Below are 57,671 nucleotides of genomic sequence, written 5' to 3' on the forward strand. Positions count from 1 at the left end.
GAGTGGCCAAAGGGAGCAGACTGTAAATCTGCCGGCACTGCCTTCGATGGTTCGAATCCGTCCCCCTCCACCATATTGAAGAAGCCAGCTCATTGAGTTGGCTTTTTTCGTTTCAGGATCTTGATAGCATAGTCCTACTACCACGAACCTTTCACTCCTCACCGAAACTCTGCTCGATTTAATACCTATCACAGTAAATAAGTGATCAGAAATAGCGTAGGGAAAATGCTTGAGAACAAGGCGCAATTTTTCGATAAGTAGTTATTCTGCAATCAAAAATTGCAACGCAGTTATCGAGTATTTTAACAAGCTAGAATGACCAGTTATTTACTACGATTGGTATAACCTATACTCAATCTCACTAAAGCAACCAACCCCATGTGAAGCTCCACAAACAAAAGGCTGAGGAGCAGATCTTTACCCTACAAACAATGTACTAGCTATTTTGATTTTGTTAGTTCGTATGGCCTTAATATGAATGTTCAATATAACTAGGAAAACACTTGAGGACTTACTAGAAAAAGTGGGTTCGCAAAATTACCAAACGGACTCAATTAGTGATGTTTGTATAAAAACACGTACAAGAAATATAAATGATAGATACAAAAAATCCCGCAGGGGATGCGGGATTTTTACTAGTGACTAAATTGGTTTAAAGGTGACTAGCCTTGAATACCAACGATTAACCATGGCGCATTAGGCGCAGTCAAGTCACGCTCTAGGTGCCAGATATCTTCGATTTCTTCTTCAACACCTTCTACTGTGTCACGGTAACGACCGCTAAACTGCAGACTAAGCTGTGCTTTATTTGCATCGTAATCAGCACGGACGATCTCCGCATCAACGTACATTACGTCAGTATGCTGCTCACCGTCGAGCTTCGCGCGCTCTGCTTTTAGGTCTTCAAACAAGCTTGGAGAAACATATTCTTCAATAGTTTCTAGCTGGTTGTGATTCCACGCACCTTGCAGGATTCGATAGTGTTCACGAGAACCATTAATGAACGCTGCTTGGTCAAAACCCGGTGGGTAGTTATGTGGTACGTCTGTTTGAGCGCCAAAACCACCAAAGCCACCATTATTTGTGTTTGGTTGTTGCTCAAAGTTTTGCATGTTTGGTTGCTCAAACTTAGATGCGTTGCCACCAAATGCAGGCTGTTGACGATGCTGGTTCATACTGCCCTGCTTCGCACCTAGCATACCGCGCATTAGTTTAAAGATGACAAAGGCAATCAAACCAATAATTAGGATATCCATAAACTGGATACCTTCAAAAGCACCGCCAAAGAATGCAGCAAGTAGACCACCAGCCAGAAGTCCGCCTAGCAGACCACCCATAAGGCCTTTCTTACTTGAAGACTTTGTCGTCTGATCTTTGCCGACCGTATTGGTGTTTTGTTGCTGTTGTTTCGGTGCTGGTGCGGTTTTGTAGCTCTTACCGAAAGACTTACTGCCACCAAACTTCTTCGCTTCCGCGATAGGCGTTACAGCAACAGTAAACATCAATAAAGCAACAATAGAAAATAAACGTTTCATCGTTATCCTTAAAGTTAGCTATCTAAGATAGTGCCCCATTTTCAAGACGAAACAATCGTTGTTTCAAACAGTAGCACGCCAAAGATGATTTTTAAGTCATCATACTCTGTATACCGATTGATGAAAATAGCTTATAGAAGCTGACATGTATCAGAATATTGCCAAAAATGCAGACTGCTCACACTGCTTACAATTCAGCTGAAGGCGCTTGATCAATGTAAAAAAAGTATGGAATAAGTTCACTAATACTCCAGATTGTTTTACTTGAATTAGAATCAGTGACACAGCTCAGAATCCTACACCTTGAGGGCACTTGGACACATTGCCTTGTTGACGGTTAATAGGTAGCTGACTATCATATTGAACGATGTTCAATAAAGTAGTTTGAGAGTATGGCGCGCAGAAACGATCACACCCGAGAAGAGTTAGTGAATTTGACTTTAACAACGGTCAAAAACTTTTTAGATGAGAATTCTTACCACGAACTCAGTCTTCGTAAAATCGCTAACATGATTGGTTACGTGCCAAGCACATTGGTAAATGTTTTTGGTAATTATAATTTGTTGTTGCTTCATGTTGTCGCTCAAACTTTAGATGAGTTATCTCAAGAAGCACGCAAAGCGACTAATGACAGCAAAGACTCCCATCAAGCGCTTTTTGAACTCGCTTATTGCTACCACGATTTTGCTCAAAAACACCCATACCGTTGGCAGTTAGTGTTCGAACACAACATGAATGGAGCAGAACTTCCGGAATGGCATGCCAAACGTATCGATGGTATGACGGGAATGCTAGAGTCACTATTGGCTCAAATCGCACCACATCGTACTGAATCCGAAGTGATTCAAGCGAGTCGAGTCCTTTGGTCTGGCGTACATGGCATTACTTTACTCAGTGTTGATGATAAGTTTTTCTCTAGTGAACCGATTGATGGCAAAGAGTTGATCAGTAATCTTCTTTCCAACTACCTCACGAACTGGTAACAAAGGATTATACATGTCATCCGACAGACAGCCGTCCTTACTTACGCAGAGAAAATTCCTGCCCTATTTCATTACTCAATTTCTTGGCGCTTTTAACGACAATATTTTTAAAAACGTTTTGCTGTTGTTTGTCGCATTCGCTGGCTCCAGTGCACTGCCTATTTCGAGCAATTTGTTCATCAACCTTGCGGCAGGCTTGTTCATTCTACCGTTCTTTCTGTTCTCTGCTTCCGCTGGCGTATTAGCCGACAAATATGAAAAGTCATGGTTTATTCGTAAGGTCAAACTATTTGAAATAGCCATCATGCTGTTAGGTGCCATCGGATTCATAACCGAAAGTTATGGTGTGCTTTTATTGCTACTGTTTTTAATGGGCACACAGTCAGCATTTTTTGGCCCAGTTAAATATGCCCTTTTGCCTCAAAAGTTAAATGCTAAAGAATTAGTGCCCGGCAACGCTCTTGTTGAAGCTGGTACCTTTATCGCCATCCTTATTGGCACCTTAGGCGCTGGGATTATAGCCTCTGCAGACAACGCAAAATACCTCGCCGCATTTTGTGTCGTGATCTTCGCATTGTTAGGCTACTTGTCGAGCCGCTCAATCCCCTTTGCTGCAGCCAGCGCGCCCAATCTCTCTTTTCGTTGGCAACCATATAAGCAAACCAAACACACGCTCTCTATCGCCAAATCCGATCGAGTTGTTTTTCAATGCATAATGGCAATAAGCTGGTTTTGGTTTTTAGGCGCCGCATATCTAACACAATTCCCGAATTTCACTAAGATTTACCTAAATGGCACCGAGAGTGCGGTGTCTTTCTTGCTCGCTCTATTTTCCATTGGTATCGCGCTAGGGTCGCTACTTTGCAATTGGATCTCAAACCATCGTATCGAAGTCGGTATTGTGCCAATTGGTGCCTTTGGCATTACGGTATTTGGGTACCTAATGGCCACTTCCATTCCCAATGATCTACCTATTTTCCATAACTTTGTAGACTTCTTTAGATATGAGCCTTTTTGGCCATTATTTTTCTACCTATTGATGATTGGCGCTTCGGGCGGTTTGTTTATCGTGCCTCTTTACGCATTAATGCAGCATCGAGCAAAGGAAACCGAACGTGCTCAAGTCATCGCAGGGCTCAACATCTTTAACTCTCTGTTTATGGTCGGCAGCGCTGTCTTGGGTATTGTGTGCCTAAGTGTAATCAAGATGACAATTCCTCAGCTGTTTGCATTGTTAGCCATTTTAAATTTCTTAGTCGCCGCTTACATCTTTTTGCAAATTCCTATTTTTGTAGTTCGCTTTGTCATGTGGATGCTTACGCACACCATCTATCGAGTTAAGCATAAGAATCTACACAACCTACCCGAGCATGGTGGGGCATTGATTGTATGTAATCATGTAAGCTACATGGATGCATTGCTACTTAGTGCCGTATGCCCAAGGTTGATTCGTTTTGTGATGGAGGAAGATTACGCCAACCTACCTCCATTAAGGCGCTTTTTACGTCGAACTGGGGTAATTCCAATTTCAGCGAGTAACAGAAGCTCTATCAGACGTGCATTTAACGATGTGGAAGCTGCGCTAAGCGAAGGTCATATCGTCTGTATTTTCCCTGAAGGAAGATTAACTTCAGATGGTGAAATGAATGAATTCATGCGCGGTATTGATATAATCCTACGTCGTAGTCCAGTACCTGTCATACCTGTTGCACTTAAAGGCTTATGGGGAAGCTATTTCAGCCGCGCAAAAGGTCGCGCATGCTGTGGCTTACCGACTCGATTTTGGTCAAAGCTAGAAATAGAGGCAGGACAACCGGTGCCACCAAACGAGGCAACGGCAAAAACAATGTTCGATAAAGTGCATCAACTTAGAGGCGACTGGCGATAAATACACTTGAACACATGTTTAGGATAACTGAACATGTGTTCAAATCATTAAGACAAACTGACCACACCCAGTGCGATATACTCTCCCTTTCATTCACAACAGCGAATAAAAACCTTGAATAGAAACTACCTCCTGTTTGGATTGGCGTTACTTTTTTGTCTAACCCCTCTTGCCTCCTCTCCCATTGCTCTAGTTATCGGTTTTCTACTCGCAAGTTTTGGTTTTGTGCCTTCCGAGCTGCCCATCGCTTCTTTTACTAAAAAGCTGCTGTCTTACTCGATTATTGGCTTAGGCTTTGGCATCAACTTTGAGCAAGCACTTACAGTCACATCGGATGGTATCGGCCTGATCATCGCCACTATTACAGGCACACTGATCATGGGCACTCTCATTGCCAGGGTAATTAAATTGGAGCGAGTAACCGCTTACTTAATCTCATCAGGTACTGCAATTTGTGGTGGTAGCGCAATTGCTGCTGTGGCACCGGCGATTAAAGCGAAAGACGAGCAGATTGGATTAGCACTGGCAACAGTGTTTGTCCTGAACTCCATTGCACTCTTTGTGTTTCCTGTGATTGGACATGCTTTAGGGCTAGATCAACACACGTTTGGCACATGGGCTGCGATTGCCATTCATGACACATCTTCTGTTGTCGGGGCTGCCTCGGCCTATGGGGAAGAAGCACTAACGACGGCAACAACATTGAAACTCGCGCGCGCTTTATGGATCATTCCTGTTGCTTTGATCAGTGCCGTCATCTTTTCAAGAGGCCAAAAAGAGAATGGAAAGAAAAAACTAGCTATCCCTTATTTCATTTTTTGGTACTGTGCAGCTATCGCGTTTAGCGACTTCTTTCCTCAATTTGAAATGGTCTATCACGGCATTTTCATTGGAGCAAAGCAAGCGTTGGTTGTATGTCTGTTCTTGATAGGTTGCAGCATTTCAATTTCAAAACTAAAGTCAGCTGGAGCTAAGCCGCTGTTGTTTGGTGTGACTCTGTGGGTGTTAATTTCGACCACTTCTCTAAGTTGGTTACTGTTTTAGATATTGGTGGTCTGCTTATCGCGTTGAGGGGACGGCATTTCCCGTTTGCTATTTTTGTATATAACGACCAACGCAATAGCGATCAAAAATGCCGTTAGCTCTGCAAGAGAGCGGGCTAGCCCTTCACTACTTATCGCGATACCAATTTGTAGTGCTACTGCCGCAATTAAAACTAGCTTTGCCATCCTGAACCTTATGCATTTTCTCTCCACGAAGAAGCATAATTATGATTCAGAGTTATAAGGATACGAAATTCTCTTTATGACTAATACATAGCAAAATTGACTAATGCTGAAGTGATGACAGCAGCCACTCTTTCACTGCCTTACGCGAAATTTTGATCCCACCTTCTAGTAGAGTTTGTGGCATTACGTGGTATTCCACTGGCCATTTAAACTTCTCTAATTTTGATTGCAAATGCTGGTCATACTCCGATTTGCTGCGCAATCCATTGGTCTGAATCACAGCTACTGGTCTATGACCAAACTCCGCGTCTTCGACTGGAACCACTATACTCTGCACTACACCATCAATTTGGTTCAAAGCGGCTTCAATCTCTTCACAATGGATATTCTCACCACCAGAGATAAACTGATTGTCGGCACGGCCGATTATCTTTAATTCATCACCTTGCCACTCGCCAAGATCTTTGCTGTCAAACCAGCCTTTCTCATCCAGAAATGGGGTAACATGTCCTTGATGGAAATACCCTGCCGCTAATGTCTTACCGCCAACAAAAATGCGTTGGTCAACTAATTTTATCTTACGGTGCTTCAATACATGTCCAGCATTACTGGTGCTGTCAATTCTCTTTGCGGTAACGGTAGAGGCCGCCTCCGTCATCCCATAACCTAACCATGTCTCAATGCCTTGCCCTGTTGCTCGTAGTGCCAACTCGTGATCAACGTGGCTGCCGCCCAGTAGCACATGTGTCAATGACAAATGTGCATCATCATCCAATAACCGTTTGAGCTGAGTCGCAACCAAAGAAGCGTGTGATACGCCCTGAACATCATCAACAAGTTTCCCTGAACCGACTTTTAGTGTTGCTCCGACATATAGCCAACGATAGACAATCGCTAATCCAGAGACGTGATACAGCGGAAGCGATAACAGCCAAGCATCTTGCTGAGTGAAAATGAACTCCTGCAACAAGCCCTCTGCAGACGCAAGATGCTGTCGATGTGTATGAACCACAGCTTTAGGCTCCCCTGTAGAGCCAGAAGTAAATACTACTGAAGCGAGCCGGTCATGATGATAGCTATCTTCAGTCAACGAATCACTCTCTTGCTGTGATACTACAGGCGGTGAAAGCAATGTTGCCTTGAGTTTTTGTATATCATGTTCAGAAAAGGTCGAAGCGCACTCCTGAGAAAACCAGATAAACCGAGTTTGATCAGGCCTGTAAAGTGTAGCAAGCTTACCCTGCAACTTATCTAGTGGTTGTTCCATGGTCAGCGCAGCGAGCGCACCCAACTGTTTGGAGGCAAGATAAAACAACAGTGTTTCTACTTGGTTCTTGCCAACCAAAGTCAGCACATCCCCCCGAGTTACACCCAAGTCATTCAAATAGTGAGTGTATTGGTCAATACGCTTCGAGAGTTGTTGCCAGTTTAATACTTCTGTTGATGTCTTGAGTGCAATAGAAAAAGGGCTCGTTTGAGCCCAATATTTCCATGGTGCCTTCGCAATATTGTCTACGCAGAATGCCACACAATCTCCTGGTCTTTTAGAGGAAGAACGGGAAGTTCACACTTAGGCCAGCCCTGCTCTAGCTGAGCTTTGAATAAGCCAATCGTATCCAAACCTGGAACTTCATCAGGCAGCTGCCATTGGGCAAAGCGCGCTAATTGAGTTAAACCGAGACTGGATTCAATGCTCGAGCTAATCACTGCTTTCATCCCCAGTGACTTCGCTTTCTCTATCAGTGTAATACAAAAATCCACTGAACCAATGAGTGTGGGTTTGATGATGATCGTTTTCACACCAGTTAGATCTTCAAGACGGAAATCTTCACGACGAACCGCATCTTGCAATGTTTCATCCCAAGCGATAGCAATACCAGTATTAATCGCAAAAGAGAGACTATCGCCAGGAGAGCGGCACGGCTCTTCTAGAAACGTGATTCGTTGACGCAGAGACGGAGCAATGTACTTAGCGAACTGCTGCGCTTTTTCTGGTGTCCAAGCGCGATTGGCATCGAGTCGAAGCGTTAATTGAGGGATTGATTCAAGAAAAAGGTTCACAAGCATGCCATCGCGAATTGGCTCATAAAGTCCAACTTTCACCTTAGCGACTTTCTCACCTTCCATCTCGTTCAGCTTTGGAATGAGCTCATCTGGGTCGCCAGTGCATAGTGGCGCTGTTTGGTATTTACCTTGTTGTGGTAAGCCACCAGCTAATTCAAGCTGTGCCATCGATAAACCAAACGCAACCGACGGGTACATCTTGGCATAATCCACATCCAACTCTGCTACCCAACGCTCCGCCTGTTCTTGTAGCTGAACACCCGCATCTTCGGTGCTCTCTAAGCTAAAACAAGGAAGAGGAGCGACTTCTCCAAGCCCTGTTTTACCATCTTCGGAAAGCGCAACAACATAACCAACACGTTCGGTTAGCTTGTTGTCACGTAGGATGACACCACTATCCATGGGCAAGCTATAACGATAAATTTTCGCTTCACGCATAATTCAAGTCCTATGTAATGCCGTATATTTGAGCGTTCTGACGAGCAATCCCACCAGCCTCCCAGAGGGCGATGCGCTCAGGAAAAAAGTAACAGAGGAGCTAACACGCTCCTCATTTAGACGGATTATGGGTTGCGAGGGAATTTATCGAAGTCTGGGCGACGCTTCTCGTTAAAGGCATTACGACCTTCTTGGCCTTCATCAGTCATGTAGAACATCATCGTTGCGTTACCCGCTAGCTCTTGCAGACCCGCTTGACCATCACAATCTGCGTTTAATGCAGCTTTCAGGCAGCGCAATGCCATTGGGCTGTGCTGTAGTACTTCACGACACCAACGAACGGTTTCTTTCTCTAGATCCGCTAGTGGTACAACTGTGTTTACTAGGCCCATGTCTACCGCTTCTTGAGCATTGTAGAAACGACATAGGAACCAAATTTCGCGAGCTTTCTTTTGGCCTACGATACGAGCCATATAAGATGCGCCCCAACCGCCGTCAAATGAACCCACTTTAGGGCCTGTTTGACCAAATTGAGCGTTGTCAGCTGCAATTGTTAGATCACACATCATATGCAGTACATGACCACCGCCAACAGCCCAACCAGCTACCGATGCGATCACTGGTTTTGGACAAGTACGAATATCGCGTTGGAAGTCCAATACGTTGAGGTGATGTGTGCCTTGGTCGTCTTTATAGCCGCCGTAGTCGCCACGGATCTTCTGGTCGCCGCCAGAACAGAATGCGTCTTCACCTAGACCTGTCAGAATGATCACGCCAACACCAGAGTCGTAACGCGCATCTGCCAACGCATCAATCATCTCTTTTACCGTTTGAGGACGAAACGCGTTACGCACTTGAGGACGCGCAATGGTGATTTTCGCGATACCATCTTCAGACTTATGGTAATGAATGTCCTCGTATTTCTCGCCGCAATCTTTCCATTGAACCGGAGCGTAAAGTTCTTCTTCAGAAATGCCTACTGTTTTAGCCATGGTGATTCCCATTGTTCTCGTTACTCTCACCAAAGTGAGACTGAATTATTTGCTTGGTATGTATCGCAAACTGTTTGGGCTGCTCTTGATGGACGTTATGACCAGCGCCTTCAACTTGTCGATACGCCAACCCGCTACGTTGTGCCAGTTGGCTAAATTTTTGGTCTTTCTCACCACACAAGTAATACACTGGTATGTTCTGCTTTTGCAGTGAGGGCAACAAATATGCCTGTTTGGCTAACGATGTCGCCATCAACATATTCGCCACCGCTGAGCCAAGATTATCACTTCGCTTCGCAATGAATGTTTGTCTTTGCTCATGGTTTAGTGAAGAAAACACCGCTTGTTGGTACCAATCGTTCAAAACACGTTCAAGTGGTTCAGTTTTGAAACGCATTGCCCAGCGAGCATCATTCTCTAATCTCACCTGTTTCTCTGACTCAGTTTGAAGCCCGAAGTTTCCCCCTTCAATAATCGCGCCTGCAATATTGAGCTCTGGAAAGCATTGATGGGCAATACCATGCATCGCAATGCGGCCGCCCATAGAGTATCCAATCAAAATAAGTGGTTGTTGTGAGGGAAATAATAAAGATAGTGTGGAACCAAGAAGTTTGCAGCAATCATTTAAATCGCAGCAAAAAATAGATTGGCTGCGTCCGTGACCAGGAAGGTCAACCGTAACACGTTCATATTCGGGTAACGCGTTGATACACGATTGCCAGTCTTCACCGCTACCAAACAAACCATGCAAAAACACCAGAGTAGGCAAAATACTACTTTGGTGCTTTTCCGTTGCTGGGAAGCGTTTAGAATAGAGCATGCAAATTCTTGTTGAAGGATTTTAGTTGCTCTACCGCTTGGTTCGATGGCGTTTGAACTTCAACCACTAACGCCCCTTCGCCGCTAGCAAAATGCTCAGAGACTATAGATTGATACTCAGCCAGCGTGTTCGGTTTGCAATACTGTAAACCAAACTGTTTCGCTGCATGTTCAAATTCATAACCATGAGGCATTTGATAGAACGACTCGCGATGCTCTTGCGGTACAGGCAGTAAGTCAAAAATCGCCCCACCATCGTTGTTAGTAATCACCAACACCGAAGGCAACTTGTTGTGCGTAAACAGTGCCAATGAGTTCAGCCCATATAAGGCAGAAGTATCGCCAATAAACATTAACATCGGGTTCTGGCGCGCGCGTTGTACCCCGCTTGCTGTGGCAAACAGCCCATCAATGCCAGACGCACCACGGTTAGTGAAAACCTCTGTGTTATCAAGCTTGCCGAACATGTCGATCAATCGGACAAACAGACTGTTGCCAACAAACAGATCCACACCCTGAGCACGCTCAGCCACATCAATCGCTAACGCAATCTCACTCAGCTCACTCTTAGGGTCAGAAGCAAACAAGCCTTTCGCGTGTTGCGTGACCTGTTTGATGTCCGCGGCAAGTTCATTTGCCCAACCAGCATGTTCTGATGAAAACTCCGTCGTACGTTCAACCCATGAGCTTGGCTGCTCCGCCCAGTGCCATTGTGGTAAGTGACTTTGGTTATCTCGCTCTAATCGAGGCGATACGTACCAATATTGAATGTCACCACCTTGCTGATTACGTGCTACGTGTTTTTCTAACCAGTGATTAAAACGTTTAGAAATGATTCGACTACCGAACTGCACGATTAAGTCACAGCCATCCAGTAGGCTAGCCAATTTCGAATTCTGCAACCATAAATCAAAATGCGCCCAATCCGAACTGACACCACTTTGTGGATCAGCAAGGACTGGCCAGCCCATTTGCTCTGCAAACGCTCGTGCAGCTTGAGCCTGAACCAGTGGCAAACTACCAATGACCACCACACCTTTGTTATCCCCACAGCTTGGAATTGCACTGCTGGTTTTCGGGTTAAAGCGCTGGCAATACGTCACCTTGCTATCTCGCCAGCCAGCAACGGTATCAAGGTAATCCTGATAGGTACTCTTTTCTGTATTGGAGTACAAAGGCTCTGGAAATGCACAATTAATATGAACAGCACTACCCTGCAATTGCTGAGTAAACATCACTTCGTCAACAGAGGTCAGCAACCAGTTAAGCGACGTTGCTAAATTTGGGCTTGGTAAATTCAAACTGGCCGAAACATGATGTGAAAAAATACCCAATTGATTTATCGCTTGGTTTGCACCACAGCCGACAAGTTCTACTGGACGATCTGCTGTCAGCAGCACCAGTTTTTCACCAGTAAGTTTGGCTTCGGCAACCGACGGTAATAGGTTCGCCACTGCCGTACCAGAGGTAACGATAATTGCCACGGGCTCCTGAGTAGCTTTCGCTAAACCAAGAGCCATAAAGCCCAGTCCACGCTCATCAAAATGAGTATGAATGGAAAAGTCGGACTGTTCTGCCGCTTCTAAAGTTAAAGGAGTAGAACGAGATCCGGGAGCGATACAAACATGCTTAACGCCAAATCGCTGAAGCTCAATCAATATGGTTTCTGACCAAACTCGATTGAGCACCGCTTGGTCATGACTCATGATGCGACTCCCAATGGCGGATGATCAGAAATCAGCGTAAGTAACGTCGACATTTTCTTATCAAGTTCTGCCCACTCATGTTCTGCCACAGAACCAGGCACAATCCCTGCGCCCGCAAACAGTTGTACTTGATCACCGAGCACAAGCGCGCTTCTGATTGCGACACAAAACTCTGCTCGTTCATGGCTTATATAACCCATTGACCCCGCGTACCAGCCGCGTGCAAAGGGCTCATTATCAAGAATAAACTGCATGGACTCTTGTCGGGGTAAGCCAGCAACCGCCGCTGTTGGTTGAAGCGCCGATAACAACTGAACACCATTTATCCCCGCTCTTAGACTAGCGTGAATATTTCGCTTAAGGTGCTGCACTTTTCGTAGTCTGACCAAACTCGGTTCAGCTTCCACTTCAACCACTTCAGAATGTGGTGATAGACGGTCAATGATGTCGTCCACCACATACTGGTTTTCGTTGAGGTTCTTTTGGTCTTGGGATAACCAATTCGCCAACTCCATATCTTGAGTGGCATTGTCTCCCCGACCAATCGTACCTGCTAACGCTTCGGTATGTAGCTCATGCCCTACGCGAGAATACAAACGTTCTGGCGTAGACCCCATAAAACTGTGCTTACTGTCTAAGCTCAGCATGAAATGGAAGCTATGATGGTTATTTAAGTAACTTGCTTTAAGTAGCTGTGCAGCACTTAATGTGTTATCAAGCTGCACGGTAGAGCGACGCGCTAAAACCACTTTCTTAAAATCATCATTCTCTATACCAGTCAGAACCTTATGAACTAACTCATTCCATTGAGGCTGACTTGGCGTGTGAACAATAGAGCGGATGTGAGACGAAATTGGAGCTAAGGTCGCGACCTCACAAACCAGTTTATTCAACCCAGCTAGAGTTCGCGCTTTGTCTTCTGAAATATTAACTGCGAGAGACCACTGTTGGTCAAAACGAATTAACTCAATTTGAGGCAAAAAGAAAAAAGAAGGCATACAGCGACGATTCTTCTCATGCTGTCCATCAAAAGAGCGCCCGCCCCAGACTCTTTGCCCTTCACCTAGAATGGTATAAGCAGGACCTGGCTCAACAAAAGCGTGCAATTGCCCTAGTGCAACGACCTCTTCACGTGTATCGCGGGACTGCCAATAAAACTTAGGGAAAAGTGGTTGCGCATCAAGCCAATCAATAAATGAGAAATTAGGTTTCTCGCTAAGGGGCTCGACCAGACGTGTTTGATTGCCTTCCGATTGCTGAACTCGCTCGATAATTCTCTTTACGGCTTGATGGAACTGTGACAAATCAACCTCGTTGTATGTGAGGATAAATGGTAACTGACGGCTACTCTAAGTTTAGACCCAAAGCAAATCAAGGTCGTATGCGATCTTTTGCAAAATCCTGTGATAACAAGCGAGCAAAACTTAACCAGCAGACAGATTATTTACAGATATATATTCTAATAAAAAACAAATTATTGTATTTTAATAAAGAAATTAACGAATTTTTAGGAATTAAACAATGCAAAATATCGGGATGTCGTCAAAACTCGACAATGTCTGCTACGACATTAGGGGTCCTGTACTCAAACATGCTAAGCGCATGGAGGAAGAAGGGCATAAAATCCTAAAGCTAAACATTGGTAACCCTGCCCCATTTGGTTTTGACGCCCCTGATGAGATTTTAGTCGACGTGATTCGTAATCTGCCGACTTCTCAAGGCTATTGTGATTCCAAAGGCATTTACTCTGCTCGTAAAGCTGTGGTCCAACACTATCAGCGTAAAGGTATACGCTCGCTAGATGTCGAAGATGTGTATGTAGGTAACGGCGTGTCTGAGTTGATCGTAATGGCTATGCAAGCGCTATTAAACAATGGCGACGAAATGCTGATCCCAGCACCAGACTATCCGTTATGGACAGCTTCAGTTGCACTATCTGGTGGTAAGCCGGTTCATTATCTATGTGATGAAGAGGCTGACTGGTACCCAGACCTTGAAGACATCAAAAAGAAAATCACACCAAAGACACGTGGCATTGTTCTGATCAACCCGAACAACCCGACAGGTGCGGTATACAGCCGTGACTTCCTACTTGAAGTGATTGAGATAGCACGCCAGCACAAACTGATCATTTTCGCAGATGAGATCTACGACAAAGTGTTGTACGACGGTGCAACACATACCTCAGTCGCCACACTCACTGAAGACGTGCTAGTCATGACATTCAATGGCCTTTCAAAAGCCTACCGTGTTTGTGGTTTCCGTGGTGGCTGGATGTTCCTAACGGGGCCTAAACATCTGGCTCAAGGGTACGTGAATGGCTTGGAGCTGCTTTCATCGATGCGTTTATGTGCAAACGTACCAATGCAACATGCCATTCAAACCGCGTTAGGTGGATACCAGAGTATCAATGAACTGATTTTACCAGGCGGACGCTTATTAGAGCAGCGCAACCGAGCGTATGAACTGATCAATCAGATTCCTGGTGTTTCTTGTGTCAAACCTAAGGGTGCGATGTACCTCTTCCCGAAAATCGACACTAAAATGTACAACATCAAGAACGATCAGCAGATGGTTTTAGATTTCTTAAAACAAGAGAAGGTCTTACTGGTGCAAGGTTCCGGTTTTAACTGGCCAAAACCAGACCACTTCCGCATCGTGACACTACCGCACGTTGAAGATCTAGAAATCGCCATTGGACGTTTTGAAAGATTCCTATCAACCTACAGCCAGTAATGAATCACTGGTAGTAATTAGTGCTGATCTCTCATATGCTTAGAGGAACTCCTAGTGAGTTCCTTTTTTACACCAGAAACGGAGAAAGCCATGAAAGAAAGCCATTTTTTCGCCCACCTGGCTCGAATGAAGCTGATCCAACGCTGGCCTTTAATGCGGTCCGTCTCACCAGAAAACGTTTCAGAGCATAGCTTACAAGTTGCTTTTGTCGCTCATGCCCTTGCCCTAATTAAAAACAAAAAGTTCGGCGGCAACCTTAATCCAGAACGCATCGCTATTCTTGCCATGTACCATGATTCCAGTGAAGTATTAACGGGTGATCTTCCAACTCCAGTGAAGTATTACAACCCTGAAATTGCCAAAGAATATAAGAAGATAGAATCGGCAGCGGAACAAAAATTACTCTCAATGTTACCGGAAGAGTTCCAAGATGACTTTGCCCCCTATCTTCTTTCTCACTCTGCTCACGAAGAGGACGCAAAAATCGTTAAGCAAGCCGATTCCATCTGTGCCTATTTAAAATGTCTCGAAGAACTAAGCGCCGGCAACCATGAGTTCGCTCTGGCAAAAAAACGCTTAGACGTCACTTTGCAAGAACGCAGAACGCCTGAAATGGATTACTTTCTCAATACCTTTGCCCCAAGTTTCGAATTATCGTTAGATGAAATCAGTTAGCTTACGGAGATAATCGTGTCGTTTGAATTACACCCGCAATGGCAAGAGCGCCATGATGATGAGCATAAAATCCGTCGAGACGACCATCGGAGCCCGTACCAACGAGACCGAGCGCGCATTCTTCACTCGGCTGCATTTCGACGCCTACAAGCAAAAACCCAAGTACACGGCAATAGCTTGGAAGACTTTCACCGCAGCCGGTTAACACACTCCTTAGAAGCGTCGCAACTCGGGACCGGTATCGTCGCCCAGTTAAAGAAAAAACAGCCAGAGTTCCGCGATCTATTACCATCAGACAGCTTAATTGATTCATTATGTTTGGCGCACGACATCGGGCATCCTCCATACGGTCATGGGGGAGAAGTCGCTCTAAACTACGTAATGCGCGAACATGGCGGCTTCGAGGGGAATGCCCAAACCTTTCGTATCGTCACTAAGTTAGAGCCTTATACTGAGCATTTCGGAATGAATTTATCACGCCGCACACTGCTTGGTTTGATTAAGTACCCTGCCCTCATTAGTCAAACACGCTCCGTCAAGTTGCCTCAACCAGCCGAGCACCAACGTAAACTAAAAGCAAAAGACTGGAGCCCAGCTAAAGGTATTTATGATTGTGATAAAGACTTATTTGATTGGGTAATTGCACCGCTTTCTGACAACGACAAGGCATTGCTTAGTCTGATGCGTTCAACGCCAGAATCGGAGTTTGAGCACAGTAAAACGCGTTTTAAATCACTCGATTGCTCAATCATGGAGCTAGCAGATGATATCGCCTACGGTGTTCATGATTTAGAAGATGCAATCGTACTTGGTATGGTGACACGTCAGCAATGGCAAGAAGGCGCAGCAAGTCAATTAGCGGACTGTGGCGACCCGTGGTTTGAAGCTCATATCGATTCCATCGGACAGATGCTATTTAGCGGTAAGCACCATGAGCGGAAAGATGCTATCGGTGGTATGGTTAACGCGCTACTGACCAGCATTTCAATCAAAACGGTGGATGAGCCGTTTAATAACCCGTTACTGTCTTGGAATGCGTGTTTAGAACCACAGATGGCACGTGCACTTGACGTACTCAAGCACTTTGTCAGCACCTTCGTTATCCAAGTCCCGCAGGTCCAGATCGTTGAGTATAAGGGTCAGCAAATTATTATGGATATTTTTGAAGCGTTAACAGCAGACCCAGAGCGCTTACTACCCGTTCATACAAAAGATCTGTGGTGTCAGGCGAAGAGCGAGAGCAATAAGATGAGGGTCATCGCCGATTATATTTCTGCAATGACCGATGGTCACGCACAAAAGCTACACCGCCAACTTTTCTCTTCCATCGTTCTTTAGTAACACTCAACCTTTCAAATAATTCTTTTCAAAAACGCCCGGAGGCATCTGGGCGATCTGGAATTCGATCATATTTTCAAAGGCACGCATAAGCGGTGCAAAGTCGCGCTCGGGTTCAAGCAAGCGAAGCGAATGATAACCAGCCTCGACTGTCGATAAGCTATTCTCAGAGGGCGCCTTACGAATGGTGTAGTGCCCTTGTAGTTGCTTAGGCAACTGCACGGTTGGGAGTGGATGTAAGTTGCTTGAGAGTTGCCACATTTTGTACGCTTTTTTCCACGTACCATCGAGCAAAATCAAACGTATTTTCTTAGATACACTATGACTCGCTTGAGTGATTTCAGAAATGCATCGTGACTCTTCTGATGGGTAAAGAACAAAATGTTGATATGACTCATCCGCTAATAAGTGATTTAAGGCATCATCACAAGAAAAGTCCTCTCCTATCAAACAAATACAGTTATCTAAACTCAAATTGAGAATCCGTGCCGTACCAAGCGGACGATGTTCTTCACTCGTGTGCTGAAGAATGATAAGTTCTACCTCGCTTGCCAGCGGTACAATCCATTGGCAAATACACGCTTTTTGCGATTTTCCACAACGAGAACAATAACGAGACATAGAGTGAACCTTTATACCTTGCTGAGTATTATCAGCGTGATCTGTTTGATACTTCAATTTGAACCAATGGCAAGCCTAACCGAGTGGCACAGCTACAATATACGCCATGGTGAATGGTGGCGAATCGTAACAGGAAATCTCACACATACCAACTTTGCGCACTTAGGAATGAACCTCGCCGGATTGTGGATCATTACTTTTATTTTTCGCCCAAGCACTCGTAACTTCCTTATCGTTTTTCCAATCTTATGTGCATGTGTTGGTGCGCTGAATTTGTTTACCAACATGTCGGTATACGTGGGTTTATCCGGCGTATTACACGGATTGTTTGGATTTTGGGCGCTCAGAGAAGTCTTTGAAAGCAGAAGAAGCAGTGTGTTGTTAGTTGGAGGACTAATCGCCAAAGTAGCATGGGAGCAGGTCTATGGCCCATCCAGCAGTACTGCTGAGCTTATCGGTGCAAACGTTGCTATTGATGCTCATATGTTTGGCGCACTCGGTGGGTTAGTAATGGCTTTACTGGAAAAAGGCCTTCGCCGTCGTTTATTCGGATAAAAAATCCCGAACCACGAAAGAGGGGCTGGTTCGGGAAAGCAGTAATAGGGAAACAGATATTGTTCTGAATTCAGACTCAATATCTGCAATACATCAAGCTACAGTAAAATGCGGTCTTCGTTTTTCTTAACTGTCGCTTCACCTATGCCTTTTACGCTCTTCAAATCTGCTGCCGTTTTAAAAGGGCCATGTTCCTCGCGGTAGTCCACTATACTCTGCGCTTTCTTCTCACCTATACCTTTCAACATGGTCGCAATTTCTTCAGCAGTGGCCGTGTTGATATTTACAGTAATTTCAATTCCTTCATATTTGTCAGTGGCTGAATCCGCAGCCATGCTAAAAGGTGCAAAAACAAATAAGCACAATGTCAAAATCCATTTCATATTGAACATACAATCTCCAAAATAGTAGGCTAAAAACAGTCGTCGAGAGCGAGTCACTATCAAGTTTGCAATGGAAAGCAATATGGTTATGCATTTAACAAACTGAGATGACCCGGAATTCACAACGGCCGCTATCACTTAAACGCGCACTAATTTAAGTAATGCCTATTGATGATTGAAGTTCATAAAGACAAAAATAAAACGGACCGCTTATGCGGTCCGTTTTATTCAACATACAAATTACACTAATTGTGCTTAGTTGCTCACAACAAAGTACTCAATGTCAGTATTTGCACGCAGTACGGCTAGTACAGATGATAAATCTTGCTGAGAAGATGCACGCTGCATTTGCATCGCAACTTGATCTTCTAACTCACTATCTAGCTCTGCGTTTACAGCATCAAGCTCGATGATAATGATGTTACCTTCAAGATCTTTAGACTGACCGTATACTGGTTTACCATCGACTGGTTTTGCCATCGCGAATACCGTTGTTGCCAACGGAGAACGACGATCTACTGTCTCTTGTTCACCAAAGGCAAGATTGTTTTCAGCAAGCACGTTCGTCTTACCTTCTTTCAATGCCGCAACGACTTGTGTTCCAAGTTCCATCGCTTCTTGCTCACCTTTAACACGAGATAGCTCTGCAACAACCTGATCTTTCACTTCTTCTAGTGGAAGAACTGTCTCGTCACGCGCATCTTCAACACGAACAACGATAATATGCTCAGGCGCAACTTCGATAGCTTCAGAGTTTAGGCCATCTTCTTTAACTTCAGGGCTTAGGATAGCTTGCATTACCGCAGGGCTACGAAGCACTTCAGGTGCATCAACCTGAGAAATAAAGTCCGTTGTCTTCACTTCTTGGTTAACCGCTTGAGAAGCATCATACAATGAGTCTGGGTATTCAAACGCTACGCGCTCAAGCTCATTTTGCAACTCGTAGAATTGATCGATCGCTTGTTGGTCGACCATCTCTTGTTTGATTTCAGCAGCGACTTCTTCAAATGGCTTCGCCACAGAATCTTTTAGCTCTTCAAGCTTGATAATGTGATAGCCAAAGTCCGACTTTACTAGACCCGACGTATCGCCAGGATTCTTCAGTGCGAATGCCGCTTCTTCAAAAGCAGGGTCCATCACATCACGCTCAATCCAACCTAGGTCACCACCGTTTTCAGCGCTGCCAAAATCGTCAGATTTCTCTTGAGCAAGCGTCGCAAAATCTGCACCCGCGTTTAGCTCATCTAGGATAGCTTGCGCTTTTGCTTCATCGTCCCCTTCTACAAGAATGTGAGCGACACGTCGTTGCTCTTCTGAAGAGTATTTGTTTAAGTGCTCGTCGTAGTACTTTTTCACCTCAGCATCAGAAACATTAACTTGTTCCTTTAGCGCTTCAGCTGACAGTTCGATGTAAGAGACTTTAACCTGCTCTGGGCGTGTAAAGTTGTCTGGGTTTGCTTTGTAGTACTCTTGAATTTCTTCGTCGGTCAATTCAATATTTTTCGCGAACTCCGCTAAGTCGATCTGAATCGTGCGAATATCACGAGTTTGAGTGAACAGCTTGCCTTCTGCTTGTACTTCGCCCGGCAGAATAAATTCACTGTTTTGTAGCGCATTCAGCAGTTGCTCACGAACCAATTCACGACGCATGTACTCAGCAAAAGAGTCTGGCGAAAAGCCTGCACGACGCAAAGAAGCTTGATAGATCTCTTGATCAAACTGACCATTAGATTGGAACTGAGGCATGTCTAGAATCATGCTACGCACTTGAGTGTCGCTGATTCGCAGACCCAAAGCTTCAGCTTGTTGGTCAAGCAACACGTCATTGATCATTCGATCTAAAACGGATTTGCGGAAAGATTCAACATATGCAGGGTCAGCCAGCATTTGAGAGAAGTAGTCACCCAACTGAGCTTGCATACGGTTACGCTCATTTTGGTATGCCATCTCGAACTCACCACGAGGAATCTCAGTGTTACCGACTTTCGCTGCAGAGTTGTTGCTACCACCAACGATGTAGCTACCTACACCTGCAAATACGAAAGACAGGATGATAAGTCCAAGGATAATTTTGACCGCGATGCTATTCACGCCTTCGCGTAGTCGATCCATCATAATTTAACTGCTCTCCACAATTGAAGCCTACTGCTTCTATCTAATAGAAATAATGGCGCAATAATATCAGAAAAAGAAATGCGCATCAGTATGATGCGCATAATTTAAGAAAGTTCGGCTCGAAGTTTGTAAATTTTTGTTCGAAACTTATTGTTTGAGCAAAAGTTAAGCAAATGGCCGGTTACAGAAATAACGCCGTGATTAGTTACAAGCGTCTTTCAGTGCTTTACCAGCTTTGAAAGCTGGTACTTTTGCTTCTGCGATTTGGATTTCTTCACCAGTTTTTGGGTTACGACCAGTACGTGCAGCACGAGTACGAACGCTGAATGTACCAAAGCCAACTAGAGCGACTTGATCACCAGATTGAAGAGTTCCGCTTACTGCTTCGATGAATGCATCTAGAGCACGACCCGCTGACGCTTTAGAAATATCTGCATTTTCTGCGATTTGTTCTACTAACTGAGTTTTATTCACTGTAATTTCCCCTTTGTGTCATCTGTGATTATTTTTGTGATGACTTTCGTTCCATTGTTAAGAAAATATGCTCCACCCCTTATTCATCAAGGGCTGGCAGCTATCGAAACTAACTTAGCGCCCAAAAAAAACGCTGACAAGCCTTTTTGGGCTTATCAGCGTAAACTTTTACTTATTTTTGCTACACATCACTATTTTTGAGACTCAAACTCAACGCCCGTCGGGTCTCGCTCTAGTGCGACTTTCAGTACTTCATCAATCCACTGTACAGGGATAACTTTCAGATCAGCGATAACATTATCAGGAATCTCTTCCAGATCACGCTCGTTATCTTTTGGAATTAGCACTGTCTTAATGCCACCACGGTGTGCCGCAAGTAACTTCTCTTTTAGGCCGCCGATAGGTAGAACCTCACCACGCAGTGTGATTTCACCCGTCATCGCTACTTCTGCTTTCACAGGGTTGCCTGTCAGAGAAGAAACCAATGCCGTACACATTGCTGTACCCGCACTTGGGCCATCTTTTGGTGTCGCGCCTTCCGGTACGTGTACGTGAATATCTTTCTTCTCGTAGAAGTCAGTATTGATACCTAGCTTTTCTGCACGAGAGCGAACCACTGTCATTGCTGCTTGGATAGACTCTTGCATCACATCACCAAGAGAACCCGTTTGTGTCAGCTTACCTTTACCTGGCATTGATTGAGTTTCAATCGTTAATAGATCGCCACCCACTTCTGTCCAAGCTAGGCCAGTTACTTGACCAATTCGGTTACTTTCATCCGCTTTACCGTAATCGAAACGTTGAACACCTAAGTACTCTTTTAGGTTGTCCATCGTTACCGTTACTGACTTGATGTCCTTATCCAGCAAGATGTTCTTCACCGCTTTACGGCAGATCTTAGAAATCTCACGCTCTAAGTTACGGACACCCGCTTCACGCGTGTAGTAACGAATGATGCCAATAATCGCAGAATCTTCAATGACGATCTCATCCGCTTTCAAGCCATTACGCTTCACTTGTTTATCAACAAGGTGACGTTTTGCAATGTTCAGCTTCTCGTCTTCGGTGTAACCAGATAAACGAATAACTTCCATACGGTCTAACAATGGACCCGGGATGTTCATCGAGTTCGATGTCGCAACAAACATAACGTCAGAGAGATCGTAATCCACTTCTAGGTAGTGATCGTTGAACGAGTTATTCTGTTCAGGATCAAGTACTTCTAGCAGAGCCGATGCCGGATCACCACGCATATCGGAAGACATTTTGTCGATTTCGTCCAATAAGAACAGCGGGTTCTTCACACCAACCTTCGACATCTTCTGGATCAATTTGCCTGGTAATGAGCCGATATAAGTACGACGGTGACCACGAATTTCCGCTTCATCACGCACACCACCCAACGCCATACGAACATACTTACGGCCTGTAGCTGAAGCAATTGAACGACCAAGAGATGTTTTACCGACACCAGGAGGACCAACAAGACAAAGGATAGGACCTTTTAGCTTGTTGATACGGTTTTGAACCGCCAAGTATTCAAGGATACGTTCTTTGACGCGTTCTAGACCGTAGTGATCTTCATTAAGAACCTCTTCTGCTTTCGCTAAGTTTTTCTTAACTTTTGAGCGCTTAGCCCAAGGAACGCTGACCATCCAATCGATGTAGCTACGAACCACTGTTGCTTCAGCAGACATTGGAGACATCATCTTAAGCTTTTGCAACTCTTGTTCTGTCTTTTCACGTGCCTCTTGAGGCATTTTTGATTCGTCAATCTTCTTCTGTAGCGTTTCGAACTCGTCTGGTGCGTCTTCCATCTCACCAAGTTCTTTCTGAATCGCTTTCATTTGCTCATTCAGATAGTACTCACGCTGAGATTTTTCCATTTGCTTTTTAACGCGACCACGAATTCGTTTTTCAACTTGCAGCAAGTCGATCTCTGATTCCATCTGGCCCATCAGGAATTCCAGACGCTCAGTGACGTCAACAATTTCAAGCACTTGCTGCTTATCCACCAACTTCAACGGCATATGAGCCGCGATGGTATCCGCTAAGCGTGCGGCTTCGTCGATACCATTAAGGGACGTTAGCACTTCTGGTGGAATCTTCTTGTTTAGCTTAATGAACCCTTCAAACTGATTAATCGCGCTGCGAACAATCACTTCTTGCTCACGCTCATCCAATTCTGGCGTAACAACAAATTCAGCTTCCGCTAGGAAGAAGTCACTCTCTTTAAAGTGATTAATTTTTGCTCGCTGCTGGCCTTCGACCAATACTTTTACTGTGCCATCCGGAAGCTTCAAGAGCTGGAGAATGGTGGCTACCGTACCTACGTCAAATAGGTCGTCAACCGTAGGCTCGTCAGTATCCGCTTGCTTTTGTGCCACAAGAAGAACTTGTTTGTTGGTTTCCATCGCCGTTTCTAGACAGCTAATCGATTTCTCACGACCAACAAACAATGGAATAACCATGTGTGGGTAGACCACTACGTCACGTAGAGGTAGTACCGGGATCTCGATACGCTCGGAACGTTCCAAGTTCATATAATTCTCTCTTCCGCTTTCACGTTTAACGTATTACTTAAGGCAGTATATGGGGGCTAATTGTTTGGATTCAATAAGAGAAATAAAAAAAGGAGGTAATTACTTACCTCCTTTTTCATTATGGCTGAATTTACTCTGCTCCAGCTGCCTGATTGTCTGCGTTACTGTAAATAAGCAGTGGCTCTGACTCGCCATTAATGACGGACTCATCAATCACGACTTTACTAACGTCTGTTGCAGATGGTAATTCGTACATGGTTTCAAGTAGCACGCCTTCAAGAATCGAGCGTAAGCCACGAGCACCTGTTTTACGCTCCATTGCTTTTTTCGCGATAGCGCGCAGCGCATCTTCACGGAATTCAAGTTCGGCGTTTTCTAGCTCAAACAATGCTGCATATTGCTTGGTCAGTGCGTTCTTCGGTTCACATAGGATCTGAATCAACGCTTCTTCATCAAGCTCAGTCAGTGTTGTTGTTACAGGTAGACGACCAATGAATTCTGGAATGAGGCCGTACTTCACTAAGTCTTCAGGTTCAACTTGAGTAAATAGCTCACCTACCGTCTTCGATTCATTCTTCGAACGAACTTCAGCACCAAAGCCAATACCTGTACCTGTTGCAACACGCTGCTCAATCACCTTGTCTAAGCCAGCAAAAGCACCACCACAGATGAACAGGATCTTAGATGTGTCCACTTGTAGGAATTCTTGCTGAGGATGCTTACGACCACCTTGAGGTGGAACCGATGCAACCGTACCTTCGATAAGTTTTAGTAGCGCCTGCTGAACACCTTCACCAGATACGTCACGCGTAATAGATGGGTTTTCAGCTTTGCGTGAAATCTTATCAATTTCATCAATGTAAACGATGCCGCGTTCTGCTTTAGCTACATCGTAATCACATTTTTGCAGAAGCTTTTGGATGATGTTTTCAACGTCTTCACCTACGTAACCGGCTTCGGTTAGTGTCGTCGCGTCTGCCATTGTAAATGGCACATCCAAGAATCGAGCTAATGTCTCCGCAAGTAGTGTTTTACCACTACCTGTAGGACCAATTAGAAGGATGTTACTCTTACCAAGCTCCACACCTTCGCTCGTTGTATCACCATTGCGTAAACGCTTGTAGTGGTTATATACCGCAACTGCGAGCACTTTTTTCGCGTAATCTTGCCCGATCACATAGTCATCAAGGTGTTCACGGATCTGTTTTGGCGTTGGTAACGCTTCAGATTCTTTCTTAGGGAGAACATCCTTGATTTCTTCGCGAATAATATCGTTACATAAGTCGACACATTCGTCGCAAATGTACACTGACGGACCTGCGATTAGCTTGCGAACTTCGTGCTGACTTTTGCCGCAGAAAGAACAGTACAGCAATTTACCGCTGCCACTTTCTTTGCTTTTATCTGTCATTCGCTAACCTCTTAGCCTTTACTCTTCATGAATGAGTGTATATCAATTTTTGCCAAAATGCGCTGGCTAATTACTCGCCACGGTGGCTTAACACTGCATCCACGATACCGTATTCCACAGCCTGCTCTGATGACATGAAGTTATCACGATCAGTATCGCGCTCAATGACTTCAAGAGGTTGGCCTGTATGTTCTGCTAACAACTTGTTTAGCTTCTGTTTAATCGTCAGGATTTCCTGAGCATGGATTTGGATATCAGAAGCTTGACCCTGGAAACCACCCAATGGTTGGTGGATCATTACACGTGAGTTAGGCAGTACGTAACGCTTACCTGGCGCACCACCTGCAAGCAGGAAGGCACCCATTGAACATGCTTGACCCATACACACAGTGCTGACATTTGGCTTAATGAACTGCATGGTATCGTAAATAGACATACCAGCTGTTACGCTGCCGCCTGGCGAGTTGATGTATAGGAAAATATCTTTATCTGGATTTTCAGATTCTAGGAAAAGTAGCTGAGCCACGACAAGGTTTGCCATGTGGTCTTCCACTTGACCCGTTAAAAAAATCACGCGCTCTTTAAGCAGACGTGAGTAGATGTCGTAAGAGCGTTCGCCTCGGGAAGTTTGTTCAACCACCATTGGTACTAGCGCGTCCATAATTGGCGACATTGCATTTTTTTCTTGGTAGCTCATATTCTTATGTCCCTAAAATAAATGGCCCGGATGATGACTATCATACGGACCATTGTTAGCAGAATAGTTAACGTTAAGTCAACCTTCTACGCAAGATATTGCTTATTAAGCAGCAGGTTGTTGTTGGTTAAGTAGCTCGTTGAAGCCTACTTCTTTCTCAGAAACCTGTGCTTTAGCGATGATCGCGTCGATTGCTTGCTCTTCTAGAGCTACGTTGCGCATGTTGTTCATCATTTCTTCGTTTTGCTCGTAGTAAGCAATAACTTCTGATGGATCTTCGTATGCAGTAGCCATTTCTTCGATTAGAGCTTTAACTTTCTCGTCGTCCGCTTTTAGCTCTTCAGATTTGATTACTTCACCTAGTAGAAGACCAACAACTACGCGACGTTTAGCTTGTTCTTCGAACAGTTCACGTGGAAGCTGAGCAGCAGCTTCTGGGTTACCACCGAAGCGTTGTGCAGCTTGTTGACGCAGAACTTGGATTTCTTGCTCGATAAGCGCTGATGGTACGTTGATGTCGTTTTGCTCAACTAGACCGTCAATCGCTTGCTCTTTGATGCGGTTCTTAACAGCTTGCTTAAGTTCGCGTTCCATGTTCTTACGAACTTCAGCTTTAAGTGCTTCAACACCACCTTCAACAACACCGAACTTAGCAACGAACTCGTCGTTTAGTTCTGGTAGTTCACGAGCTTCAACTTTGTTCACTTTGATTGCGAACTTAGCTGCTTTACCTTTTAGGTTTTCAGCGTGGTAATCTTCTGGGAAAGTCACGTCGATGTCGAATTCCATACCAGCAGTTTTACCTGCGATACCGTCTTCGAAACCAGGGATCATGCGACCAGCACCCATTTCTAGAGGGAAGTTCTCAGCTTTACCACCTTCGAACTCTTCACCGTCGATAGAACCAACGAAGTCGATGCTTACGCGTTTGCCATCTTCTGCTGCTTCTTCAACTTCAACCCAAGTTGCTTGTTGCTTACGTAGAGTATCGATCATCTCTTCTACGTCTGCATCTTTAACTTCTGTTAGTGGTTTTTCAACAGTGATGCTCTCTAGGCCTTTAAGCTCAACTTCTGGGTAAACTTCAAAAGTTGCAGTGAAAACTAGGTCTGAACCTTCTTTGTTCTCTACAGGAGCGAAAGTTGGAGCGCCAGCTGGGTTGATTTTCTCTTTAACGATAGCTTCGATGAAGTGGCGTTGCATTACTTCACCAAGAACGTCTTGACGTACTGCTTTGCCGTACATCTTAGCAACCATTTTTAGAGGCACTTTACCCTTACGGAAACCATCGAAACGACGGTTTTTAGCGATGTTGCGTAGTTCAGCTGTTACAGCGTCTTCGATGTTTGCAGCTGGAACAGTAATGTTTAGACGGCGCTCTAGGCCCTCTAGCGTTTCAACAGTAACTTGCATTATATATAAACCTCTAAAGTGGCTCGGTTTTCCGAGCGTATGAGCGAAACTCAGAGGAGCTTACGCTTCATCCTTGTGTAGTGTTCTGTCCGAACACCTAATTTAAAATCGAGTATCGATACTGGTTGTCAGTACCGGACTAATCAGTGATATCTTCGATAAAATAACCAAAGGTATCTCCTATTAGCCTCAGGACAGAATTTTTAGACGCGACATTCTAGCGATCTGTCGCAACCCTGTCGAGCCAATAGCCACTATGTGGACATTGTCTGCGCTAAATTCTCGAATGCTGACCCATTTTTTCTTCAAAAATGCGATTCAGACACCGTCTAAGCATCGCCAGCATATCTAGAATGGGGACAATAGCGACTTTTTCAAGAGAATCGACCGGTTTTTTTATCGAAAAGCCTAAAAAGAGATCTTGCTCTTGTTTTACTCCACAGAGTTGAAAACTAAATCCCTAATCCTTCCTACAAACTATTAACATTTTCTTACGTGACCAAAGGAAGTTGTAAGGAGTGTAAGGATGTCGCAAAAAAAACGGATTCTGCTGACATTTTTTGCTTTCTATTTCCTGTGCGCAATTATCGGTGGCCATTGGGTTTGGCAGACCAGTTATCAATCTCTACTTGATAAACACCAATCACAGCTTGAGCAATTTTCTGGCCATATAAAAAATAAACTCGATAAGTACGCCCATATCCCAAATCTTCTAGCTAAAGATGATCCACTTTATCAAGCGCTTCTGCACCCCAACAACAGTGCGCAACTGGAAATCACTAATCGGTATTTAGAATCCGTTAATGGCGTGATTGAAGCAGCGGACACCTACTTAATCGATCAATGGGGTACAACGATCGCAGCCAGCAACTGGCGTAAAGAGCGCTCCTTTATCGGGCGAAATTTTGCATTTCGCCCTTATTTCAAACAAGCCATTGTAGGCAAAAGAAGCCAATACTACGCACTGGGCTCAACATCTGGTAAACGTGGCTACTACTATTCTTATCCCATCGTATACGCTGGCGGTGTACTTGGTGTCGTCGTGGTGAAGATGGACCTAAGTAAGATAGAGGACAACTGGCAGCAACCTAACAGTGTTTTTGTCGCCAGCGACCCATACGGAATTGTTTTCATGAGTAGCCGAAGTGAATGGCTACTCAAAAGCTTACGACCACTGACAAAAAAAGAGAAAAAGCAAGTTTGGGCAAGCCAACAATATCTTGATGCGCCAATTGAAACGCTTGGATTAGTGGGTAGTTTGGACGAGGTGCATTCTGAGCTTAAACAGGGTTACCCATACAATAAAGGAACCTTGGTGGTCTCTTCGCTGCCCCTTCCCGAACTCAAACTGACAATTCGTGTGCTGTCTCCTAAACAGTCTATCGTTTGGTTCACCATGGGTTACATCTTTGTACTCACTCTAGCATTCATGGTTTTGTTTTTAATTGGTCAGCTTATTTATCACCGTCAACAGCGTCACTTGCAAATTGAACGAATTCAACAAGAAGCCAATCAAAAGTTGGAATATCAAGTCATGGCACGGACTGCCGAGTTGCAAGCGGAGATCGCACAGCGTATCGATACCGAGCAAACTTTACGCGTTACTCAAGACGAATTGGTGCAAGCAGCGAAACTCGCGGTGTTAGGACAAATGTCGGCCAGTATCAGCCATGAACTGAATAATCCACTTGCGGCAATTCGTAGCTTTGCGGAGAACGGCAAGCTGTTTCTAAAAAAAGAAAAATATGAGCGAGTGGAAGATAATCTCACTCGCATTTCTGCTCTCACTGACCGTATGGCAAATATCAGTCAGCAACTTCGCTCTTTCGCCAAAAAAACCAGTGGTGACGAGTTGGCTCAATCTCGATTGTTCCCTGTTATTGCCTCTGTAAAAGAACTGATGAAGCCCGCATTTAAATCAGGGCGCGTCACGTTAGAAACAAATTTGCCAGAGCATGATGTTGAAGTGCAGATCAATATTATTCAACTGGAGCAAGTGTTGGTCAATTTACTGACTAATGCGATAGAAGCACTCAAAGAACAACAAGACAAACAGGTAGAATTATCTGTAGAACACGATGAGCACACTGATTTGGTTTGGATTCATGTTGATGATAATGGCCCAGGGCTTGGCTCTTTCTCACTTTCTGATTTATGTGAACCGTTTCTAACCACTAAACTGAACGGTTTAGGTTTGGGTCTCTCTATCTCGCAACAAATCTTAGCCAGTATGAAAGGAAAATTATGTGCCCATAATCGAGAACAAGGCGGCGCTCGATTCTCATTGTGTTTACCTATCACTTCTTACAACACTGAACCATCAAAAGGATAAGATCATGTGTCAGGTGTTTTTTATTGATGATGAGGCCGATCTCAGAATCGCTATAGAACAGACCTTTGAACTGGCGGATATCGACGCCAAGTTTTTTGTGGATGCAGAATCGGCTTTAATAGCGATGCAGCAAGGAGAAGAAGCTGGCGTCGTGGTCACTGATATCTGTTTGCCGGGCATTTCTGGTATGGATATGCTGACAACTTTGACTCAACGCGATGCAAACTTACCCGTCATCATGATCACTGGACACGGTGATATTTCCATGGCTGTGCAAGCCCTTCATCAAGGCGCTTACGACTTTATTGAGAAACCTTTTGCGCCAGAACATTTGGTTGAAACGGTTAAGCGGGCGATTGAGAAGCGCAAACTAACCAATGAAAATGAAAAACTGCGCCTGTCACTTAAAGCCAGTAAAACCCTTGGTCCACGAGTTATTGGTGAAACCTCTAGCATCCAAATATTACGAGAGACCATCACCCAAATCGCCGATACCGACGCCGATATTTTATTGTTTGGTGAAACCGGTACAGGGAAAGAGTTAATCGCTCGTTCTTTACATGAGCAAAGCTCTCGCCGGAACCAAAACTTTGTCGCCGTAAATTGTGGAGCGGTTCCAGAGAACTTAATTGAGAGTGAACTCTACGGCCATGAAAAAGGCGCATTCACTGGCGCCGAAAGCCGTCGTATCGGTAAATTTGAGTTTGCACAAGGCGGCACACTTTTCTTGGATGAGATCGAGTCGATGCCTATCCAAGCCCAAATTCGTTTATTGAGGGTATTACAAGAGCACGTGATTGAGCGTGTCGGTTCAAATGAATTATTGCCTTTAGATATTCGAGTGATTGCCGCAACAAAGGTCGATTTAAAACACGCAGCTGAAGAAGGTACTTTTCGTCAGGACCTCTATTATCGGCTCAATGTCGTGACCTTGGATCTCCCGCCACTACGCGAACGAAAAGAAGACATTCCAGCCCTCTTTCACCACTTTCTGTTGGTAGCAGCTTCACGTTATGGCAAAAGCTCACCTAGCTTGTCACCCCAAGATCTAGCGCAACTGATGAGCCATGACTGGCCTGGCAATGTTCGAGAACTCAGAAATGCTGCAGAGCGTTTTGTGCTATTGGGTAAGTTAATTCAGTTGGGAGAATCGAACCCAGTTGCTAAGTCTTCCTCAAGCCTTGCAGAGCAAGTGGCGGAGTTTGAGAGAGCAGCCATTGAAGGCGCTTTATTAGAGAACAACGGTAGTATTAAACAGACAATGTGCCAATTGAATGTGCCAAGAAAAACCCTTTACGACAAGATGCAGCGCTACCAAATAAATAAAGACCTTTACAAATAAAACACGTTCAAATAGCTGGCATTATACTCAACTTGAATCATAATTTTTAACAACGGGTTTATCATGGTTGTTATAGATATGAACGAAAAAGTGAGAATACCGATTGTTACAGATACCGTGCTCGTAGACGGTTGCTATCAAGAAGAGAGAAGATTCGGTGAAGAGCGTCGTAAAAATAAAAAGAGGTGGCGACACTATGAACGTCGAATTAATTCAGACCCGCGCAAAACTTGTTACAAGTCAATAGACGAAGAGGTGTGAATTCTCACACCTCTTTCTACTTTCTGGCTTCCATTACTTGGTAATGATCTCCGGCCCCATCAAGGTAGTAGGCAGCCAAGTCGAAACCCATGGTACATATGTGACGATAATTAGGAACAAGAACATCACTCCAACCCAGGGTAATGCTGCCTTCACTACGTTCATCATCGACATTTTGGCAACACCAGCGGTCACAAATAAGTTAAGACCCACGGGCGGCGTTATCATTCCTATCTCCATATTCACCACCATCATTATGCCCAAATGAATTGGGTCTATACCTAATGCAATCGCAATTGGGAACACGAGCGGCGCAACAATGATCAACAAGCCTGATGGCTCCATGAACTGACCACCAATCAGCAACAAGACGTTCACCACAATCAAAAAAGTGATTGGTCCGAGACCAGCCGAGAGCATCGACTCGGTGATCATTTGCGGGATGCGTTCTTCCGTTAAAACATGCTTCAAAATTAAGGCATTAGCAATGATGAACAGCAGCATGATGGTGAGTTTGCCCGCTTCATACAGGGTGTGTTTGGTGTCTTTATGAACAAAGGTTTGGAAGATTTTAACGAGCGCAGGTTTAGTGTTTTTCTTGTCTGCAAATGGCCCCATGTCTTTGTATACAAAGTTAGCAATAAAGAATGAGTACACAGCAGCAACCGCAGCGGCTTCTGTCGGCGTAAAGATACCGCCATAGATACCACCAAGAATGATGACGACCAACAACAAGCCCCAGCTTGCATCCTTGGCGGCATCAAAAGTTTCTTTCCAACCGACAAAAGGTTGCTTTGGAAGGTTCTTGATTCTCGCGGCAATGTAAATCGCGATCATCAACATGACACCCGCCAGCAAACCGGGAATCACACCACCAAGGAACATACGTCCAACTGACACATCCGTTGCGGCTGCATACACCACCATCACAATCGAAGGTGGGATCAAAATCCCTAGCGTACCTGCGTTACAAATTACCCCAGAGGCAAACTCTTTTGAGTAACCGTTTTTGATCATACCTGCGATAACAATACTACCTATGGCAACAACCGTTGCAGGTGAGGAACCTGACAACGCGGCAAACATCATACACGCTACAACCGAAGCCATCGCCAAACCGCCGCGGAACCAGCCTACAATGGCAATGGCGAAACGAATGATCCGCTTTGCTACGCCACCCGTCGACATAAAGCTTGAAGCCAATATAAAGAATGGAATAGCCAATAGCGTGTAGTGGCCCGCGAATGCATTAAACAGCGTTTGAGCAACTGACGCTAAAGAGGCATCCGAATGCATTAAAAGGAAAAGAACACTGGAAAGGCCCAGCGAAATAGCAATTGGCACGCCAACCAGCATAAAGCCAATTACCATCAAAAATAGAAATAAGATATCCATGGCTTATTGCTCCTTGTTTTTAGCGTCTTGCGAGGCCTTTGGAGCCATTACGTCTTCAGCGTCACTCATCTCAGCTTTAAGAGATTCGAGCTCTTCCTCCGCTTCATGTCCTGCAATCAAGCGATCGAGCTTACCAGTAGCGATTTGCCACGTGACTTGAACAAATCTAAACGTTAGTAGCGCCATTCCAAGTGGCAAAGCGAAGTAAGGAATAAAACGTGGCAGCTTTTCATAACGCTCTCCCTCATTTAACCAGTCGGCCATGAACTGGAGCATTTCAGGCATCGGAATATCGTCCGTTTCATACCACGCTCGGTCAGTAGCGAACGGATACCAGTAGTTCCAAGCGCCAATTAACAGCAAAATAGAGAAGGCTAAGCAACACATTGCTGCAAAAAGCGCCAGGGCTTTTCGTTTACCTTCCGGAACGATGTTAATAATGACATCGACACCAATATGAAAGTGTTTTTTCACACCATAAGATGCGCCAACCAACACCATCCATGCGAACATGAAAACGGTGAGCTCAAGCGCCCAAAGAATATTGTCGTTAAAGACATAACGAAAGATGACATTGGCAAAGGTCAGCAAGGTCATGGCACCCAAGAAGAAAGCAATCAAAGTCTCTTCAATGGCATCGGTGATTCGTCCAGCCTTGGCAAAAAAAGTCTGTTCCATAATTACATCACGTCGTCTGTAGAGGGAAAGAGCCCCCTTAGTTTGAGAGGGCTAAATGTGCTAGGTGTTATTATTTTTGGTTAGACGCCAAAGCGGCTTCGATTAGGTCAGAACCAATGTCTTTTTCGAACTTCTTCCATACTGGTTGAAGTGCAGTGACCCATTCTTGGCGCTGTTCTGGCGTTAGAGTACGAACCACACCACCGGCTTCGATGATATTGTTCTTATTCGCAAGGTTTACTTTGGTTGACTCAGCATTACGCTGCGCAGTTACCTCTTGAATAATGGTATTTAACTGCTCGCGCTGATCATCTGGTAGGTTTTTCCAGAAGTCGTTTGACGTCACAACTAAGTAATCCAGAATTCCGTGGTTCGTTTCCGTAATGCCATCTTGAACTTCGAAGAATTTTTTGCCGTAAATGTTTGACCAAGTATTTTCTTGACCATCAATAACCTTGGTTTGCAAGCCGCCGTAAACTTCTTTGAACGACATTTTTTGTGGGTTAGCACCTAGCTGCTCAAACTGAGCAACGAGTACATCAGAGGCTTGAACACGGAACTTAAGTCCTTCAGCATCAGTTGGAGAAATGAGCGGCTTGTTGGCTGACATTTGCTTCATGCCGTTATGCCAAAACGCAATGCCTTGTAGGCCACGACGTTTCATTGAATTTTTCAGCTTTTCACCCGCTTCCGAGTTTTGGAAACGGTCAACCGCGTCGACATCATCGAACAAGAAAGGAAGATCGAAAAGGCGGTACTTCTTGGTGAATTTCTCAAACTTAGAAAGAGAAGGAGCAGCGAGTTGAACATCACCATTCAGTAGCGCTTCCAACACTTTGTCATCATCATAAAGTGTTGAGTTAGGAAACACCTGCATACAGACTTTACCGTTCATCTCTTCGTTGACGCGCTTTTCAAGTAACGAAGCCGCGATGCCTTTAGGGTGTTTGTCCGCGTTCGTTACATGGCTAAACTTGATGACCGTTTCACCCGGGTCACAATTTGCGGCAGCATTAAAACTGGTAACAGCAAGTGCAGAGACAGATAGTAGAGTTAGAGGCTTAAACATTATTATTCTCCTTGTTGAATCACATCCCATCCCGTCCATGAGTAACTAGGTGTTAGGCGATGGGTACGAATGTTCAACAAAGAGCAATTAATGGACCATGTTAAAATTTATATGTATTTCAATAGATTAAAAAAGACCATTAACATGAATCCGAAGTGTAACGAGTGAATTCCACCCAAGAAAAAGATATAAATGGGTGGGAAATGACCCATTTATGAAGAACAGCTTATCTCCATTTTCTTCCCCCATTCCGGCGGCAATTTCGCATAATCATCAAACTCGGGTTGCTCATCAAATGGGCGTTTTAACAGTCCGGCCAATCGGTGTAATTCGCTAAAGTCCCCTTCTTCCGCTTTATCAATCGCCAACTGAGCCAAGTAGTTACGCAAGATGTATTTGGGATTGGCTTGACGCATCTGTTTGCAACGCTGTTCGGTTGAAATCTGGCCCCCTAGTTTATCAACCTCTAGCTCACACCGAGCTAAGTACAGATCAAGCCAAGCTCGCGCAGCTTCTCGGTCGAGAAATAAATCGATTACGGCTTGGGAAGGCGCATTATCAAGGTTTGAAAGTGTTCTGAAGAAGCGAGTGTAGTCCGTTTTGTTCTGGTGAAGAAGCTCAAACATAGCTTCAAACAAACGCCCGTCTTCCGCTATCTTAGTTTTTAAGCCCAACTTCTCACGCATGAGGCAGCTGAACTGCTGGCTTAAATGAACTTCAAATTGACTCAACGACGATTCTAAATCTTCTCGTTCAACGAGTGGCGATAGCGCATGCGCCAATGCTGACAAGTTCCAAAGCGCAATTCTAGGCTGTTGATCAAATGCGTAACGACCCTGGTAGTCTGAATGATTACAAATGTATCCCGGCTCATAATCATCAAGAAAGCCAAACGGACCATAATCAAAAGTTTGCCCAAGAATTGACATGTTATCGGTATTCATCACACCATGCGCAAAACCAAAAGCTTGCCAATATGCGATCATCTCGGCTGTTTTAGTCACGATGGCGTCAAACATCGCGGCATATGGTTTCTCCGCCGATGCACAATCAGCAAAGTGCCACTCAATCACCTTATCCGCCAACAGCTTCTGCTCTGCTAACTGGTTGGTGTAAAAGAAATGCTCAAAGTGACCGAATCGAACATGGGTTTCAGCCATTCGAAGTAACAAAGCGCCCGATTCCGTTTTTTCTCGATAAACAGGTGTATCACTGACCATCATACCGAGAGCACGTGTCGTGGGAACCCCAAGGCCTGCCATGGCTTCACTGCACAGGTACTCACGGATAGTCGAGCGTAATACCGCTCGCCCATCCCCCATTCGCGAGTAAGGCGTTAGCCCTGCACCTTTGAGGTGAAGATCAAACCAAGTACCATCCTGATGCTCAATTTCTGCCAACAGTAATCCACGTCCATCGCCCAAATCTGGGTTGTAAACGCCAAACTGATGGCCTGCATATTTCATCGCAAGAGGACGAAATTGTTCGAATTCACTTAGCCCAGAAAAAACCGCCAATAACTCATCGTTTTGCTCTTCTGGTAAACCAAACTGCTGTGCAAACTCACCATTCCAAGCGACCCAGCGAGTGTTGTCCAAGGGTTGTGGCTCGACCAACGTATAGAACGCTGACGGTAATTGACTAAAGCGATGGGTGAAATTGACCCGTTGCCAAATGGACATGTAGGGTTCCTTAATAAAAAGAAGTACTGTTGTGAGTATACGTGTGAATGTCCCTGTCATTCAGCCATGAAATTGGCATGGGTATTTTGCGTGAATAACGCGAAGGCGGCAGGAAGGTATCAACCTGCCGCAGACCATCTCCTAAACGGAGGTAGCATGTAAAAACGATCAAAGGGCTAAGCAGAAAATTCTTCACCCGTTTTTGGTGGCTGTGATGGCGTATCAAAACGAGCGCGTTCGATATCCACTACCGTTTTATAGCTCAACGATAACAATGCCAGCTGGTACGCGCCAAAAATACCATAGGCCACACCGACGAGGCTCAACATAAAGAGATTCGTAAAGTGGCTAAAGATCAGCTGACTGAGCAAGCCCGCACCCAATGGAATTAGTCCCATCAAAATGAATACTTGTTTGTTGTATGCTCTGCTCTGGTTCCACGAACGACGCAAACTGCGCGGTTGATGATCCATTGCAGTCGCTGGCAACACAAATGACCATCGCGCCATTACCCAATAGCCGGGAATGCTTGCAATCGTTGTGATAATAGCCATAGCAACAAAGTCGGCTTCACCACTTTCTGCAATGTAGATAAACGACAACACAAAGATCGGGATACCAATAACGAGCATCATCATCAGTCCAAACAGTATCCACCAGCCTATGAAACGGAATTCTCGAGCTGACAAACGACATACATCCAACGCAGAGTGCATGTAATCGCCGGCTAAATAAATTCGATGCACACGCACAGCCGCCATAGCGGCAACAAGTGGGTACAAAATAATTGTGACGAAATAAAATCCTGCGACATTGCCTTCTTGAACGTTCGCTTGATCTTTCCCCGTCATTTCAGGATACATAAAAGCAAAAATTGAGTGCACGATAATCAACGGAATACAAGCAATAACAATTGCGAGTAGATTCCTTCTGACCATCACTGCCGCTTCTCGGCATATTTCCGAAACAGAAAAGGCCTCGGTAGACATATAACATCCTTAGTTCATAAAAATCGGCCCCTAGGGTAACCGCAGAGTAGAAAAATCGCTTTAAAAATAATGAGAAACACATCTCATAAGACAATGAGAACGAAACCAAAATAGATCAGATAAAAAATAAGCCACTCAATGTGAGTGGCTTATACCGCAATTCAATACCGTTTTAGACGCGACGTCGCCAGCCTAATGTTGCAAGTAACATCAAAGCCCAATAAGAAACACTGCCGCTACCTTCTGAGTTCTTGAATGTCGTTGTCTTCAAAGAAGCAACAACCGTCACGATAACTTCCCCCGTAGCAGTGGCACCATGACCATCTGAAACCGTATATTGCAGCTTGATGCCGTCAGTAGGGCTATCCGGTGCTTGAAAACGGATTTTGCCATTCTCTACACTCGCACTTCCCACACCTGTTACGTTCTGTACGCTTTCTACAACCAGTTTATCGCCGTTCACATCCGAATCATTGCTCGCTGCATCAATCAGAATACTTTCACCAACGGCAACGGTCGCCGTATCTGCAAGCGTAAGTGGCGCTGCGTTTTTCATGGTTAAATCGACGGTAGCACTGGACGCTTCATTACTAGGATCAGTCACGGTTAAACGGAATGTCAGAACCTCACCCGCTTTTGCACCTTGAGGCACCGTAAAGCTTGTGCTAACACTGGTTGCATTGCCAAGAGAAACTAAAGTGCCAGCCAACTGCTCCCATTTATAACTCAACACATCACCATCAGCATCCGTACTATTTAACGCAGACAACGTGACTCGCTGCCCAACCGTCATGTCTTTATTATCAACATCAATCACGGCCACTGGCGCTTCGTTGCTGCCAAGCACTTCCACCTGCACATTCACGATTGAAGATGAGTACGCACCATCAACCGACAACAAACGATATTGGAAAGTGTCCAGACCAACGAAGTTAGCTTCAGGTTGGTACTGGTTGCCAGAGATGGTGCCGTGCTCAGGCTTCTGCACAATGTCCACATTGAACTGATACCCTACCGCCATGAAATCATTGTCCATCAGGTTCAGTTTGATTGGCGTATTTTTATTGGTTTGTAACGAATCAGATCTCGCTTCAACCAAGTTGCTCGCATCCACATTTAATAATGCTGCAAACGGAATATAAGAGAACCCGGCTTTTTCTAGACCAAACGTGCCAATCTCACTGTAATCACCAGTCCACATTACAGGTAGGGAGGCTTTTTCAGTTTTTAGCAAGCGGCCGAAGTCAAAGTTTGCATCAAATTGACCGCCTTCCAATTCAACGACCAATAAATGCTGACCCGCACTCAATTGGCTTGATTGAGGGAATAAAATTCGAGATGACTTTTGGAAGTTACCTTGCTGTAAAAGCTCAGCGTTGTTTTGATTCAATATTAATCGATAGCCAATGTTTCCAGAAAATGGGAATCGCCAAACTCGATAAGTCATGTCACTTTGAGCGCTATCTCTTTGCGCGTAAAGTTGAAGGCCATCAAGCTCTGTATCACTATTCAAGTCCAGTGACACCGCCAGAGTGTTACTCCCACTCGCGTACACATAACCTTGGTGAAGAGAGTTCAGCCATGCTGATTTATTTGGTTCGTTTGTATGTTCAAGAGAAAAACTACCACCGTTGGTGTTGCTGGCAATGTTGGAAATACGAACCCCAGTATCAAACCCTGTGATCGTTCTCAGACCCGGGGTCGATGTATCTGAAATGACATTGCCACCATTAGGGTATAAATCGTCAGCGTCACTCCTACCATCATTTTCTAACTCATTCAGACCATCAGCCTGCATGATTTGAACCTGCATCGCGCCAACATCATTAAAGCGGTTCTGGACATTGACCGACGTCGCCAGGATACCTTCAGCCGCCAATGCTCGGTCGTAACCGCTAAAGGTGCGATTTTCCAAGTAAACACGTGGGCCAAACTCTTTCAAGTACGGGTCGAGATACACCAGCTTGACATCGTCGTTGTTCACAGAAATAGGCGCTGGACTTTCATGAGTTACCGTTGGTACAACAAAACCAGCAGCGTGTTTGCTCCATGCACTCATGTTCACCGGAGTGTCACCAGCGTATGAATCTCCCGGTTTCTGCGCCCATGAACCGCCACCCATCACGCCCCAAGAGCCGATCGAGGCATCACTGTTCCTTGCGTACAAATCCGGTAAGCCAAGCATTAAGTGGCCAAGCTCGTGTACGATCACGCCCAAGGTCGCTTGATGATCAACTTGATAGTCAGCGAACACACAATAGTCTGTGATCTTTTTACCATCTAGTGTGACATCATCGTGAGAGAATTTGTGCGGCCAAATAGCAGGACGGTTGAGAACCCCTGTTGAACGATCTCCCCCCGCAAAAATAAACATGACAGAGAGTTCTGACGGTTCTACGGTACCATTTTGATTGCTGTCGTAGGCCGAAAGATTAAAGTATGGATCCAGTTTTTGATAAGCCTCGGTGAAAACCGCATTCAACTTGGCGGTGCATGTCTTATCAGTAGAACTAGAGTGACAGTTAGGGTGGCTTTGTGCCACAGTCACATCTATCACACCGTCATTGGCGGTGCCGTAACTCTCAAGTGCAGGAACAACTTTGAATTTACCTTGAGAGTTTTTATCAAAGTAATCCACAACGCTTTGACCATTGGTATTAAATACGCGTTGCTCAAAATCGTGCACCATTGCTTGGTCATCAAACGAAACTTGCACAACCAATAGGGGCTGCTGCTTCACCGTTGAACTGCTCATCGCCTGGTAACCTTGCGCCGAACGCAGTAGGTTTTTTCGTGCCATCGGCTCAATGGTTTTTAGAGAAGATAATTGCGGTTTGACTTGTAAATCCGGGCGAAACTTCGCCGACTCAGGTGGCTCACTCGACTGCGTTTTCACCACACCTGTCGAGATCAATATTGGCGTGTCTGACTCGCGCTGAATCTGCGCGAAAAACCAAACGCCGTCTTCCTGAAGTAAGGCATTGCCCTGCTTATCTTCAAACCAGTGGAAATCTGCCGTTCCACGTAGAATTGCCTCACTGGAGCTACCATCGCTCAACGCAATAGTATGCCAAACCGGCGATGGCGGAGTAGTTGCCATGCTCTTCCCTGCAAGAAGCGCAGTTAGCATAGCCATGGCGAGTGTGTTGAATTTCAAAGTACGACTCCATCTTTTCGATTCGTTCATTCATACCAAGCACAACAAACACAAAGTAACCCTATGGGCATAGAGTAAGACTGAGTGACTATTGACGAAGGCTGGTATCAATTCGCTCAGATAACACGACGTAGTTTGGTGTCACACTACAAAAGCGTCGGATTCCAAAACGCTGTTATGAGCGTAGCTTCTGAGAATATAAATTGAGTGAATGAATAGTATCGAAACGAAAGGAAGAAGAAATGAACTTCTACGAATTTATAGGTAAAACTGGGCAACATTCCACATATTCTATAAATGTACGAGCACTGCTATTAATCAATGCTCGTAGTGGTCGCGCGGCCATTGTTTAACGCTATATTAACCTGTAAGAACGGCGTCTTCTGGGTATTTGACCAAGGTAGGTTCAGGACGTGCCAACATGTAGGCAAGCGTGAGCGGCCCAATACGACCAATGATCATCACCACGATCATAATGTATTTACCAGGTTCAGAAAGTTCCGCAGTCAAACCGGCGGTGAGCCCCACTGTGGCAAATGCGGAAATGGTTTCAAACATAACTTTATCAAAGCTGGCCTTCTCGGTAAGCATCAATAAAAACATTGCGCTTGTCAGGATGGCTCCGCTCACAACGATAATTGCCAATGACTTAGTCACAGTTTGCCAATTTATGGTTCGCTTAAACATAACCACATGTTTCTTTTGGCGTAAAAAGGTCCACGTAGCCATAAACGCAACAGCAAATGTGGAAACTTTAATACCGCCCCCCGTTGAGGTGGAACCCGCTCCAATTAACATCAGAACAATCATGACCAGTAAGGCTGGCTGGGTAAACAACGCCAAGTCAACACTATTAAACCCTGCCGTTCGAGCACTCGCAGATTGAAAGAATGCCGCCAACCATTGCCCTGTTGCAGGTAAAGACGCCATTGTGTTTGGGTTGCTTCGCTCAAGTAACCAAAACAGCATCGTTCCGACTAAGAGCAATATCGGTGTCGCAATCAGCATGATTTTGGTGTGAAGATGCAAAAAGTGGAAACCTTTGCGCCAGTTTAGCCAGATGTCACCCACAACAGTAAAACCAAGCCCGCCAAAAATGAATAGCCCCGCCAGTGTAAAGATAACCAACGGATCATTCACAAAGCTCATCATACTGTCAGAAAACAGCGCGAACCCAGCGTTGTTAAATGCAGAAATTGCATGAAACAAGGCGTAAAACATACCAGTCTGCCAGCCCATTTCAGGGACCCAGCGGATAGAGAGAAAAATAAACCCGATCGTTTCTGCAACAAGCGCGAAAACAACAATCCGCTTTACTAGTCGGTTTAGATTGACTTGCCGATCTTGCCCTAATGCTTCTTTCGCCAGCGCTTGTTGACGCAAACTCAAACGCACGCCGAACATATAGAGTAAGACTGCCGACAACGTCATCTGCCCCAACCCACCGATTTGCATTAAAAACATCAGCAAGATTTTACCCGCAAGCGTAAAGTGTTGCCCAGTATCGACAACACCAAGCCCTGTCACACTAATAGCGGACGTTGCAGTGAACAAAGCATCCGTTATCGACAGGCCCGTAACAGAAAAAACTGGCAAGGTTAGCAATACCGCAGAAGGCAGTAAAACACCGAGAAAACTGAGCAATATAATTCGCGGTTCGTTGCCTTTCGCTTTCTCTTGTTTACCATCTGGTGCGTAAAAAACACCTTTCTGATGAAAATACGTCATAGCGATTTTAATTTATTTGCGAGCGCATCTTGAGGGCCGACCACAATAATTAGGTCACCAATTTCTAGTGTGGTATTAAGGTCAGGTGCCTTGGTAATTTCTGGGCCCCGTTTAAACCCTAGCACTTGCACGCCATCGACTTTGCACAGAGCCAAATCACTTAGTGTCTTACCCATCCAACGAGAGCCAATCACAAACTCCGTCATAGCTAAGCCACTGCCTAATGGGTGGAACTCAAGAACCCGTTTATCGAGCATTTTACGCGCGACACGTATCCCCATGTCACGCTCAGGCATGATAATGTGGTCTGCGCCAATTTTTTGCAGAACACGAGCTTGGAAGCGGTCGTTGGCTTTAACCCATACTGACTTTACTCCCGCTTCTTTAGCAATCAATGTCGCAAGAATACTGGCATTGACATCCGCTCCGATGGCAATCATCACCATGTCGTAATCATCAAGTTTGAGCTCAGCAACCGTCTCTTCGTGAGTACAGTTAGCCACAACCGCCTGACTAACAAAACTGGCGGCTTCTTTAACTCTGTCTTCGTTGATGTCAACGGCTAAAACTTGAGCGCCTGAATCTTGTAACTCTTTACACACTGCCAAACCAAATCGGCCAAGACCAATAACGGCGAATTGCTTATCACCTGTTTTCATTTGTGCCCCATCTTATGCATTCATTAGCAAGCAAAAAAGTTTGCGCCCATTCCTTACCTTGTGCAAACCTGCGGACAGATAATTGACAAAAGCTTAACGCACCTTGATTCACTTTACGTGTTAAGCGTATGACACTGATTAACTTTTTTCCTTATTACCGAATAGAAACCGTAGCGATGGCTACATAATTGGATGCCTTAAAACGCAAAAAGCCGCAAGAATGCGGCTTTTAGATCATGGGATAAACTGGCTATTTTGATTCGCGCTTATCGTGCGGTTTACGTTTATTCTTAGGCACGTAATTTAAAATTGAAATTGGTACTGGCTTTCTTGGCGCAAAACCTTCAATTTCCACTCGCTCTAGCAAGTGCCCTAAACGACTTTCAATCATGCAGAGGTTCTTAAAGTCGTCTTTTGAAACCAGTGATATCGCCTCACCTTTCGCGCCAGCACGACCTGTACGACCAATACGATGTACATACTCATCCGCTGGGTAAGGTAAATCGTAGTTGATGACAACTGGCAGATTATCAATATCAATACCGCGCGCAGCAACGCCGGTTGCGACTAAGTACTGGATTTCACCCGCTTTAAACTTTTCTATTAATTCCTGGCGAACACGCTGATTACGGCCACTGTGGAATGCTTCTGCCACAATGCCACGTTTCTCAAGTTGGCTTACCAGTTTGGCTGCGCCGTGTTTAGTTTCAATAAATACCAATACTTGCGACCAGTCATTTTCTTTAAGCAAGTGACTTAGCAGCGACGACTTCATGTCTTTATCGACGGTCGTGATCCACTGTTTAATATTTGATTTTGAGGCACTGTGCTTTGCAATCGTGATCTCTTCAGGATCAATAATCGCATTTTTCGCCAAGTCACGAACAGGGTTAGATAACGTCGCTGAGAACAGCAAACTTTGCACATGTTCTGGCATACAGTCGACGATTTTGTCGATCGCATCGATGAATCCCATATCCAACATTTTGTCGGCTTCATCAAGCACTAGCATTTCCACTTCATCAAAGTGAATCGCGCGTTGACCGTACAGATCAATCAAGCGCCCAGGCGTGCTTACCACAATATCGACACCCTCGATCAAGGCTTGTTTTTGTGGTGCATAATCCACACCACCAAACATCGCCATTGAGCGTAATGGTAAGTTTTTACCATAAGCTTCAATACTTTGATGAACCTGAAGCGCAAGTTCGCGTGTTGGCGTTAGGATAATCGCACGAGCGCGTTTTTTACGTTGCGTTTCGCCTCGACTAAGCTTTTCTAAGATTGGCAGAACAAAACTGGCCGTTTTACCTGTGCCCGTTTGCGCTGCTGCAATTAAATTGCGGCCACGCAATACGATTGGAATGGCTTTTTGTTGGATAGAAGTGGGTTTTTCATAACCTAGCGCTTTTACTGCATCAGCAATCGATGCGCTTAAACCAAGCTTAGAAAATGGCATAGAAAGGTCTCAACAGAGGAAATGGGCGCGTAGTGTATCAGAATCCCCGTGAAGTAACAGAAGGATTCATGCGCGAAAAACTAGGAACATGACACAATCTTAGCCCATGAAATTGGGCTGCAAACCTTTTTCTAATTTTTTCCTCACTTTGTAGGAAACATCATTAAGCGTGATTTTCCCCGTGTTGTGGCGGTCGATACCTGCATTCTGTCGATAGGCAATTGAGCCTTGTCTGAACAAAACGAAAGACGGCGGTTTGCCAATCGCAGCAGGGTAGAGAATGGCCATGTAAGCATCTTCTAAGCTATTAATTTTATTTCGATAGGGCCAATAGTACGCTTTCACATAGTTAAGTTGTTCAAGCGCGCTCATTCTCGCAAGAGTCTTTGTGTTCACTCCTAATGATTCTGCGGTAGAGGGCATAAATTGAATTAACCCTGTAGCCCCGCTTCCGGAACCATTTTTGATGCTTGGACTGAAAGTTTCAGCAGTTTCAAATGCCATGCACGCCATAAGATGATTAGGATTGATCTTTAGCTCTTTACTAATACGGATGACTTTAGATTTGAACTCTGGAGAAACTTTGCCTCCCCACGCTACCGCGTTCTCGGGATCTGCAATCGAAGAGACCGTTGATGCGTCATGTTCTTCGACAATTTTAGAAAGTAGAGGAAGCGTTTGGCGTAGTCGATGGCTCGAACTCACCAAGCGAATTGATTTGGTAAGAAACTTGTCTTTTTTTTGGTGTAGTTTTTGGAACTTTACTAACTTATACAGTTGCTTATAAACCGTTTTCACAACGAAGCCAGATGTAGGGAACACTCCCAGAATGTAATCCATTTCCTACAAATTTAATATAAATATCAGCAACAGGAATTCTAGATGTGATCAATGTCACCATAAAAATTCTCAAATTCGATACACACCGATGTAAGTGGTCAATGTGTCTCCAACACGCTAGAAGTAAAAGTAAAGAGGTATTAAAAAGGTCTTACCAATTTTTTGGTAAGACCTAGGTTTACTGATTCTCGGATAAGCGAATGTATATTCTTACAGTTCAGCTTCCCGAACCAGTTCTGCAAGCGTCGACAAACGCTGCTCACTTTGTTTTACGTAAGGATTATTCGTATCCCAAGCATATCCAGCCAAAATCGCACTAATCATCTGTTTAATACGTGGGTTCGGGTTTTGATAGAAAATCACATCTTGCAACGTGCCGTTGTACCAGCCTTCCACATAAGTGCGGAATGTGTTCACTCCCACCATTAAGCGTTGCGAGTACTCTTCTTGCCAACCAACCTTTTCACCATTCAGCTGACGAACCACGCAGTCCGCTGCAAACTCTGCCGATTTCATGGCGATAGTGACACCCGATGAAAATACAGGATCAAGAAACTCACCTGCATTACCAAGCAACGCGTAGTGCTCTGTCGCTAAACGTTTGACGTTAGCAGAATAGCCACCCAACTCGCCTGCTGGATTCGGGTAATTCGCATTTCGCAACAAAGAAGCCAAACCCGGCTCTTCATTGGCTAACTGCTGCAACGCTGCAATCTTATCTTCTGGGTATTGTTCGAAAAATTCTGGCTCACCCACCACACCAAACGAACAAGTACCATTAGAGAATGGGATTAGCCAGTACCATACGTCGTGATTTTCAGGATGAACTGAAATTAAAATTTTGTTGCGATCGTATTCCGGCTCTTGGGGAGAGATATGATCTTCGATATGGGTAAAGATCGCTTTTCTAGGCGGAAGACAAGAAGGTTCTTCTAGCTCCAACAAGCGTGGCAAAACACGCCCAAAGCCACTGGCATCCAACACAAAATCTGCTTCGATTTGATAAGCCTTCTTATTTGAGTCGAGCACTTCTAATCGAGACTTTTTCCCTTCAAACACTAGATTGAGCAGTTCATGCTGATAGCGAATCTCTACGCCTTGCTCTTCAGCGCTATCTGCCAATACTTTATCAAAGCTGGCACGTTGAACCTGAAACGTCGTGCCCGGTCCTGGCGTGTATTTGTTTGTAAAGTCGAACTGGGTGTATACGCCATTACGACGAAATGCAGCACCATCTTTATACTGGAAGCCAAACTGCTTTACTGCATTGGTCATTCCTGCTTGTTCAACAACTTCCATACATGCAGGGAGTAGGCTTTCTCCTATGGAAAAACGTGGAAAAGTCGCTTTTTCTAAGACAACAACATCTATGCCACGCGATTTTAATAAGGCAGAAACGGTTGAACCTGATGGCCCCGCTCCTACGACAACAACTTGCTTGAGCTCTGTTTTCATTCTGAATTTAGTTTGCTTGTAGTTTTAATAAGGTATGACCAAGGCCAATATTGTCGGTTCTTTCAACGACAGATAAACCTGCCGCTTCGACAATTTCTAAGAAATCATCACTGCGATAAAAGCGACTATTACCGTTAGCTAAACAGGTAAAATAAAGAGAAGTGGCATTAAGGCTATAGGAAGCTCCCGCGTATTTTTGAGCATCCCAAAACAGCTCCAATACGTAAATAGTATCTCCCTTCGTTAACTGGGCTTTAACTTTTTTAAGGATATTGAGGATCTCAATTGGGGAAAAGCAATCCAAGAACTGGCTCATCCACCATACGTCAGCGTGTCCAGGCAATGTTTGTGCTTTATCCAGCATGTTTGCAGGGTATGGACGTACACGCTCGACGAACTGGTTTTCTGAAACATTCTTCATCGCTACTTCTAATTGCTGTGGTAAATCAACAATCGTCACTTGAACGTCAGGGTCATGTTTACAACACTGAATCGCCCATTTCCCCGTATTTCCGCCAATATCCACAAGATGCTTTGGCTTGCTTGCAAATACTTCTTTAAGCAGAAGTGGGAACGAGCGATCCGAATAGAAATGATCGAACTTAAACCAGCTCTGTTTGGCTTGTTCTGGTAACGTCGATAGACCTTGATAAATGGTCTCCCAATTGCCCAACTCTTTCAAACCTGACGGTTTACCTTCTTGAATTGCTTCCGTCAAATGCATCATCGCGGCGTAACAAACATCTGCCGTAAAATCCATGTTTGCATTCGTCATACCATCATGAAGAAGGTAAAAACCAAGGTTTGCAAGCGAATAGTTAGGTCGTTCCCATAAAACAATATGCGCACTAATCGCCATATCCAACAGTACTTTAACACCATATTCTGATACTCCCGTTTTCTCGGCAATATCTGTGGCACTCATGCCTTGAGCGCCAGCGCTGTCTAAAGCGGCTAAAATACCTAAATCTCGAAGCGTTTTGGCGGTCTGGAACACGATTGGTGCAAAAGATAACTTCTGAGCTTCTGTCTTCGCTTCAAAAGCATTAAAAGGGTCATTATTTTGATTTAACACGGAAAAACCTAACTGCAATTAATAGTTTTATTGTTGAGATTGATTGCCCAACAATGCAATAGCTCGCTGAATATCAACATTCAAGTTGTTTACCCAACGATTGTAATTGCGGTGGATTTTGCCATCACTTGCTTTGAGATTTACTGAGTTGAGATAAATAATTGAGTAATATTTATTATTGTATGGGATTTTTACTTCTGCAGAGTGGTTACGAACGTGGATTTTTGCAATAAGAACACCAGGGCTTACTTCTTCGATCGTCCAGCCTCGGTTAGTTGCTGATTGCACTATGGCCATTTTTACTTGTTTATTTTGAAGATCATAAGCAACTGGAGTATCCTCCACATTCATTACAGGTTGTACTCGTCCACAACCAACAAGAAGCAAAGTTAATAATAACGAGACATACAGCTTAAAACGCGACATGATAATTTCCTTTTTATTGTGAATTTGGGTCAACCCCAATTTGTATCGAGCTGTAAAATAAACAATTTAACCCAATATGCCAAACTCGAAGATCAACATTTCGTTCAATATTGATGCGTGGACAGCGAATTCATTCGGTTTATCCGAATCCAATGAATGGAAACAATGGGCAACAGAGATAAAATGGCCAGAAGATGGCAAAATCAATGTTGCAAATATTCCTGCGATGATGCGCAGAAGAATGAGCCCACTCAGTAAACTGGCGGTACAAACTGCAATCGAAATGCTTAATCAACATCAAGTTGATTACCTTGTATTTTCAAGCCGTCATGGTGAACTGCATCGCAGCGTCGCACTAGTTGAAGATATAATTAATGGAGAAGAGGCGTCTCCGATGGCTTTTTCTCAATCGGTGCACAATACCGCCGCAGGGCTTGCCACTATCGCAACTAAACAACCCATTCCCCTAACTTCTATCGCTGCGGCAGAAAACACATTCCAAAGCGCAATATTAGAAGCATGGCTGTTTTTGTCCGACAATCCTGACAAAAAAGTACTGCTTGTTGATTTTGATGAGCCTATGCCTGACTCTTATTTAGAATATGAAAACCAACAATACCAAGGGTTTGGACTTGGCTTAATACTTTCTCATGGAGACAAGTTCGCGATACAAAGCTCCATAAACGCAGAACGTTCCGGTCATCCTCTTCCTCAAGGTTTAGTATTTTTGCAACAATACTTGTTAGATAAAAGCCAGTGGACTATTTTCGCTCCGCAACAAGCTTGGGAATGGCACAAAAAATGACTCGCTTAAATCAGTATTGGCGTGTGCTAGCAACAGGATTTTGTTTTTCAGTATTTGGGTTAGGTGGTTTAGTACTGAGTTTCATTGTTATTCCGACCATTCGTATTTTTGTTTCAGACCAAACGGAACGCGAATATAAAGTTCAGGGTGCGATTCGATATTCATTCAACACATTTTGTAAATTGATGAAGCTAAGTGGCGCAATCGATTATCAAATTATTGGTGCCGATATTCTTCAACAAGATCGTAATTGTTTAATTGTTGCCAACCACCCTAGTTTAATCGATTACGTTCTCATTGCTTCACAATTAAATCGCTGCGACTGTTTAGTAAAATCGGCAATATGGTCGAATCCTTTTATGAAGCACATCGTAAAAGCAGCCGGATATATTCCCAATGAAGCACCGGATGATTTATTAGCACTTTGTGATGAACGATTTAACAAAGGCAACGTGTTGCTTATATTTCCTGAAGGAACAAGAACAACACCAGGTGTAGAGCCGAAATTACAACGCGGTGCAGCACAAATTGCGGTAAGAACAGAACGAGATTTAAGAGTTGTCCATATTACGGTAACGCCAAGTTTCCTCACAAAAGAGAAAAAATGGTATCAAGTACCGGCAACAAAGCCCTTTTTCAGGGTTGAAGTTAAGGATAAAGTTGAGATTACCCCCTTTATAAAGCAAACTACGTCGCCGACAATAGCGGCGCGACGCTTACAACAGCACCTAGCTGAAAACATTTTTCCAGAAAACTTTTATTAATAAGCAGGTCCCAGTGGAACAGTTACACAACGACATTAAGCAACTTATTATTGATGCTTTAAACCTTGAAGATTTAACCGTAGATGATATTGAAACGGATGCACCACTTTTTGGTGATGGACTTGGCTTAGATTCTATCGACGCGCTTGAGCTTGGACTCGCAATAAAAAAACAATACAACATCGTTATTGATGCCGACGACTCAAATACGCGCGAACACTTTGCGTCTGTAGCAAATCTAGCGAAATACGTTTCTTCTCAAACTAATGAATAAGTTGTAGGTATATTCATGACTGATGTAAATAAAGATCAAGTATTTGAACAAGTTAAAGATGCGCTTGTTGAGCTGTTCGAAATTGACGCAGCCGACATTCAATCAGATGCGCACTTATACCAAGATCTCGATCTTGATAGCATTGACGCCGTTGATTTGGTCGTACACCTACAGAATGTCACTGGCAAAAAAATCAAGCCAGCAGAGTTTAGTGCAGTAAGAACCGTTGACGATGTGGTTAACGCTGTCACTGAGTTATTGAAGGAAAGTTAATGCGCCAATTGCTGACTGGTCTGTCTGCAATTGTACTGTTTGCCTACCCCTTCGCCGTCTATTTCGGTATAGATAAATTTGGCTTGAACTTAGTTGGGGGCTTGTTAATTGCTGCGTTACTTTTGCGTGTTTTCGTCGCAAATAAGACCCCACTAAAAGAGTTTAAGTTCTTGGCGCTCGTTACGGGCGCTGTTGGCATTGTCCTAATTACGCTTGGCATGGTGTTTAAACAACATGGGTGGCTTCAGTTTTACCCTGTCGTTGTCAATGTATGTATGCTGTGCGTATTTGGACTTAGCTTAAAACAGCCGCAATCGATCATAGAGAGGCTTGCTCGCTTGCAAGAACCCGACCTTCCGGCTAGTGGCGTGGCTTACACTCGCAAAGTGACGATGGTTTGGTGCGCCTTTTTTACGCTCAACGCTGCCGTTGCACTCTATACCTGTTTCCTACCAGTAAAAATATGGACGCTTTATAACGGCCTCATCAGCTACTTACTTGCTGGTGGCTTGTTCGCTGGAGAATGGATCGTGCGTCAATTTGTTCGAAAGGAACACTAATCGTATGAATACAACGTATTCGAGCTTTACCTCCCTAGCGACCTTGTTCATCGCAGAGAGGTCTGAGCAATCCCCAGTCTCTTACGATCGCGACACGGTTATCACGTGGGGTGATTTCCAGCAGCACGTCGCAACACTTGCTCAGCAGTTAGAAACCCAACCAACGCAAAACATTGCGTTGTGTTTTGGCAACAGCTACCTGTTTGCCGTTGGCTTTTTTGCTTGTTGTTATGCAGGAAAATCCATTGTATTACCTGGTAATTACCAACCAGAAGCACTCAAAGAGCTCAGTGAGCACTACGATTTGTTGCTGCATGATGCCGATGTCTCGGCTCCAGAACTCGTGAGCTCGCTTTTGATCGAAGCTCAATCATTGCTAGAAACCACCGTGATTAACGAGCCAGAGGCCAAACAACCTTATTTTTGGCGTGAATTAAACCTGGCGGAAATACCGGTAACGCTATTCACTTCGGGTTCAAGCGGCACACCAAAAGCCATTGCAAAAACGCTGAAACAGCTCGATATCGAAGTTTCTATTCTAGATAACCTATGGGGCGACACGGTTGCCAGCACACGCATTGAAAGCACCGTTTCTCATCAACACATTTACGGCTTGCTGTTCCGCGTATTGTGGCCTTTGTGCTCTGCACGTCCATTTTCAGCACACAACCTTGAGTTCCCAGAGCAAATTGTCCATCACGCTGATGCTGACACCACGCTAGTAAGCAGCCCTGCGTTACTAAAACGACTCAGTGAAGAGCACAATCCGGTTGCGATTCGGTGCGTATTTTCTTCTGGTGGTCCCTTGCCAAACCAAGCGGCGCAGCACAGCCAGCAGTTGTTTGGGTCACTTCCTATTGAAGTTTTTGGCAGCACAGAAACCGGCGGCATTGCTTACCGTCAGCAGCACGAAGCCAGTACTCCCTGGACGTTATTCCCTGGTGTTGAAGCCGAGCTTAACCATGAAAATTGTTTAAAGCTCCGCTCGCCACACATTGATGAAAACACTTGGTACCAAACTGCGGATGAATGCTATTTCCATGATAGTATTTCTTTTGAATTGCGTGGACGCACTGACCGAATCGTCAAAGTCGAAGAAAAGCGTATTTCCCTTGTCGAAGTGGAAAAACGTTTAGAGCAATTGCCGTGGATTCAAGAAAGCGTGGTGATCCCAATGGAAGAATCTGGTCGCCTCACGTTAGTCTCGATCATCGTACTTAACGATCAAGGCAGCGATGTGCTTAATGAACTTGGTAAAGGCAAATTTTGGCTTGAGCTTCGCAAGGCACTGCGCAATTGGCTAGAACCGATCGCTATCCCGAGAAAATTCCGAGTGGTCGACGAAATTCCATTGAACAGCCAAGGCAAACGCCAAGTTGCTGAAATTGAAAAACTATTCCAATAAAGCTAGTAACATGGATAAAAGAAAACCAACTATTCAGAATATTGAAGTGAGTGACCATACCGCGGAGCTGTCGCTGCGAGTGGATGCTGACATCTTAGATTTCCAAGGTCATTTCAATCACTTCCCTCTTTTACCCGGCGTCACTCAAATTGATTGGGCGTTGTTCTACGCCGTTCAATATTTGAACACTCCCAAGGTATTTAAAGGAATGGAAGTCATCAAATTTCAAGAGCCGATTCTGCCAAACGCCGACGTTTGTCTCTCACTCTCTTGGGTCAATGAGCGCGAGAAATTGACCTTTAAGTACACATCGACAAACGGTGAAACCTTGGTGACTCACTCGTCAGGCAAAATGAAACTAGGTGAGTCACGTGAGTGATTATCGCCCCTGCTTTTTAATTCCTTGCTACAACCACGGCAGCACAATTGCAGACGTGGTGGCATCGTTATCCTCTTTCGCTTTGCCAGTGCTGGTCGTGGACGACGGCAGCAATGAAGACACCAAACAAGAGCTTTCTGCTTTGAGTGAACAAGGGCTGATAAAACTGATTAGTTTGAGTGAAAACCAAGGCAAAGGTGGCGCGGTGATGGCAGGCCTACATCAAGCTCACCAACTTGGTTTTACGCACGCCATTCAAATCGACGCAGACGGTCAACACGACCTAGAAGCATTGCCGAAATTGCTCAGCGCCAGCGAAACAAAACCAGATAACCTGATTTCGGGCCAACCGATATACGACGAGAGCGTACCTAAATCCCGTTTGTATGGTCGCTACGCTACGCACGTGTGGGTGTGGATAGAAACCTTGTCACTATCTATCAAAGACAGCATGTGCGGTTTTCGCGCCTACCCAGTGGCGAAAACGGTCGCCGTGTTGAACAAGTACAGCATCGGCAAACGCATGGATTTTGATATCGAAATTCTAGTGCGAATGTATTGGGAAGGCGTCGACATTGATTTTGTTCCAACGCGCGTGATCTACCCTGAAGGTGGCATTTCCCACTTCGACGCATTGTGGGACAACGTCAAGATAAGCTGGATGCACACTCGCCTATTTTTTGGCATGTTGCCGCGCATTCCTTCGCTACTCGCCAGAAAGCGCCAAAACACAGATGACAGTAATGCCCACTGGTCGAAACGAAAAGAACAAGGCACGATTTTAGGCATCAAAACCTTACTCGCGGTTTACCGCTTGTTCGGCAGAAAAGCGTTTGACCTGATTTTAAAATTAGTCATGCGCTACTACCACTTCTCGGGGAAATCTGCCCGTGAAGCGTCTGAGGTTTACCTGCAAAACTTGCAGTACTACGCAACGCAGCAGAGCATCGCACTACCAAAACAGTTGGACAGCTATCATCATCTGCTTTCTTTTGGGCGAACCATGCTCGACAAACTGGCTGCCTGGCAAGGTGACTTTAACGTCGATAACCTAACCATTCACGGCCAGCATCATTTCGAAGAGATGGCGCAGAAAAAACAAGGCGTGCTCATTTTAGGCTCGCACCTTGGCAATATCGAACTCTGCCGCGCGCTTGGTCGTCGACACTCTCATGTCAAAATCAACGCCTTGGTATTTACCCAACACGCTGAACAATTTAATGCGGTAATGAAGGCGGTAAACCCAAACTCGGAACTGAATTTGATTCAAGTCAGCTCAATGGGACCAGACACCGCGATTCTGCTTCAACAAAAAATCGAGCAAGGCGAATGGGTGGTGATCGTTGGCGATCGCACTTCTACCAGCAAAGAAAATCGGGTCGTTTGGGCAGATTTTCTTGGTAAACCAGCGCCATTTCCGCAAGGCCCATTCATGCTGGCCTCGGTATTAAAAGCGCCGGTTTATCTACTCTTCGGCCTACGCGACGATGAAGCGAACACTCCGCATTTTAATGTGTACTTTGAACACTTTAGTGACCAAATCACGCTACCACGCAAGGAACGTCAGCAGGCACTAGAACACGTTGTTCAACAGTACGCACACAGATTAGAACACCACACACTGCAAGCGCCGTTACAGTGGTACAACTTTTTTAACTTCTGGACTTTAAGTAATCAGCCACATGACAAACAACAATAATCACAACATCACTTTTGGTGCCCAATCTTTAACCATCGAAGATGTCGTTGCCATTGCTCAAGGTGCAAAGGCAAACATGAACACCTCGCCAGAATTTACCGCGAAAATTGATCGTGGCGTGGCGTTTCTGGAACGATTACTGAAAGAAGAAGGCGTTATTTACGGCGTGACCACGGGTTACGGCGATTCATGCACTGTGGCGATTCCACCTGCTCTTGTGGATGAACTTCCGTTGCACCTTACGCGCTTCCATGGCTGTGGCTTAGGTCAAATCCTTTCTCATGAGCAAGCTCGTGCGGTGTTGGCGACACGTTTATGTTCATTGTCGCAAGGCGTATCTGGCGTGTCTCACGGTCTGTTGAACCAAATCGTTACGCTTATCAATCACGATATTGCGCCGCGTATTCCACAAGAGGGCTCGGTGGGCGCAAGTGGCGATTTAACTCCTTTGTCTTACCTAGCGGCGACCTTAATTGGCGAGCGTGAAGTGCTTTACAAAGGTGATGTGCGACCAACACAAGAAGTGTTTGCAGAGCTGGGCATTGAGCCAATTCGCCTAAAACCAAAAGAAGGTTTGGCGTTAATGAACGGTACATCAGTGATGACTGCCCTCGCCTGTCTTGCCTACAAACGCGCAGAATATCTAGCGCAGCTGAGCACCAAGATTACCGCGATGGTCTCTGTGGGTATGCAAGGTAATGACTTCCACTTTGATGAAGCGTTGTTTGCGGTAAAACCTCACCCTGGTCAACAGCAAGTTGCGGCTTGGCTGCGTGATGATCTCAATGCTGAACGTCCGCCACGCAATAGCGACCGACTGCAAGATCGTTACTCGCTGCGTTGTGCGCCACACGTGATTGGCATGGTGCAAGACTCACTGCCTTGGCTACGTCAATTGATTGAGAATGAACTAAATAGTGCCAACGACAATCCAATCATCGATGGCGACAATGAGCGCGTTCTGCACGGCGGTCACTTCTACGGTGGTCATATCGCAATGGCGATGGATACGTTGAAAGTGAACATTGCCAACTTAGCTGATTTGCTGGATCGTCAGATGGCGCAACTGATGGATTACAAGTTCAATAACGGCCTGCCGTTTAACTTAACCGGTGCAGAAGGCGAGCGTAAACCTATCAACCATGGCTTTAAAGCGGTTCAGATTGGTATCTCAGCTTGGACGGCAGAAGCGTTGAAAAACACCATGCCAGCGAGCGTTTTTTCTCGCTCAACCGAATGTCACAACCAAGACAAAGTGAGCATGGGCACCATTGCGGCTCGTGACTGCCTACGCGTACTTGAGTTAACAGAGCAAGTTGCTGCGGCTTCACTCCTAGCAAGCGTTCAAGCGGTTGAGATTCGTCGTCGTCATAACGAATTGGACGAACACCACATGAGTCAGAGTTTGCGAGTAATTCGTGACGCCGTACTGAGCGAGTTTGAATTTGTGATTGAAGATCGCCCGTTAGAACAAGATTTGCGTCATTTCATTGAACGCATTCAGCAACGTCATTGGCCACTCTACGCGGAGGTATAATGCAAGAGCAGGTTCTCTACCCATTAGAAGCGGAGGTGACTATGGTCACCTCATTCCAAGATGCTGACCCGATGGGCGTGATTTATCACGGCAACTTCTTTCGGTATTTTGAAGAAGCGCGTCGTGTGCTGATGGAGAAGATCCAATACAGCTATAGCGATATGCAAGACTCTGGGTACATGTGGCCGATCATCGACACGCGCGTAAAATACGTGAAGGCGATTCCGTTTAATCACACCATTCGCATTACCTCGCAACTCACGGAGTGGGAAAACCGCTTACGTGTGGATTACGTGATTTACGACGCCGAAACGAATCAACGTATGTGCAAAGCGCATACAACGCAAGTCGCCGTATCCATTGAAAAGCAAGAGATGTGCTTTGTTTCTCCAGCAGTCTTTTTAGATAAAGTAGAGCGATGGCACAACCATGGGAGCCTGAACTAATGCAAAAGTGGTTACTCTCTTTTTTGTTGATATTTTCTGTTCCAGCACTGGCCACACCGACAGCAAACGTAACGGATTTGGCGTCGCTTCAACAGCAGTTGTCTCAGCATGAAATAGTACGCGGAGATTTTACGCAGCAGCGTCATCTGGAAATGTTCAGTCAACCTCTAACCTCTAAAGGTCAGTTCACACTGAGCAAAACACATGGCTTGTTGTGGCAACAAACAGAACCTTTCGCAGTCAATTTGGTATTGACGGAAAACAAACTTCGTCAAACTTTTGCCGACCAAGCACCGAAAACGATCTCTGCACAAGAAAACCCAATGGCGTTCTACTTTAGCCATGTGTTTTTATCCGTGTTCCACGGGGATACTTCTGCACTGCAAGAACAGTTCACACTCGATTTTTCAGTTGAGAACAATCAATGGCAGCTCGTTTTAGTGCCAAAACAGTCGCCATTAAATGCGGTGTTTCAATCCATCACTCTTTCCGGTAAAACGCACATTGATCGCCTAACCCTACAAGAGCTGCGTGGCGATAAGACCGAAATCACGTTTACGAACCAGACCTCTCTACCTCAGGAACTCACGGATGCCGAAGACGCTCAATTCCGTTTCTAAACTCAGTCTCGGCACTCACACCTTTGCTATTGTTTGGCTCAATCTCGTTGTTTTAGCGGGCGCGTTGCTACTCAAACAATGGGTTTGGAGTGCAGAGTCTCCGATTGAGACCAACATTTTAAAACTGCTGCCTAAGAACCAACAAAACCCGGTGGCTGAGCAAGCCTTTGAGTCGGTCTCGGCAAGTATGAGCGACAAAGTCATTTTCGTGATCACAGCGCCAGACAAAAACGCCCTTTTTGCAACGGCCGCTGAATTTGATAAGGGTTTGCGTCAGAGTAATCATTTTCGCGATGTGGTGGGGAAAATCTCACCTCAAGAACAGCAAGCTTGGGCGAGTTACTACTTTAAGCACCGTTTCCAATTGCTGACGCCTGAACAACGAGAGCGTTTAAGCAAAAATCCAGAACAGCAAGTGCAGCATGTGATTCAGTCTCTGTACAACCCGTTTTCTGGAGTGACTGGGCAAGAGTTACAAAATGATCCTTTCTTGCTATTTCGTGATTATTTAAGCCAAGTTACCCAGCAATCGTCCTCTTTCCGATTGGATAACGGCTATCTGTCCGTCGAAAAAGACGGTGCTCAATACTTGCTTATTACTGCTGAGCTAAAAGACTCGCCTTATAGCCTAACTGGGCAACTTGCAGTCCCTGATATTCAAGCGCTAGAGCAAAGCGTCGCGCAGAAATATGGCGCTGAAGTCGCACATACTGGCGTTCTATTTTACGCCGACTTTGGTACGCAAAGTGCAAAATCGGAGATCAGTACCATCGGTGTGTTCTCTCTGCTCGGTATCATTGCATTTTTCGTATTGGTCTTTCGTAGTGTGGTGCCACTGTCTCTCGCACTGCTTTCAATCACCATTGGCTTGCTCGTTGCGTTGTCCGTTACGACGTGGATTTTTGGAAAAGTCCATCTGTTCAGCTTAGTGTTTGGCGCAAGTTTGATCGGCGTGTCTATCGACTACGCATTCCACTACCTAACCGAACGCCTTGCGGCGGGAAATGAATGGGATAGCGAGCAAGGGTTAAAGCATATTTTCATAGCGATCACACTTGGCTTAATCACCAGTTTGATCGGCTATTTGGGCATGTTAGTGGCGCCGTTTCCTGGTTTGCAGCAGCTTGCGCTGTTTTCATCCATTGGTCTGATTGCCGCTTACATCACAGTGGTAGCTTGGTATCCGATACTGGCTCGTAACCCATCGCGCACCATTTCGAATTTACCGGGACAATCACTGTTGGCGAAATGGTTAACACTTTGGAATCAACCTCGAATTAAAGTCGGATTACCGATGTTATGTGTGGTTGCGAGTGGTTTTTTCTTGCTGCAATTGAACTACGATGACGACATTCGTCTGCTGCAAACGATGCCGAACGATCTCAAGCAGCAAGAAACCTTGATTACGACGCTCAGTGGCATGCAATCTTTGCAGCAAATGTTGGTCGTTACCGCCGACGATGACGAAAACCTAATGAAAAAGCTGGAGTCTTTGACACCAACTTTAGAAGCGTGGAAAGCGGACAGCACCATCGAAAGCTACCAGAGCCTGAGCCGCTACTTGAGCTCAGTGGAACGTCAGCAACAAGACTATCAATTGATTCGCGATCTTTACGCGACACAATCCAGCCCACTTACTTCCGGGCTGGGCTTAAGTAAAAAGCCCAAAATGGACGCCGACTTTATCCCTGTTACGGTTGAACAGTACTTGCAAAACCCGGTATCAGCGCCTGTACGTTTTCTTCAT

At 45.0% G+C, this 57,671-nt stretch carries 51 protein-coding genes and 1 pseudogene (1 of these 52 running past the window's edge); 22 read left to right on the top strand and 30 right to left on the bottom strand.

All coding sequences use genetic code 11. The annotated features are described in order from the left end of the window. Nucleotides 1-662 precede the first annotated feature (662 nt). The gene (locus R8N46_RS17570) at nucleotides 663-1,535 is read right to left on the bottom strand and encodes a Tim44 domain-containing protein (RefSeq protein WP_005384268.1); all 873 of its coding nucleotides are present in this window, start codon (nucleotides 1,533-1,535) and stop codon (nucleotides 663-665) included. 392 nt (nucleotides 1,536-1,927) lie between these two features. Between R8N46_RS17570 and R8N46_RS17575 the strand changes: the two genes are divergently transcribed. From R8N46_RS17575 to R8N46_RS17585, 3 genes are all read left to right on the top strand, one after another. Next, on the top strand, nucleotides 1,928-2,518 hold the full coding sequence (locus R8N46_RS17575; RefSeq protein ID WP_005382308.1) for a TetR/AcrR family transcriptional regulator: 591 nt from the start codon (nucleotides 1,928-1,930) through the stop codon (nucleotides 2,516-2,518). A gap of 13 nt (nucleotides 2,519-2,531) precedes the next feature. Beyond that, nucleotides 2,532-4,406 (top strand): MFS transporter, encoded by a 1,875-nt coding sequence (locus R8N46_RS17580; RefSeq protein ID WP_171346073.1) that lies wholly within the window; start codon nucleotides 2,532-2,534, stop codon nucleotides 4,404-4,406. Nucleotides 4,407-4,520: 114 nt separating this feature from the next. Next, nucleotides 4,521-5,450 carry a YeiH family protein gene (locus R8N46_RS17585; protein ID WP_115385833.1) on the top strand — a complete coding sequence of 310 codons (930 nt, stop codon included), beginning with the start codon at nucleotides 4,521-4,523 and terminating at the stop codon, nucleotides 5,448-5,450. Here R8N46_RS17585 and R8N46_RS17590 read toward each other — a convergent pair. The 7 genes from R8N46_RS17590 to R8N46_RS17620 form a co-directional block, all read right to left on the bottom strand. Then, on the bottom strand, nucleotides 5,447-5,635 hold the full coding sequence (locus tag R8N46_RS17590) for a hypothetical protein (protein ID WP_005382314.1): 189 nt from the start codon (nucleotides 5,633-5,635) through the stop codon (nucleotides 5,447-5,449). The genes R8N46_RS17585 and R8N46_RS17590 overlap by 4 nt on opposite strands. Before the next feature lie 100 nt (nucleotides 5,636-5,735). Further along, nucleotides 5,736-7,163, bottom strand: coding sequence for an o-succinylbenzoate--CoA ligase (gene menE / locus R8N46_RS17595; RefSeq protein ID WP_171346072.1), 1,428 nt, complete (start codon nucleotides 7,161-7,163; stop codon nucleotides 5,736-5,738). Further along, nucleotides 7,148-8,137, bottom strand: coding sequence for an o-succinylbenzoate synthase (gene menC / locus R8N46_RS17600; RefSeq protein ID WP_017819994.1), 990 nt, complete (start codon nucleotides 8,135-8,137; stop codon nucleotides 7,148-7,150). Before menC ends, menE begins: the two co-directional genes overlap by 16 nt. 125 nt (nucleotides 8,138-8,262) lie before the next feature. After that, on the bottom strand, nucleotides 8,263-9,129 hold the full coding sequence (gene menB / locus R8N46_RS17605; RefSeq protein ID WP_005382318.1) for a 1,4-dihydroxy-2-naphthoyl-CoA synthase: 867 nt from the start codon (nucleotides 9,127-9,129) through the stop codon (nucleotides 8,263-8,265). After that, a complete protein-coding gene (gene menH, locus R8N46_RS17610) occupies nucleotides 9,122-9,949 on the bottom strand; it encodes a 2-succinyl-6-hydroxy-2,4-cyclohexadiene-1-carboxylate synthase (RefSeq protein ID WP_017819993.1) in 828 nt (275 codons plus the stop codon). The genes menB and menH overlap by 8 nt, the downstream gene beginning before the upstream one ends. Beyond that, entirely contained in the window at nucleotides 9,936-11,654 is a 1,719-nt protein-coding gene (gene menD, locus R8N46_RS17615) for a 2-succinyl-5-enolpyruvyl-6-hydroxy-3-cyclohexene-1-carboxylic-acid synthase (RefSeq protein ID WP_017819992.1), read from the bottom strand. The genes menH and menD overlap by 14 nt, the downstream gene beginning before the upstream one ends. Continuing rightward, nucleotides 11,651-12,958 (bottom strand): isochorismate synthase MenF, encoded by a 1,308-nt coding sequence (locus tag R8N46_RS17620; RefSeq protein WP_054576730.1) that lies wholly within the window; start codon nucleotides 12,956-12,958, stop codon nucleotides 11,651-11,653. Before R8N46_RS17620 ends, menD begins: the two co-directional genes overlap by 4 nt. Nucleotides 12,959-13,175: 217 nt before the next feature. On the opposite strand from R8N46_RS17620, the gene R8N46_RS17625 reads away from it, so the two are divergent. The 3 genes from R8N46_RS17625 to R8N46_RS17635 all read left to right on the top strand — a co-directional run bounded on the left by R8N46_RS17625 (nucleotide 13,176) and on the right by R8N46_RS17635 (nucleotide 16,403). After that, entirely contained in the window at nucleotides 13,176-14,390 is a 1,215-nt protein-coding gene (locus tag R8N46_RS17625) for a pyridoxal phosphate-dependent aminotransferase (protein ID WP_005384283.1), read from the top strand. Nucleotides 14,391-14,480: 90 nt separating this feature from the next. After that, nucleotides 14,481-15,065, top strand: a complete 585-nt coding sequence (gene yfbR / locus R8N46_RS17630; protein WP_025766954.1) for a 5'-deoxynucleotidase — start codon at nucleotides 14,481-14,483, stop codon at nucleotides 15,063-15,065. A 15-nt stretch (nucleotides 15,066-15,080) separates the two neighbouring features. After that, on the top strand, nucleotides 15,081-16,403 hold the full coding sequence (locus R8N46_RS17635; protein WP_115385831.1) for an anti-phage deoxyguanosine triphosphatase: 1,323 nt from the start codon (nucleotides 15,081-15,083) through the stop codon (nucleotides 16,401-16,403). Between the two features lie 6 nt (nucleotides 16,404-16,409). Here R8N46_RS17635 and R8N46_RS17640 read toward each other — a convergent pair whose 3' ends face one another. Beyond that, entirely contained in the window at nucleotides 16,410-17,024 is a 615-nt protein-coding gene (locus R8N46_RS17640; RefSeq protein WP_115385830.1) for a tRNA-uridine aminocarboxypropyltransferase, read from the bottom strand. Between the two features lie 3 nt (nucleotides 17,025-17,027). Between R8N46_RS17640 and rrtA the strand changes: the two genes are divergently transcribed. Continuing rightward, nucleotides 17,028-17,579: a rhombosortase gene (gene rrtA / locus R8N46_RS17645; RefSeq protein ID WP_171346066.1), complete on the top strand. Its 552-nt coding sequence runs from the start codon at nucleotides 17,028-17,030 to the stop codon at nucleotides 17,577-17,579. A gap of 98 nt (nucleotides 17,580-17,677) precedes the next feature. Here rrtA and R8N46_RS17650 read toward each other — a convergent pair whose 3' ends face one another. From R8N46_RS17650 to R8N46_RS17685, 8 genes and pseudogenes are all read right to left on the bottom strand, one after another. Continuing rightward, entirely contained in the window at nucleotides 17,678-17,962 is a 285-nt protein-coding gene (locus R8N46_RS17650) for a ComEA family DNA-binding protein (RefSeq protein WP_031777211.1), read from the bottom strand. Nucleotides 17,963-18,217: 255 nt separating this feature from the next. Further along, the gene (gene ppiD, locus R8N46_RS17655; protein ID WP_005382334.1) at nucleotides 18,218-20,077 is read right to left on the bottom strand and encodes a peptidylprolyl isomerase; all 1,860 of its coding nucleotides are present in this window, start codon (nucleotides 20,075-20,077) and stop codon (nucleotides 18,218-18,220) included. A gap of 201 nt (nucleotides 20,078-20,278) precedes the next feature. Continuing rightward, nucleotides 20,279-20,551 carry an HU family DNA-binding protein gene (locus R8N46_RS17660; protein WP_005382341.1) on the bottom strand — a complete coding sequence of 91 codons (273 nt, stop codon included), beginning with the start codon at nucleotides 20,549-20,551 and terminating at the stop codon, nucleotides 20,279-20,281. A gap of 191 nt (nucleotides 20,552-20,742) precedes the next feature. Further along, nucleotides 20,743-23,094 carry an endopeptidase La gene (gene lon, locus R8N46_RS17665; RefSeq protein WP_005384300.1) on the bottom strand — a complete coding sequence of 784 codons (2,352 nt, stop codon included), beginning with the start codon at nucleotides 23,092-23,094 and terminating at the stop codon, nucleotides 20,743-20,745. Between the two features lie 130 nt (nucleotides 23,095-23,224). Continuing rightward, nucleotides 23,225-24,505, bottom strand: coding sequence for an ATP-dependent protease ATP-binding subunit ClpX (clpX, locus tag R8N46_RS17670; RefSeq protein WP_005382345.1), 1,281 nt, complete (start codon nucleotides 24,503-24,505; stop codon nucleotides 23,225-23,227). Nucleotides 24,506-24,575: 70 nt separating this feature from the next. Then, entirely contained in the window at nucleotides 24,576-25,202 is a 627-nt protein-coding gene (gene clpP, locus R8N46_RS17675) for an ATP-dependent Clp endopeptidase proteolytic subunit ClpP (protein ID WP_005382347.1), read from the bottom strand. A 105-nt stretch (nucleotides 25,203-25,307) separates the two neighbouring features. Then, nucleotides 25,308-26,615: a trigger factor gene (tig, locus tag R8N46_RS17680; protein WP_005382251.1), complete on the bottom strand. Its 1,308-nt coding sequence runs from the start codon at nucleotides 26,613-26,615 to the stop codon at nucleotides 25,308-25,310. A gap of 274 nt (nucleotides 26,616-26,889) precedes the next feature. Then, nucleotides 26,890-27,102, bottom strand: a pseudogene (locus R8N46_RS17685) (hypothetical protein). Between the two features lie 39 nt (nucleotides 27,103-27,141). Here R8N46_RS17685 and R8N46_RS17690 point away from each other — a divergent pair. The 3 genes from R8N46_RS17690 to R8N46_RS17700 all read left to right on the top strand — a co-directional run bounded on the left by R8N46_RS17690 (nucleotide 27,142) and on the right by R8N46_RS17700 (nucleotide 30,550). Then, complete coding sequence (locus R8N46_RS17690) at nucleotides 27,142-28,947, top strand: sensor histidine kinase (protein ID WP_115385828.1); 1,806 nt, start codon at nucleotides 27,142-27,144, stop codon at nucleotides 28,945-28,947. A gap of 4 nt (nucleotides 28,948-28,951) precedes the next feature. Then, nucleotides 28,952-30,289, top strand: a complete 1,338-nt coding sequence (locus R8N46_RS17695; RefSeq protein WP_318098490.1) for a sigma-54 dependent transcriptional regulator — start codon at nucleotides 28,952-28,954, stop codon at nucleotides 30,287-30,289. Nucleotides 30,290-30,367: 78 nt separating this feature from the next. After that, nucleotides 30,368-30,550, top strand: coding sequence for a hypothetical protein (locus R8N46_RS17700; RefSeq protein WP_021034161.1), 183 nt, complete (start codon nucleotides 30,368-30,370; stop codon nucleotides 30,548-30,550). A gap of 33 nt (nucleotides 30,551-30,583) precedes the next feature. Here the strand turns inward: R8N46_RS17700 and R8N46_RS17705 are convergent, their stop codons facing one another. The 13 genes from R8N46_RS17705 to R8N46_RS17765 all read right to left on the bottom strand — a co-directional run bounded on the left by R8N46_RS17705 (nucleotide 30,584) and on the right by R8N46_RS17765 (nucleotide 47,162). Then, the gene (locus R8N46_RS17705; protein WP_005382255.1) at nucleotides 30,584-31,945 is read right to left on the bottom strand and encodes a TRAP transporter large permease; all 1,362 of its coding nucleotides are present in this window, start codon (nucleotides 31,943-31,945) and stop codon (nucleotides 30,584-30,586) included. A gap of 3 nt (nucleotides 31,946-31,948) precedes the next feature. After that, nucleotides 31,949-32,623: a TRAP transporter small permease gene (locus R8N46_RS17710; protein WP_005382256.1), complete on the bottom strand. Its 675-nt coding sequence runs from the start codon at nucleotides 32,621-32,623 to the stop codon at nucleotides 31,949-31,951. Nucleotides 32,624-32,693: 70 nt separating this feature from the next. Beyond that, the gene (locus R8N46_RS17715; protein ID WP_017634784.1) at nucleotides 32,694-33,692 is read right to left on the bottom strand and encodes a TRAP transporter substrate-binding protein; all 999 of its coding nucleotides are present in this window, start codon (nucleotides 33,690-33,692) and stop codon (nucleotides 32,694-32,696) included. Between the two features lie 212 nt (nucleotides 33,693-33,904). Continuing rightward, nucleotides 33,905-35,374, bottom strand: coding sequence for a protein adenylyltransferase SelO (locus R8N46_RS17720; RefSeq protein WP_115385827.1), 1,470 nt, complete (start codon nucleotides 35,372-35,374; stop codon nucleotides 33,905-33,907). A gap of 176 nt (nucleotides 35,375-35,550) precedes the next feature. Further along, complete coding sequence (locus R8N46_RS17725) at nucleotides 35,551-36,363, bottom strand: sugar transporter (RefSeq protein WP_115385826.1); 813 nt, start codon at nucleotides 36,361-36,363, stop codon at nucleotides 35,551-35,553. Between the two features lie 172 nt (nucleotides 36,364-36,535). After that, the gene (locus R8N46_RS17730) at nucleotides 36,536-39,520 is read right to left on the bottom strand and encodes a M6 family metalloprotease domain-containing protein (protein WP_171346061.1); all 2,985 of its coding nucleotides are present in this window, start codon (nucleotides 39,518-39,520) and stop codon (nucleotides 36,536-36,538) included. A gap of 360 nt (nucleotides 39,521-39,880) precedes the next feature. Further along, complete coding sequence (locus R8N46_RS17735; RefSeq protein ID WP_005382262.1) at nucleotides 39,881-41,248, bottom strand: TrkH family potassium uptake protein; 1,368 nt, start codon at nucleotides 41,246-41,248, stop codon at nucleotides 39,881-39,883. Then, nucleotides 41,245-41,907, bottom strand: coding sequence for a potassium channel family protein (locus R8N46_RS17740; RefSeq protein ID WP_005388291.1), 663 nt, complete (start codon nucleotides 41,905-41,907; stop codon nucleotides 41,245-41,247). The genes R8N46_RS17735 and R8N46_RS17740 overlap by 4 nt, the downstream gene beginning before the upstream one ends. A 250-nt stretch (nucleotides 41,908-42,157) precedes the next feature. Beyond that, nucleotides 42,158-43,366: a DEAD/DEAH box helicase gene (locus R8N46_RS17745; protein ID WP_005382264.1), complete on the bottom strand. Its 1,209-nt coding sequence runs from the start codon at nucleotides 43,364-43,366 to the stop codon at nucleotides 42,158-42,160. Between the two features lie 99 nt (nucleotides 43,367-43,465). Continuing rightward, nucleotides 43,466-44,206, bottom strand: coding sequence for a transglycosylase SLT domain-containing protein (locus R8N46_RS17750; protein ID WP_005382265.1), 741 nt, complete (start codon nucleotides 44,204-44,206; stop codon nucleotides 43,466-43,468). Nucleotides 44,207-44,416: 210 nt separating this feature from the next. Then, a complete protein-coding gene (locus R8N46_RS17755; protein WP_025766964.1) occupies nucleotides 44,417-45,661 on the bottom strand; it encodes an NAD(P)/FAD-dependent oxidoreductase in 1,245 nt (414 codons plus the stop codon). 7 nt (nucleotides 45,662-45,668) lie between these two features. Further along, nucleotides 45,669-46,736, bottom strand: coding sequence for a class I SAM-dependent methyltransferase (locus tag R8N46_RS17760; protein WP_005388297.1), 1,068 nt, complete (start codon nucleotides 46,734-46,736; stop codon nucleotides 45,669-45,671). Nucleotides 46,737-46,763: 27 nt separating this feature from the next. Next, nucleotides 46,764-47,162, bottom strand: a complete 399-nt coding sequence (locus R8N46_RS17765) for a hypothetical protein (RefSeq protein ID WP_205390764.1) — start codon at nucleotides 47,160-47,162, stop codon at nucleotides 46,764-46,766. A gap of 76 nt (nucleotides 47,163-47,238) precedes the next feature. Between R8N46_RS17765 and R8N46_RS17770 the strand changes: the two genes are divergently transcribed. The 12 genes in view from R8N46_RS17770 to R8N46_RS17825 are tightly spaced (at most 15 nt apart) and all read left to right on the top strand, a layout consistent with a single transcriptional unit that may run on beyond the window. Beyond that, nucleotides 47,239-47,967: a beta-ketoacyl synthase chain length factor gene (locus R8N46_RS17770; RefSeq protein WP_017819930.1), complete on the top strand. Its 729-nt coding sequence runs from the start codon at nucleotides 47,239-47,241 to the stop codon at nucleotides 47,965-47,967. Next, entirely contained in the window at nucleotides 47,964-48,731 is a 768-nt protein-coding gene (locus R8N46_RS17775) for a lysophospholipid acyltransferase family protein (protein WP_005388305.1), read from the top strand. Before R8N46_RS17770 ends, R8N46_RS17775 begins: the two co-directional genes overlap by 4 nt. A 13-nt stretch (nucleotides 48,732-48,744) precedes the next feature. Next, entirely contained in the window at nucleotides 48,745-49,005 is a 261-nt protein-coding gene (locus R8N46_RS17780) for a phosphopantetheine-binding protein (protein ID WP_005382278.1), read from the top strand. Nucleotides 49,006-49,020: 15 nt separating this feature from the next. Beyond that, nucleotides 49,021-49,278, top strand: a complete 258-nt coding sequence (locus tag R8N46_RS17785) for an acyl carrier protein (RefSeq protein ID WP_005382279.1) — start codon at nucleotides 49,021-49,023, stop codon at nucleotides 49,276-49,278. Then, nucleotides 49,278-49,838, top strand: a complete 561-nt coding sequence (locus R8N46_RS17790; RefSeq protein ID WP_025766967.1) for a hypothetical protein — start codon at nucleotides 49,278-49,280, stop codon at nucleotides 49,836-49,838. Before R8N46_RS17785 ends, R8N46_RS17790 begins: the two co-directional genes overlap by 1 nt. A 4-nt stretch (nucleotides 49,839-49,842) precedes the next feature. Further along, the gene (locus tag R8N46_RS17795) at nucleotides 49,843-51,243 is read left to right on the top strand and encodes an AMP-binding protein (RefSeq protein ID WP_206959867.1); all 1,401 of its coding nucleotides are present in this window, start codon (nucleotides 49,843-49,845) and stop codon (nucleotides 51,241-51,243) included. Nucleotides 51,244-51,253: 10 nt separating this feature from the next. Further along, entirely contained in the window at nucleotides 51,254-51,622 is a 369-nt protein-coding gene (locus tag R8N46_RS17800; RefSeq protein WP_005382282.1) for a hypothetical protein, read from the top strand. Beyond that, nucleotides 51,615-53,321 carry a glycosyltransferase family 2 protein gene (locus R8N46_RS17805; RefSeq protein ID WP_181881279.1) on the top strand — a complete coding sequence of 569 codons (1,707 nt, stop codon included), beginning with the start codon at nucleotides 51,615-51,617 and terminating at the stop codon, nucleotides 53,319-53,321. The genes R8N46_RS17800 and R8N46_RS17805 overlap by 8 nt, the downstream gene beginning before the upstream one ends. Beyond that, the gene (locus R8N46_RS17810; RefSeq protein WP_115385819.1) at nucleotides 53,305-54,858 is read left to right on the top strand and encodes an HAL/PAL/TAL family ammonia-lyase; all 1,554 of its coding nucleotides are present in this window, start codon (nucleotides 53,305-53,307) and stop codon (nucleotides 54,856-54,858) included. Before R8N46_RS17805 ends, R8N46_RS17810 begins: the two co-directional genes overlap by 17 nt. Further along, on the top strand, nucleotides 54,858-55,304 hold the full coding sequence (locus tag R8N46_RS17815) for an acyl-CoA thioesterase (protein WP_115385818.1): 447 nt from the start codon (nucleotides 54,858-54,860) through the stop codon (nucleotides 55,302-55,304). The genes R8N46_RS17810 and R8N46_RS17815 overlap by 1 nt, the downstream gene beginning before the upstream one ends. Then, nucleotides 55,304-55,924 (top strand): LolA family protein, encoded by a 621-nt coding sequence (locus tag R8N46_RS17820; protein ID WP_025517803.1) that lies wholly within the window; start codon nucleotides 55,304-55,306, stop codon nucleotides 55,922-55,924. Before R8N46_RS17815 ends, R8N46_RS17820 begins: the two co-directional genes overlap by 1 nt. After that, a protein-coding gene (locus tag R8N46_RS17825; RefSeq protein ID WP_213972521.1) for an MMPL family transporter crosses the window boundary here: on the top strand, nucleotides 55,896-57,671 show its 5' portion. It continues 567 nt past the right edge of the window; 1,776 of the gene's 2,343 nt are visible here — the first part of the coding sequence; the start codon lies at nucleotides 55,896-55,898; its stop codon lies off the right edge, out of view. Before R8N46_RS17820 ends, R8N46_RS17825 begins: the two co-directional genes overlap by 29 nt.

It is taken from the genome of Vibrio sp. 1874, from assembly GCF_033344395.1.
GTDB classification, from domain to species: domain Bacteria; phylum Pseudomonadota; class Gammaproteobacteria; order Enterobacterales; family Vibrionaceae; genus Vibrio; species Vibrio alginolyticus.

Excerpts from the sequence above, each read along its gene's own strand:
- R8N46_RS17570 (WP_005384268.1), bottom strand. The coding sequence starts at position 1,535 with ATGAAACGTTTATTTTCTATTGTTGCTTTATTGATGTTTACTGTTGCT.
- R8N46_RS17575 (WP_005382308.1), top strand. The coding sequence starts at position 1,928 with ATGGCGCGCAGAAACGATCACACCCGAGAAGAGTTAGTGAATTTGACT.
- R8N46_RS17580 (WP_171346073.1), top strand. The coding sequence starts at position 2,532 with ATGTCATCCGACAGACAGCCGTCCTTACTTACGCAGAGAAAATTCCTG.
- R8N46_RS17590 (WP_005382314.1), bottom strand. The coding sequence starts at position 5,635 with ATGGCAAAGCTAGTTTTAATTGCGGCAGTAGCACTACAAATTGGTATC.
- menC (WP_017819994.1), bottom strand. The coding sequence starts at position 8,137 with ATGCGTGAAGCGAAAATTTATCGTTATAGCTTGCCCATGGATAGTGGT.
- menB (WP_005382318.1), bottom strand. The coding sequence starts at position 9,129 with ATGGCTAAAACAGTAGGCATTTCTGAAGAAGAACTTTACGCTCCGGTT.
- menH (WP_017819993.1), bottom strand. The coding sequence starts at position 9,949 with ATGCTCTATTCTAAACGCTTCCCAGCAACGGAAAAGCACCAAAGTAGT.
- menD (WP_017819992.1), bottom strand. The coding sequence starts at position 11,654 with ATGAGTCATGACCAAGCGGTGCTCAATCGAGTTTGGTCAGAAACCATA.
- R8N46_RS17625 (WP_005384283.1), top strand. The coding sequence starts at position 13,176 with ATGCAAAATATCGGGATGTCGTCAAAACTCGACAATGTCTGCTACGAC.
- yfbR (WP_025766954.1), top strand. The coding sequence starts at position 14,481 with ATGAAAGAAAGCCATTTTTTCGCCCACCTGGCTCGAATGAAGCTGATC.
- R8N46_RS17640 (WP_115385830.1), bottom strand. The coding sequence starts at position 17,024 with ATGTCTCGTTATTGTTCTCGTTGTGGAAAATCGCAAAAAGCGTGTATT.
- R8N46_RS17650 (WP_031777211.1), bottom strand. The coding sequence starts at position 17,962 with ATGAAATGGATTTTGACATTGTGCTTATTTGTTTTTGCACCTTTTAGC.
- ppiD (WP_005382334.1), bottom strand. The coding sequence starts at position 20,077 with ATGATGGATCGACTACGCGAAGGCGTGAATAGCATCGCGGTCAAAATT.
- lon (WP_005384300.1), bottom strand. The coding sequence starts at position 23,094 with ATGAACTTGGAACGTTCCGAGCGTATCGAGATCCCGGTACTACCTCTA.
- clpX (WP_005382345.1), bottom strand. The coding sequence starts at position 24,505 with ATGACAGATAAAAGCAAAGAAAGTGGCAGCGGTAAATTGCTGTACTGT.
- clpP (WP_005382347.1), bottom strand. The coding sequence starts at position 25,202 with ATGAGCTACCAAGAAAAAAATGCAATGTCGCCAATTATGGACGCGCTA.
- tig (WP_005382251.1), bottom strand. The coding sequence starts at position 26,615 with ATGCAAGTTACTGTTGAAACGCTAGAGGGCCTAGAGCGCCGTCTAAAC.
- R8N46_RS17690 (WP_115385828.1), top strand. The coding sequence starts at position 27,142 with ATGTCGCAAAAAAAACGGATTCTGCTGACATTTTTTGCTTTCTATTTC.
- R8N46_RS17695 (WP_318098490.1), top strand. The coding sequence starts at position 28,952 with ATGTGTCAGGTGTTTTTTATTGATGATGAGGCCGATCTCAGAATCGCT.
- R8N46_RS17700 (WP_021034161.1), top strand. The coding sequence starts at position 30,368 with ATGAACGAAAAAGTGAGAATACCGATTGTTACAGATACCGTGCTCGTA.
- R8N46_RS17705 (WP_005382255.1), bottom strand. The coding sequence starts at position 31,945 with ATGGATATCTTATTTCTATTTTTGATGGTAATTGGCTTTATGCTGGTT.
- R8N46_RS17710 (WP_005382256.1), bottom strand. The coding sequence starts at position 32,623 with ATGGAACAGACTTTTTTTGCCAAGGCTGGACGAATCACCGATGCCATT.
- R8N46_RS17715 (WP_017634784.1), bottom strand. The coding sequence starts at position 33,692 with ATGTTTAAGCCTCTAACTCTACTATCTGTCTCTGCACTTGCTGTTACC.
- R8N46_RS17720 (WP_115385827.1), bottom strand. The coding sequence starts at position 35,374 with ATGTCCATTTGGCAACGGGTCAATTTCACCCATCGCTTTAGTCAATTA.
- R8N46_RS17725 (WP_115385826.1), bottom strand. The coding sequence starts at position 36,363 with ATGTCTACCGAGGCCTTTTCTGTTTCGGAAATATGCCGAGAAGCGGCA.
- R8N46_RS17735 (WP_005382262.1), bottom strand. The coding sequence starts at position 41,248 with ATGACGTATTTTCATCAGAAAGGTGTTTTTTACGCACCAGATGGTAAA.
- R8N46_RS17740 (WP_005388291.1), bottom strand. The coding sequence starts at position 41,907 with ATGAAAACAGGTGATAAGCAATTCGCCGTTATTGGTCTTGGCCGATTT.
- R8N46_RS17745 (WP_005382264.1), bottom strand. The coding sequence starts at position 43,366 with ATGCCATTTTCTAAGCTTGGTTTAAGCGCATCGATTGCTGATGCAGTA.
- R8N46_RS17750 (WP_005382265.1), bottom strand. The coding sequence starts at position 44,206 with ATGGATTACATTCTGGGAGTGTTCCCTACATCTGGCTTCGTTGTGAAA.
- R8N46_RS17755 (WP_025766964.1), bottom strand. The coding sequence starts at position 45,661 with ATGAAAACAGAGCTCAAGCAAGTTGTTGTCGTAGGAGCGGGGCCATCA.
- R8N46_RS17765 (WP_205390764.1), bottom strand. The coding sequence starts at position 47,162 with ATGTCGCGTTTTAAGCTGTATGTCTCGTTATTATTAACTTTGCTTCTT.
- R8N46_RS17770 (WP_017819930.1), top strand. The coding sequence starts at position 47,239 with ATGCCAAACTCGAAGATCAACATTTCGTTCAATATTGATGCGTGGACA.
- R8N46_RS17775 (WP_005388305.1), top strand. The coding sequence starts at position 47,964 with ATGACTCGCTTAAATCAGTATTGGCGTGTGCTAGCAACAGGATTTTGT.
- R8N46_RS17785 (WP_005382279.1), top strand. The coding sequence starts at position 49,021 with ATGACTGATGTAAATAAAGATCAAGTATTTGAACAAGTTAAAGATGCG.
- R8N46_RS17790 (WP_025766967.1), top strand. The coding sequence starts at position 49,278 with ATGCGCCAATTGCTGACTGGTCTGTCTGCAATTGTACTGTTTGCCTAC.
- R8N46_RS17795 (WP_206959867.1), top strand. The coding sequence starts at position 49,843 with ATGAATACAACGTATTCGAGCTTTACCTCCCTAGCGACCTTGTTCATC.
- R8N46_RS17800 (WP_005382282.1), top strand. The coding sequence starts at position 51,254 with ATGGATAAAAGAAAACCAACTATTCAGAATATTGAAGTGAGTGACCAT.
- R8N46_RS17810 (WP_115385819.1), top strand. The coding sequence starts at position 53,305 with ATGACAAACAACAATAATCACAACATCACTTTTGGTGCCCAATCTTTA.
- R8N46_RS17815 (WP_115385818.1), top strand. The coding sequence starts at position 54,858 with ATGCAAGAGCAGGTTCTCTACCCATTAGAAGCGGAGGTGACTATGGTC.
- R8N46_RS17820 (WP_025517803.1), top strand. The coding sequence starts at position 55,304 with ATGCAAAAGTGGTTACTCTCTTTTTTGTTGATATTTTCTGTTCCAGCA.